The following is a 57,671-nucleotide window of genomic DNA, read 5'->3' on the forward strand; positions in this document are numbered from 1 at the left end:
GTGTGTCAACGTACAGTTCGCGCATGCTCCGCGTCGACGATTAACTAAGCGGCCAAACCGGCGTGAATCACTTATTATCCCGGGGCTATCAGAATTTGGTCACATTGACTTATTCGCATGATCAAGTCCCGGATTCGATGATCGACTGAACGGAGCCAGCAAGGCTTTGCTGAATAGCGGCAAATTTAACGACGGTGATTACAGGGAAAATGACAGAAGCTTTGCGGATACGATCCTTTAGTTAATTGGTCCAAAACAAACAGCTGCCGCAAGCGTTGTTAATTTCATCTCAAGGGCACCCAGAGTTAATCTCAGTTTCTTCATAATTTGGGATCACTAATTGGCCGCCCTTAAAAACAACAATTGCTGGCCCTTTAATCCACTTTTCAAAACAATTCCAGTGAACTTGTAAGATTTCGACTAAACACTGATATAAACACGATTGCAGCTACATTAGTCAGGATATATTCCTTTCCCTTCACGTACCATTTACTTTTTCATTTTGTGCAGTGTTTATTATGTTGATTTCTACTGTAACGACTATAGGAACGAGTTCAGAGAAACAAACCTCTCTCCCTATGTAAAAAGAAAAATCGTTGGTTCCACTATCCTCATTTTAGAACCGTTAAATTAGGAGATTATGAGCGAAGACCATTTGTTGTGAACATCGACCAAGCCGCTAAGCAAAACAATACTTACCGCACAGCTCTATGGACCGGGGAACAATTACAAGTTACTCTTATGAGTATTAATGCTGGAGATGATATCGGTTTAGAAGTACATCCGACAACGGATCAATTCATACGTGTTGAAGAAGGAGAGGGACTTGTCCAAATGGGTGATAGCAAAGATAAATTAGATTTTCAAAAAATAGCATATGATGACTATGCCATTATGATACCCGCGGGAAAATGGCACAATGTTATCAATATGGGTAATATACCGCTTAAAATTTATGTTATTTATGCCCCACCTGAGCATCCATATGGTACAGTTCATGAAACAAAATCAATTGCCATGTCAGCGGAAGAAAACCACCAATTCTAATTAATTGAGTGAGAGGATATTATTAGAATGAAATTGTGTTTTAACTATTGATATGTTAGTCGTCAAAAACAGCGGGGAACTAAGACAATATTGTAAATAAGCCTTAATTCCCTGCTGCTTTAATTTTAATGGAGCTGTCTAAGCACACTTACAATAATAAATCATGTACTGATAGGTCAAAGGTCAATTTTGCGACGGGCAACCACTTCCTTCTCGTGCTTTTAACCTCAGACTACATCAACGGGATCGAAACCAATTCCAATATAAAAGGAAGATCGTTAACATTTGCAAGCCATTTCGTAAGTGAAGCATCCATATCCGATTCCGTTGTGGACTACATTGCTAGACGTCTTCCCTTAAGAGTTGAGTGTTACGCTGAACGTGAACAGACAGAAGCATAAGCGCCTTGACGAATGTAAACTTCCATGATAGCTGTGTGGCGGATGCTAAAACTAAACAACGAATAAAAGTTTCAGTTCATAATCAGTATTGCCTACAGGCAATCACGCCGCTCCGCGGCACCTTGACCTCGTACACAGCGATAGTAATAGAATGGATGTGAATTTCCATATCGCAGCCCTCATAAAAAAGTAATAGCTGACCCTTGAAATCGAAAAAGCGAAAGCCATGAACGAGAAAATAATGTCCAGACTTTCGCTTTTTCATTGAACGTTAATGTTATCCGTTAAATTATACCCATAAAAAGTATTAAGCAATGGTGTACATGAGTATGCCTCCCTCCTTTAAACAGATTCTTTATCTCTTCAGCGCAATTATTCGTCGTACCCTAGAATCATTTGGTCCAGCGGCGTGCCAGCAAGCACCATTGGGTACACATTCTCGTTGGTCGGGATGACGAACTCGACGAGCACAGGTCCTGTCGTCTGCAGCGCTTCTAACCAGACCTTGGAGGCTTCGTCCTTGTTCGTTGCCCTTAATCCCTTGATCCCGTATGCTTCCGCTAGCTTGACGAAGTCCGGACTGCCGGACAGATCAATCTGGCTGTAGCGTCGTTCGTACATCAATTCCTGCTGCTGCTTAACCATGCCTAGCACCTGGTTGTTCAAGACCACGATCTTGACCGGAATCTGATGAATCGCGCAGATCGCCATCTCCTGCGCGCACATCTGCATGCCCCCGTCGCCGTTGATCGAGACGACGAGACGATCTGGATTTCCGACTTTAGCGCCGATCGCGGCCGGGAAGCCAAAGCCCATCGTGCCAAGACCGCCCGACGTGATGAGCGAGCGAGGATGCTTGAAGCGGTAAAACTGCGCGGTCCACATTTGGTGCTGGCCTACATCGGTGGTGATGATCGCCTCTCCTTGCGTCGTCTCGCTAATCATCTCGAGCACATATTGCGGCTTAATGACTGTATCCGAATCGGTATACCGAAGCGGATGCTGCACCTTATACTCTTGAAGCTGCTCAAACCAGGTGCCCGTCTGGGCTGCTTGCGCTTTCGTGTTCGCATAAGCCAGCACGTTTTTAATATCGCCGATGCATGCGAGATCTGTCTTGACGTTCTTGCCGATTTCCGCAGGATCGATATCGATATGGGCGATACGTTTGGCCAGAGGCGCAAACCCGTCCAGCTTCATCGTGACCCGGTCATCGAAACGCGAGCCGATCGAAATAATGAGATCCGCATTCTGCACCGCCATGTTCGCCGCATATACGCCATGATGTCCGAGCATGCCCAGCCACATCTCGTCATCGCTTGGAAACCCGCCGAGGCCGAGCAGAGTGGTCGCGACCGGAATCCGCGTAGTGTGGACGAATTTGATCAGCTCCTGGGAGGAGTTCGCATAGACAACGCCGCCGCCTGCGATAATAACCGGCTTGCGCGCTTCCGCAATCGCCTGAAGCAGCGCATCTATTTCCGCCGGATTCGGTTCCGGGGCTCCATGGTATCCGCGCAACCGAACCGTGTCCGCTGGACGATATGCCATCCGCTGGTTGGTCACGTCTTTTGGAATATCGATCAAGACAGGACCTTTGCGGCCCGTGTTCGCGATGTAGAACGCTTCATGAATGATGCGAGGAAGGTCGTGTACACCGCGAACCATGTAGCTGTGCTTCGTAATCGGCATCGTGATGCTAATGATGTCCGCTTCCTGAAAAGCATCCGTGCCCATGACATTCGTAGATACGTTCCCCGTTATGATCACCAGCGGTACCGAATCCATATAGGCGGTTGCAATCCCGGTCACCAGATTTGTTGCGCCTGGACCGGATGTCGCGATGCATACCCCAACCTTCCCCGTTGACCTGGCGTAGCCGTCCGCCGCGTGGATCGCGCCTTGTTCGTGTCGGGTCAAGATATGCTTGAAATCTGGCTGATGTACCATCGCGTCATAGATATAGAGCACATTTCCTCCAGGATAACCGAATACGCACTCTACGCCTTCCTGCAGCAAGCCGCGCAAAAGCACCTCCGAACCGGTGATATATTCCTCTGATGGCGTCGTTGTTTCATTCGTCATTCCTAATTGCTGTTCCACTTGGGCAGCCTCCTTTGCAAAATACTCCCCCTCTCCTCCTGAGCAAACTGACAGCGGTCAGCTCATACAGGGACGAAAGGGGATTTTTTCGCGGTACCACCCAAGTTCGCTGCACCCTCGCGAATGCAGCCTCATGAGGTAAGGCCGATGCCTTACCTGCGGCGCGTTAACGAGCACCATTTCGGTTAAGCCTACTTGCGGGACAGAAAAAGACCAGCCGCGCTTTCGGTTAACAGCTCCGAGACGACACCATACAAAGGGTTAAGGCAAAGGTTTCAGCGTTTCCTCTGCTCTCTGGGCATAACCGCCCTTGCCGGCTTTCTCTTCATCGCCTGTTGGTATTAAACAAATAACCCCTTCCTTCCCAAGGCTCATAGAAATGCTAGAAGCCTTGGGACGAAAGGGGAATCGCGGTACCACCCAGGTTTACTGCAACCTCGCAATTGCAGTCTCATGAGGTAAAGCCGATGCTTTACCTGCAGCATGTTAACGGATGCCAGGCCGGTTGATCCTACTTGCGGGCGTGTAATCACGCCTTCCGCGTTCGGTCAACAGCTCCGAGACGACACTATACATGCGTTACGACGGAGGTTTCAGCAAACCCTCCGCTCTCTGGACATAAACGCTATTGCATAGCCTTCTCTTCTTCGCTATGTTTGGATTTTTCTGATAATAGCACAGACTCGACTTTTTTTCAAACCGAATGATTTATCTCACCTCAAAGTGAGGCAACAGCAACTAGATCAAGTTATCCTGCCCATAAGCAGAGCGAGGTCGCCGATCGATCCACTGTAACCTCGTCGTGTTGTATTTATTGAGTTCTAGTCCCCGTTAAGTTTAACCTCTTCATGCTTCAGATGAGTATTCACGGTTTCGAAAAATATAAAATTGCCGGCAACACCACATGATCAACAATCTCTTCCAATTTCTGATGCGACACCCATCCATTTTCAAGCAAAAACGTATAACGAATTTGCTCAAAAAGAATGAGTTTGGTCGCTTTAGGTGGGAGCTTTGTGATTTCTCCCCGCTGTACGGCCTGTTGAAGAACGTAATCCATAATCTTAATATTGGAAGCCGTTGCTTCGGCCAACATCTGGCTTGTCCGTTCTCGCTCCTGCTGGTTAATCATCTCGGAAAACAGCATTTTAAATAATCTAAACGGTCCTTGGTCGGACTCCAAAATAAAATGCTGACCAACAGATACTAAATAATCACGGAGACTGCCTTCGTCAAAATCCAAATTCTTGAATTTCTCTTCCGATTGTTGCATCCGTTGTTGGACAGCTGCAAACACTAAATCAAACGGAGTATCCCAATAACGATAAACCACCGAACGACTGGTATTCGCCTCACGAGCAATACGCGCAAAATTAATCGCGCTGTACCCTTCCGTCTCCAGCAGACGATACGTTGCTGCATAAATATCGTTTTGTAATTGGTCGCCGCGGCGGCGGCTTTTATTTGATTCCGTCATCACTCTTTCTCTCCTTGTACGTTCATTATACAGCAAACTGTATCTTAAATAAATAAGATTCACTTATGTATCTAATTGACTTTTTAAGATACACTGATGTATCCTAATTATAAAATAAGATACAGTTATGTATTTAAAGGAGAGGTAATCATGAAAGTTATTGTTTTAGGAGCATCGCACGGGGGTACTGAAGCGGTTGAAGCGTTACGATTGATGTGTAAGAATGCGAACGTTCAATGGTATGACAAAGGAGACTTCTCCTCCATTTCAGCCAAGGATCTTGAATCCATTCAACAACAAGGAGTATCCATCTTCGGCAACACTGAAATAACTAAAGTAGAACCTGGCAAACATCAAGTGGAAATATTCAATCATGCGACAGGGGAGACGCGAAAGGAGGATTATGACAAGTTAATTATAAGTCCTGGTGCAAAGCCATTTATTCTTCCTGTCCCTGGACATCATTTAAAAAACATCGGTACGATGAGCAGTCGACAAGACATATTCAATATGAGAAAACACGCTGCAGATCCAGATATCAAGAACGTTGTTATTGTTGGCGCAGGATACATTGGGACTGGTGCAGCTTCATTATTTGCCGAATCAGGGAAAAAGGTTACGTTAATGGACATCAACGATCGTCCTTTAAGCTCCTATTTAGATCAAGAATTTACGGATGTACTTGAAAAAGAAATGAAAGATCGCGATGTCGATTTGGCACTGGGCAACTCGATCATCGAATTTGTCGGTGATGAAAATGATAAAGTCATCAAGGTTGTAACTAAAAAAGGGACCTATTCAGCTGACCTGGCCATCTTGTCTGCCGGCAATCGTCCCAACACGGAATGGTTGCGAGGCGCAGTGGAATTATTGCCGGATGGCAGAATTAAAACAGATGAATACATGCGTACAAGTGATCCCGATGTTTTCGCCATTGGGGATGCAACAACGGTTTGGTACAATCCCGGTAAAATGCGGATGAATGTTTCATTAGGAACCAACGCGCGTCGTCAAGCACATTATGCAGTAAAAAACTTATACGAAGCCATTCACCCGCTTCCTGGCGTACAAGGCTCTTCAGGTGCGCATATTTTCGATTATTACTTCGCTACAGCTGGTTTGAATGATAAAACGGCAAAAAAGCTTGGAATTGAAATAAAATCCGTCTACTTGGAACAAGGGACAGCCCTGTTTTCTCCGGAGACGACCGTTATGTTCAAACTGGTTTACGATCCAACAACTTTAGAGATTTTAGGGGGACAAATCATGTCTAAAGTTGATTTGACTGCTAATATCAATACGGTCTCCCTTGCGATTCAAACCGGATGCACATTAGAACAATTGGCCTATGCCGACTTCTTCTTTCAGCCAGAATTAAACACACCATGGAATGTAATAAATACGGCAGGATTAAAAGCATTACTACAAGAGAATTAATGTAACCGACTTTCATTTCGCATCCACGTGGATGTAGAAAGGGAGAGATTTTGGCCCGCCCCCATTTCCTCGCTTACGACCGCATCGAAAAACCCCGTCTCGGTTGCACCCGGGCACAGTGCGAGCACTCGAACGCCTCGCCCGCGCGTTTCCGCCCATAACACCTCAGAGAAGGACAATACAAATGCTTTTGTAGCCCCGTGAACGGTAGAATAAGCACAAGGCATAAACACGGCTATCGAAGCCACGTTAACGATGACTCCGTTCTCTCGCCTCAGCATATCGGGCAGCAACGAATGCGTAAGATCGACTAGCGCAGCCGTGTTCAGCATAATCTCTTCTTGCTCGCGCTCCGTGTCTATTTCCTCGAAACGGCCATATGTGCCCACGCCTGCGTTGTTGATGAGGATATATCGACCGAAAAGCCCAGTTCGGATATATGTTCGGCCAGTTGACGCGGGGCATTCGCTTTGATACTTGTTCAAGAAAAAGACCTCCTATTTAGCACTTCTCTGACATAAATTATCTTCATAGTACTCTCGTTATGGTTCTCTTTTGTAGAAACGGCATTCAACAGAGACTATAATAATCATGTATAGAGTGCTTTTGGTCTATTTGGTTAATAGCGATATGTATCTTCCATATGAGTAAATAGAGGTGACCCACTTGAAAATGAATCGTTCCTCATCCGCATTGGGTGACTTCCTTAAATCGCGCAGAGAACGGTTGCAGCCTTCAGAGGCCGGGATTCAGCCGCTGCCCGGACGAAGACGCACTCCGGGACTTCGAAGAGAAGAAGTCTCTTATCTTGCCAATATAAGCGTGACTTACTATGCCTGGCTGGAGCAAGGCAAGGAGGTTAATCCTTCGCCGGAAGTGCTGCTAAGTATCAGCAAAGCGCTTCAGCTTGACGAAGACGAGCAGAAGCATCTATTCGATCTGGCCAATGTAGATGTGGCGAGCGTCGTCACAGTGCCAAATAACGGTGGGCCGGACACGGGAGTTCTGCAGAAAATCGTAAATCAACTGCATTATCCTTCTTTTATCACAGACGAAGGTACGGATGTTATCGCCTGGAATCGGGCGGCTGAACTCATCGTAGCCGATTTCGGCAGTCTGCCGGACAACGAACGGAATATGATGGACATTATGTTTTTAAAGCCGGATTACCGCAGCAGACTGGTGAATTGGGAAGGCGCTGCCCGTTATTCTGTAGCCGTTCTGCGGGCAGGCTTCGATCTTTACAAGAACAACCCGTCATATATGGAACGGTTTGAGCGCTTGATGCGGGAAAGCGTGGAGTTCGTACATTTCTGGGAGCTATATGAAATCAAACAAAAACGCGTAGCCACCGCTTTATTCCGTGTTCCTGACGCACAGGAGATGGAGTTCGAGCTCCATTCCGCGGCTGTAATCGATAATGACCCGGGACTGCACTGGTGTTTCTTTGTTCCGGTGCCCGGTTCAGGCACGGAGGAGAGATTATTGCGTTTACTTGAGCAGGACAGGCAGCTACCGTAGACTGTTACTCCCGTTAATAGAATAGACGTGCTGTGGCTAGCATCCTCCAGTTGCTTGTATGATTCAGTGGAAGACAACGATTGGAGGGTATTTAGCATGCAAACATGGTTCATTACAGGAGCGTCAGGAGGCTTGGCCTCACGTATAACTCGCCGGTTGCTTGATAGGGGGGACCGTGTAGCTGCAACGGTACGCAAGCCGGGGGTGCTGGATGATCTGCAGGCACAGTATGGCTCTGGGCTTTGGCAGGCTAATTTAGATCTGACAAACTCTCGGCAAATTGCTGAAGTGGTGGAACGTGCATTTTTAGAACTGGGCACGATCGATGTGTTTGTCAATAATGCAGCCTATGGCTTGTATGGCGCAGTGGAAGAAGCAAGCGACAGGCAAATTGAGCATCAGTTTATGACCAATGTGCTTGGCTCCCTGCGTGCAGCGCGTGCAGTCCTGCCCTTTTTCCGTAAGCAGGGCGGCGGTCACATGGTACAGATTTCGAGTATGGCGGGTCATTATTCTATTCCGGGTATGGGACTGTATTGCTCTTCGAAATGGGCGGTCGAAGGCGCCTTTGAAGCGCTAGCTAAGGAAGTGGCTCCGTTCAATATTAAGACCACTATGGTGGAGCCCGGCGGAATCCGAACGAATTTCATTACAAGCAACGCCGTATTCGGCGAGCGGATGGACGAATACCGGGATACGGAGGCGGGCCAATTCGTTAGACTGATGAAGGGAGAACTGCCTGGTATAGATATGAGCATGTTCAATCAAATGGTTGTCGGCGATCCGGATAAAATGGCGCAGCAGATTATCCGCCGAGTCGACCAGGGAGAGGGTCCGATACGTATGGCGTTGGGCAGTGACGCCTATGAGCAAATCCGGGCAGCCCTGCTGGACAGACTCGCCGCTCTGGAAGCACAGAAAGAGCTGGCTTACTCCACTGATTCAGATGATGTGGTAAAACCATTTTAAAGGACACCAAAGAATTCGACATCCACGGAAACTGATATGCTCCTCTGAAGTAGCCGGTTTATTTATTAAACCGGCTACTCAGAGGAGCATATTTATTACTTGCCGTTATTTGCGATACAGTTCTCCGTTTCACCATAGAGCGAAATGATTAGACATCCGCTCGTCTTGATTCATGCCGAATAAGACTTCTGATTGCCTTCCTATACTAAACTCTTGAAGAAGATTCGAGCTGCTCTGAATGCTGGCTCTGATAATCGATAAGCAGTTGCTGCATCTTATCCACCGTGCCATCTGGATGAGGAACATGAATGGAAACGGTCAAATTAGAATCGTTCAAGTAATGAAATGAAACCAGATCAAAATTCAAGATCCCGAGATTCGGACAATGCAGCGTCTTAGGAGCATCCATAGCATCGAGAACCTCGTGGGAATCCCAAAATGCTCGAAACTCCCTGCTAGCCTGTGAAAGCGCCTCGAACTGCTCGGACCACCAAGGATCGTCGATGTGACGAGCATACCCGGCATGAAAATTAGCAACGATTCGCCTGGCATGCAGTTCCCATTGGTCTCCCTTTAGATAGCGGAAACGGGGAGAAGTAAAGGTCATCCATACCAAATTACGCTCCCTTTCCGACATAACCGCGAGATTCCCATTTATTGCGCAGTAGGCATCATTCCAGGCAATGATGTTCATGCGCGCATCCATGACATTCGCAGGGGAAAGGTTCTGGCTATCCAAAAAACGTTGAAGCTCCGGCGTTACCTTAGAGGGTTGCTTCGTACCGGTCAAGGGAAATTGTTTACGGGCAAGATGGTACAGATGCTTGCGTTCCGACTCATCTAACCGAAGCACCTTCGCTATTCGATCAAGGACCTCAGCGGATACGTTGATATGACGCCCTTGTTCCAAATAGGTAAACCAATCCAATCCCACGTCTGCCAGCAGAGCTACCTCGCTGCGGCGAAGTCCGGGTGTTCGTCTGCGTCCGGAATCCGGCACCCCTGCTTGCTCTGGGGTTATTCGTTCACGGCGTGAACGCAAAAAACGGGACAATTCCTCATAACGGTCCAATCTGTTGGCCATGTTCTCCATACCTCCTACCTATTATGAACGTAGGATTCCCAATCCTACGATAACTAGATCTCTTCCTAGGCTCTTCGAGTCCATTTAGACTAGTTTATGTCCTCCTTAGGAGGAATAGCAAGAATGGATAGACAGTGATGATCGGCCCCACCTGCTCAACTCCATTCAGACCCTATCATTGAGGTGATGAAAATGAAAATAGCCGCCATAGTCGGAAGCATTCGCAAAGATTCATACAACCAGAAGTTAGCCCGTTATATTCAAAACCGTTATCAGCATCTTTTTCAATTGGATGTGCTGAGCATTCGGGGTCTCCCCTTTTACGATCAGGATATCGAGTCTATTCCGCCGCAGCCGGTTATCGATTTTAAGGCGCAAGTCGCTGCTGCCGACGCGGTGTTGTGGATCACTCCGGAATATAATTCGACCATTCCCGGCGTCATGGTGAACGCGATCGACTGGTTATCCCGCGTGGATCGAGTCATGATCGGGAAGCCCTCATGGATCGCCGGATCTTCCATGGGATTGTTGGGATCGGTCAAAGCGCAGGGCCATCTGCGTGACATTCTGTTCGCATCCGGTATTTCCTCGCCGCTGTTGCCTGGAAATGAAGTGTACATTGGTCTTGTTCATGAGAAGTTTAACGAGAAGGGTGAGCTGACTGATGAACCTACCATTCAGTACCTTGATCTTGTAACCGACAATTTCGTGAAATGGATGAAGGAGCTCTCCCAATTGAAGCAGCTCCAAAGTCAAAAATAAACGGAAACCTTGGAGGGAGTAAGATGTTTGAGCATATCGTGCTATTGAAATTCAAGCCCGATGTTTCTATTGAAGTAAAAGAAAGTGCAATAAAGCGCGCACATGACTTTAAAGGGAACATTCCGGGGATCGTGGAACTTAGCGCAGGGATTAACGTTACGGAGGAAATAGAGCATATGCAGGGGTTTACGCTGGGAATCAGAGTCACTTTCGAGAATCAACAGGCTTGCCGGGAGTATATTCAGCACCCCCTGCATCAAGGATTATTGCAATCCATTGGCCCGTTTGTTGAAGGAATCGTCGTTATGGATTACCCGTTTGCTTAATGTTCCCGACACTTGTCATGCTGAAGCATGGCATCTCCGGGAGCACCACAGGTATCCAGGACATCATCCGCCACCTCGAAAAGTCGCATACCGCTCGAATGTCGGGAACGCTCTTCCGATTTACCTCCAATATTTGATTTGTTGTAACCGCCACAGTTGTAACTTCGCTGATTACAACTCGTGTATAAAAAAGCCCGCATCGAGCTTTAATTATTGCGATAGAAGTCAACCATATCTCCAAACAGCCGTTTAATAAATTCGAGCTCGCTTTCGTTATATCTTTCCAAAAATTCGTACATTCTTTGCTTTTCCTTCGCATGAAGCTCATCATGAGTGGCAAACAGCTTTTTGCCGACAGGCGTTAGCCGAAAATACACTTCCTTTTTGTTGTCGTTGAACTGGGCTTTTCGCACCCAACCTGCCTTTAGTAGTTTATTTGCGATCTTGGAGGTATTTCCTTTACTTAAATTTATTCTCTCCGCGATGGAAGTGAGATTGATCGGCTCCTGCTCTCCGATGCACGCAATGGTGTGCAGTTCCGTCATATTCAAGCTGAATTCCGATTCAATGTGCTTCCGGATATCCTCCAGGTATGTGGCAGTTATTCGAGTTTCATATTGCTCTTTTTGCTCAAGAAACTGAACGAAAAATTCATGAATGGCGGTTTTGTTCTTACTGGCAGTATCCATGATTATGCTGGCTCCTCGACTTATTTGTTTTATTATATCACAGATTGTTCTCTGGGAAACAAACGGTCATACTTATATTGATATGAGTTGACAGGATAATGAGCAAACAATTACAATAAGATTGTTTCATATGAAACAAAAATTATATATAATTTTTATCACACTTGTTTTAACAAGCAATAAAAAAGGTTCTAACGAAACAATAATGGATGAAGGAGGTTGCTGGAAACACTTATCCACTTTTCAAGAGAAGATGTATAAATATGGAAATGGAGCATACCTGCCTATGGAAATCGTGAATCCGAAGACATTGACGGATAAGGTTACATCTGTCATTTCTCATGTCGTGGTAACTACTGCCTCCAAACTGGCCTTCATCTCAGGTCAGGTTTCTGTAGATGAAACAGGAGCATTGGTCGGTTCAGGGGACTATTACGCGCAAGCGATTCAAGTGTTCACCAATCTTAAGTATGCATTGGAAGCCGTGCGAGCGGATCCATTGTACATTGTAAAAATGAATATTTTTGTGGTAAACCACAACCCGGAATTGATTTCGATTATTTTTGACGCAGGATTTCAGGTGTTTGGCCCTAACTGGCCGAAAACAGCAAGTACCTATATAGGCGTTCAAGCACTAGCCGATCCTGAATGGCTTATCGAAATAGACGCTATCGTGATCTTCCCATAATGTTTAAGAAAAGAGGTTATTGATATGAAATATGAAGTCATCCTTATCGGTGGCGGTCCTGTCGGCATGATGTTGGCTGGGGAATTGGCATTAGCCGGCGTAAAGGTCTGCGTCATTGAGCGATTAAAAGAGACAACTCCATATTCACGTGCGCTTACCGTACATCCGCGAACCCTTGAAATATTAGATATGCGTGGATTGAAATCACAATTAATCAGTCTAGGCCGCTTACTTTCGAGAGGACATTTTGCCGGATTAGATACCCCTTTGGATTTCTCGGTGTTGGATTCCTCTTCCAATCACACCCTCTTTTTACCGCAGAGTGAGACGGAGAAGGTGCTGGAGGATTGGGCGCTTAGCCTTGGCGCAGAGGTCTGGAGAGAGGTTGAGGCTCTATCTGTGCACCAGGATGAGGAAAGGGTTGACGTTAAGATCGCGGGACCTCGTGGCGAAACAACGTTAAGATCGGCTTATGTGGTAGGCACGGATGGAGCTAGAAGTTTGGTTCGCAAACAGGCAAATATATCATTTGAAGGTACAAATGCGACCTTCACGGCGATTCTGGGGGATGCCGTTCTGTCTGATTTGGCTCCTATGAGTGTCATATCCCGGATTACAGAAAAAGGATTGGTCAGCATCATGCCAATCAATGATCATATCTATCGAGTCTTGATGATCGATATGGAGAGACGTAACATCTCTAAGGATGAGACCGTTACATTGGAAGAGTTTCGTTCATCGCTCATCCGTACGACCGGAAGCGACTTGGGATTGAACGATGTGAAATGGATGTCCCGTTTCGGAAATGCTACGCGGCAAGCGGGACGCTATCGGAATGGTCGATTGTTCTTGGCCGGAGATTCGGCGCACATTCATTTTCCCGCTGGTGGACAGGGAATGAACGTCGGCTTACAAGAAGCGATGAACTTAGGTTGGAAGCTTGCAGGAGCAATCAAAGGCTGGGCTCCGGACTGGCTATTGGACAGTTATCATGCCGAACGTTTCCCATGGAATACGGCCTTGCTCCGGAATACCGAGGTCCAAACCCTGCTTCTGGACGTGACTCCTCCCATCACGGAACTGCGAAGCATGCTGTCTGATCTGATTCAAATACCGGAGGCTAATTATCAAATCGCTGCACAGATTTCCGCCATGGATGTACATTATGCACCCGACGCCGAAGCGCCTTCCCATCCTTTAAACGGGAAACGGTTCAAGGATCTCAGCTTAAAGCTGAAAGATGGACGATTGATGAACGCCTATCCGCTCCTGCACAAAGGTACTTTTCTTCTGTTGCATTTCCATTCTAATGAGCAGCATAGCGGTCAATGGGAAACGTATAGCAACCTTCAAGTTGTACATGCCTCTTTGGCTGAGGCTGACGCGGATTGGAACGACGTCCACACGGCGCTGATTCGGCCGGATGGACATATTGCCTGGGCGATTTCTCTATCCGATCCGAATCCAATGCAAACCATAAATGAAGGAATCACTCGCTGGTGCGGAAACATTACGGATAAGTAATTCGTTTGAGGTGTGTAATGCCTCCCCCTTACCCAGCTACGGCAAGGTCTGTTTATGATTGAAAACAAGTACCGTCCATTATATCAATGGAATCAAGTTCTTATTCTCAGGCTGAGATAAAACTTGATTCCATAATTCCTCTACGTTATGGCTATCTTGGTTTTGAGGACAGCTCTAGTGGAAACGCACCGCCAGTTCATTTTCGATGCCGTATCCCATTGCAGGAATGTCAGTATAAAGAAAGATGACGGTTCAGTCGGCTGGATATTCGAATCTTCAAGGCCAGCGCATGATACGGCTCAGCTTAACGTGGCCATCGGCGAAAAATACTAAAGGGGGTCCCTTCCGCTGTTTTTTTATAAATGATCCTCTGCGGTTCGTACAGATGTACCTCCAATTCCGTTCCGTCAAAAAGTAGGCGGAGTAGCAACCGCTATTAGCAGCGTTTCGCCTTCCCAAATATTCTTATAACTATGGGGGATTCTGGCATCATAATAGATGCTGTCCCCTTCTTCGAGCGTGTAACGTTCATTGCCCAGCATAAACTCCAAACGCCCGGAGTGGACAAATAGAAATTCCTCGCCATCGCTATGGCCGACGCCGATGTCGCCGTAAGCCGCTCCTTCTTCCAACACTCCCCATATCGGTCCCATTCGGTTGCTGCTTCCTTGACTGAGCGCGTACCAGGTAATACGGGAACCTTCGGAATGCACCAAAGGTTTGCGCTCGTTTTTCCTAACGACAATGCTTCGTTTCTCCTCGCCGAACAAATCGGTAAAATTCACGTTTAATGCATTCGCTATGCGCTTCAGAACACTGATGGACGGATTCGCCTTATCGCGTTCAATTTCACTAAGAAAAGATAAGGATACAGAGGCTGCTTGAGCTACCTTCTTGAGCGTTAATTTCTGTTTTTTTCGCGTGCTTCGAATGGCTTCGCCGATCGAATTCATATGCAAGCCTCCTAAAGTTTCGATGCGATTTCGCTGTCGGCGAAATTTATAACTTTATAATAGGCGTAAACATGAGCAATATCAAGCCCTTTCACTATGGCGGAATTACGGTGTAAAAACGTTGATTTGGCGCCATTATTGGACTACCATTTAATTAAGGTTGACGAACGAATCTTACCCGGGTATCTGAGCACCGTTCATTTCAACAGAATTATTTTCATTTACAGCGAAATTCTCATGGATAATAAGAAACGAAACACATTGATGCACCTTGTTATCCGGATTAAAGAGATATGCAGAAGGACGAAAGGAGTTAAAAGAATGACCGCTAATATTCCCAAGGTCTATCGAGTCGGTGATGTTACCGTGACGCGTGTCACGGAGATGATGCTTGACGGTATTCCGCCGGAAGTATATTTTCCGGGATCGTGGAACCCGCTGTTCCTGGAGGAGAATCGGAACTCTCTTCCGGCTGGCCTGATCGATGGCAATTCTCAGCTTATCGTCAGCATTGGAACGTGGGTGGTGAAAACCCCGAAGCATACGATCCTTATCGATACGGCTACAGGAAACGATAAAAACTTGCCTTTAAATCCCGATCTCGCCAATCTCCAGCTCCCCTATCTCGAGCGGCTAAAAGAGGCTGGGGTTACACCGGAGGAAGTGGACTACGTTCTGCTGACGCATCTGCATGTGGACCACGTCGGCTGGAATACAAAGCTTGTGGATGGAAAATGGGTACCGACCTTCCCCAATGCCAAATACGTATTTCCCCTCGCAGAGCAGCAATATTACTCCAGCGAGGCCAGCCACAATGAGGCAAACGAAGCAAACTTTAACGTTTACGAAGAAAGCGTATTGCCTGTTGTTGAAGCCGGCTTAACGCAGACCATTGGCCCTGAGGGCGGGGAATTCCTTGATCTATTCACATTCATTCCGACACCCGGCCACAGCATCGGCCAAATGTCTATCCGTCTTAAATCCGGCGAAGAAGAAGCTTTATTCGGCGCCGATGTGATGCATCATCCGTTTCAGGTCTATAATCCGGAATGGAATTCCATGTACTGCGAATTTTCCGATCAAGCGCGTGTTTCACGGCTCAGGGTGCTGGAGCTCATCACGGATCGCCCGGTCATTTATTTCAGTACGCATTTCCCCGGAAGTGCGGCGGGGTACGTGACTCGCAGCGGGGGCAAGTATAAGTGGAACTTTATTTAATACAGCCTGATAACAAAATCCAATACGGAAGGCGCTGAGCTTATGACAACCCATGATTTTCTTAAAAATAACCCTATCGTGACCGAAGACCTGCATATCCCGAGCGATACGCCGGGAATCGAGCTTTATGTACGAAATAAACGTCCCGCTTCCATGAATACCTTCTCTAACGAAAAAACAATCGTAATGGTTCATGGCGCTACCTATTCAATTGGCAGTCTGTACGATGTGGAGCTGGACGGCTTCACTTTTCTGGACTACCTTGCCAGCCATGGCTATGACGTATACGCCGTGGACGTTCGCGGCTACGGCGGCTCGACAAGACCGCCTGAGATGGAGCAGCCTGCCGACCTTAATCCGCCGCTTGTCCGCACGGAGACAGGTGTCCGGGATTTTGGTACAGCCGTGGACTACGTTCTGAAACGCCGGAATTTGACGAAGGTCAACATACTGGGAATGTCTTGGGGGGGAACCGTTGCGGGAGCTTATACCAGCCAAAACAACGAGAAAGTAAACAAGCTTACGCTTGTTGCACCGCAATGGCTAAGCTCCAAACCGGTTCCGATCGATACCGGAGGCCCGCTCGGTTCGTATCGCCTTGTTGCTGCCGGCAACACGAAGGAACGCTGGCTTAGCGCGGCGCCAGAGCATAAACGCGGTGATCTGATTCCGGACGGCTGGTTTGAACAATGGGTCGAAGCCACTCTTGCTTCGGATCCGGGGAGCTTAACCGATCATCCCGAGCATATCCGGGCGACCAACGGCCCTATCCTGGATATCCGCGAATACTGGACGGCTGGCAAAGCTTTCTATGATCCTAAGGATGTCACGGTTCCCGTCCTTCTTGTCCATGCCGAGTGGGATATCGATGTCCCTCTTGAATTGGCGCAGAATTTCTTCACTTCCCTGACAGGAGCCGCCTACCGCCGCTGGGTGGAAATCGGTGAAGGGACGCACATGGTATTGCTGGAGAAAAACAGACTTCAGGCTTTTCAAGCCATTCGCGGTTTCTTGGATGAAGCATACGCCCCGGCGAAGTAAAGCTGCCGCTGCACAGTCGGACTCTAAGATTATATTGCTTGCCTAATGAGAGGCCCGGACTGTCGCCTCGGGCCTTTTTCTTCACCCATTTATCCAAGAGACGGAGAGGAATTAAATACGATGAGCCATATCGCTATTACAACAACACAAGCACCCGCAGCTATCGGCCCTTATTCGCAGGCCATCGCTTTAGGAAATACCGTGTATACGTCGGGCATGCTTCCGATTGATGCCGAAGGAAATTTGAAAGAAGGCATCGTTGACCAAACCCATCAAATAGTAAAGAACCTGCAAGCCGTCTTAGCTGAAGCTGGATTATCTTTAGCAGACGTTGTAAAAACATCCGTTTTCATGACGGATTTAGAGCATTTTCAGCAGATGAATGAAGTGTACAGCCAATATTTCTGCGATCATCACCCTGCCAGAACAACCGTAGAAGTGTCTAAACTTCCAAGAGACGCCAAGATTGAAATAGAGCTTATCGCAGTCAAACGCAATTAAATCCGCTCTATTATCCTTTATTTCTGTGAAAGAAGGCGCATCTGCTTGCGAACTTATTTGCTTCTCTTGTTTTGCGCAGCCCTTTACGGGAGCAACTTCGTCTTAGGCTCGCTGCTGCTGGAAGCATTCCCCGCCTTGCATCTGTCGGCATACCGGCTTCTGGTTTCATCGGCGTTCCTGCTTATTTATTTGGTTGCAACTCGTGGCTTGGCGAAGATTACGTTCCGCGACTTCGTTTATTTGGTCCCCTTCGTTCTAATCGGGATGCTGCTTCACCAAGTTTCTTTCTTTACAGGTCTCCGGACAACGGACGCAACCACAGCTTCGCTCATCTTATCGTTAGCTCCAATTTTTACGGCGCTATTTGCCCACTTATTTTTGAAAGAGCCGTTAACGAAACGCATGGTTGCAGGCTCGATTGTCGCCCTCACCGGTGTCTTCTTCGTGGTTGGAACTGGCGGAAGGATGAGCACAGCCATTACCGAAGGCGTCTGGATCATGTTTATCTGTATGTTGGCATTGTCGGGATCTATGATCCTCATGAAAAAGCTGACGGAACGTATGGATGCGTTTGTCGCAACGGTGTATACCACCGTACTCGGCTGCATCTCGGTATACCCGGTGGCGGTCTGGAGCGAGCCTAACGTACAATTACAGCCTCACTTTTGGTGGTGGGTTCTCTTGGTCGGTTCGGCGCTGCTTATTCAGGGCTTATGCGCCGTAATCTGGAATGCGCAGATTCGCAAGGTAGGGGCGGCTAAAGCCTCCCTGTTTCTGAATTTACAACCGTTTGTCGCCATGATTTTAGGTTATATCACGCTCGGCACCCCGATTTCCTTAACGCAAGTGGCAGGATCTGTTCTCATTATTTCCGGCGTAGTTCTAGCCACTATGCAGGGACAGAGAACAAGGAAAACAGAAGGCGATACACTGAAAATATCCTCTGCCAAGAGGTAAAAAGCCTGCGCTGTAATCGAGGCCCACAAGAAAAAGATGGAGGACTTACGATTAGCCAAAGGGAGCGCTTTATATCACGGCTCCCTTTGGCTTTAGATTTAGGGCCATCCTTTTGCGGGATGGCCCTTTCTTTGATTCGCTTGATCACGCCTTTTTGGTTCTTGCTAAGATTCGATGCGACCTAATGGATTGGCACCCTCCTCCAGATCTTTCCGGGCTGCCAACCAGCTTGAATCGTCGAGATTGAGCGCATCGCGAAGCTCCCTCCTTCTCTGATATCATTTGTTCAACTTAAATAGAAGCCTTGTTTTCAAACTTCCGCATTGCCGGTTACGCTTCGTTTCGTTCCGCTATTGCAGATCGGCGACGCATGGATAAAGAAATAATAGCCGGGATGAGTGCCATTGCGACGCCAACTCCGCCAAACCAACCAACTGCTGCAAGAGAGATGCTTTCTACAACGATACCCCCAATTACAGCCCCTACGGCCATTCCCAACTGCACGATAGAATTGTTCAAACTTAGGATGATCCCCGAAGCCTGAGGAGCCATGCCGATTAAATAAACTTGTTGAACCGGCCCCATCGACCAAGCAAAAAAGGACCATAACATAAGCAAAGGCAACACGAACATGGACGAGTGGGAGAACGCAGTCAGTAACAATAATATTCCGGAGTGAAAGAGCAGGCCCCCAATCATCGTACGGGGGATACCCCATTTATCTGCACCGTAGCCGCCAACTTGGGAGCCTATGAGACTGGCCAGCCCAAACGCAAACAACCCGACGTTTATCATCCCTTCGCTCATCCCCGTAATGTCCAGAAGAAACGGCGTTATATAGGTGTACAGCATCGTATAGCCCAATATCCAGAAAAAACTGATGGAAAGCGCGACAGCGATTCGGGGACTTTTCAACAAGGCAAGCTGTTCCCGAATAGGAACGGGAGCCTCTCCTTCCGATTTCGGAATCGTCAGCAAAAGGACCACCATCGCGACCAAGCTTAGGGCCCCGACTCCCGTAAAGATGATTTTCCAATCATGTGAGCCCGCAATGATCCTCCCAAGCGGGACCCCTAGAATAAGTGCGAGGTTAAAGCCCACTAAAACCGTGGCGATAGCGCTGCCCTGTTTTCCAGGATGAGACATTTTGGCGGCAACCGTCATGGCGACGACCATAAATACCCCCGTGCTGATCGCCAAAATAATTCTTGCTCCAAGCAGCATGCCGTAGCCTGTAGTTGTGACAGTGATCAAGTTCCCTACGAAAAACAATCCCAAAGCCGACAGCATAAGCTTTCTCCGATCCATTTTTGCCGTGAGTGCAATGAGAATCGGGGTGCCGATGGCATAAGCAAGCGAGTAGACCGTAATCAACTGTCCGGCCGCCGCTACCGACACTCCAATATCGCTTGCAAGCATGTCCAAAATGCCGGCAATCACGAATTCCGAAGTTCCGACTAAAAAGCTGACAATGGCCAGAATATAAATTTTCCATGAGTTTCCCATATGTTTCTCTCCTCTTTTCATTTCAACAGATCTAAATCTATAGAAGTCATAGTTGAAAAATAATGCTTAATTGCCGACTTCATTTCTCGGCTCAATCAAGCCTCCTTGTTCCAAGCGTTCGTACTCTGTTTAAGCGTTATGGCCTTACGTCTGACGGGCGAGCTCCTTACGAACAATCGGCGCTACTTTGGTGCCGAGAAGCTCAATCGTCCGCAGCAAGTCACGATGCGGCAATGAACTAAAATCGTTATACATCATGAATCGAGTCAAGCCTAGGTTCTTATGCAGCAGCACGATCTTCTCTGCGACATATTCGGGATCTCCAACATAAAGAGCGCCTTGAAGGCTGCGGGCTGCATCGTACGAGTCCTGTGTATAAGGAGGCCAGCCTCGTTCCCGTCCAATGTGGTTCATTTGGGCGGCCATAACGGGGTAATACCGCTTAGCTGCCTCTTGTGTCGTATCCGAAATAAAGCCATGCGAATGCGTAGCAATTTGCAGCTTATTCGGATCGTGACCGGCTTTCACGGCGGCTTCTTTATAGAGCTCCACCAAGGGTGCGAATCTCCGCGGCTCACCGCCCAGGATAGAGAAGACAACCGGAAGTCCCAGCAAACCAGCGCGAACAGCCGATTCCGGGCTCCCCCCCGTACCAATCCAGACAGGTAACGGGTCCTGCTGTGCACGCGGGTAGACGCCCATGTTGTCAATCGCCGGGCGATGACCGCCGCGCCAGGTCACCTTTTCGGAAGCGCGAATCTTCAGCAGCAGCTCCAGTTTCTCTTCATACAATTCCTCGTAATCTTTCAGGTCATAGCCGAATAGCGGGAACGATTCGATGAACGAACCCCGTCCGGCCATGATCTCCGCTCGCCCGTTCGACAGACCATCCAGCGTTGCAAAGTCCTGATATACCCGCACCGGATCGTCCGAAGATAGCACCGTCACTGCGCTCGAGAGGCGGATCCGCTTCGTTGTAGCGGCAGCTGCTGCCAGAATGACGGCTGGCGACGAGCTAGTGTATTCGATGCGATGATGCTCGCCGATGGCATAAACATCAAGGCCTACCTGATCTGCCAATTGGATTTCTTCGATCGCTTGGCGCAGCCTCTCGGCATGCGAGACACCGCCATTTCCGGGATTAGCATGGAGGAAGGTGCTCATTCCAATCTCCATCGTATTCGTTTGACCGCTCATAGTTATTCTCTCCTTCTTAATATGGAATAGGGATGATTAGCAAAGAGTCCCACCATTTCTACTGTTCTAAATATATAGAAATGATTTCGAAAAAAATTACGCCAACAAAAAGGGCGCAAATTTTTCCGCTACTTCTCGATTGACGTTATAGTGAATAAACGATCCATTCTTGCGAGAATCAATCAAGCCAGAGTCCGTCAATTGCTTTAAATGATGCGATAGCGTCGAGCCTGCAACCGATTCAAGCCTTTCACCGACCGCGGTGAAGCATAAATTGCTCTCTTTCGCGAGCAGTAAAGCGATCTTCAGCCGGGTTGGTTCCCCCAAAGCTTTATACACTTTAACCGCTTGCCCCATAGCTTCTTGATTTTCTCCCACTGTATCCACCTCCCCGCATATCTTCTGCAGTTCTATAACTATCGAAATCAAGTTTAGCACCATGTCATTCAAATGTAAAGGGCATATCTGAATCCTGCTCCTTCTACTTCGCTAATTATAATCCTCGACGGCGATGCCGGCAGCCCTTAAATGCCCGTAGGCAACGATTCTGCTAAACTGAGATGAAACTTCATCTGCAGGAAGGGGTTTATCGTTTTTAATCCACCAAATTACAATCCCCATGAAAGACGATCCGAGGTATTCGATCAGCAATTCCTTGGATATCGCTAATGGGGAGTTTCCCTGAGCAGGTTTCCACCCCTCAATTAATTTATCTTTGATGATATTTTCCATTTTCGCTTGAAACTGATAGATTCTATTCTCATCTATTAACATGGAATGATAAAAGGTCAAATTTAGAGAAATATGCTCCAGTACAGTTTGCATGACTGTCTCGAGTAGAGAAATACTGAAAGGATTCATGCTGATGGGACAAAGAATGACCGCATCCTTTAATTCGCTCAACAATTCATTCATACATGTATCTAATAAATCAGGCTTGTTTTGGTAGTGGAGATAAAATGTGTTTCGATTGATCATAGCCCGATCGGCAATATCCTGGATCGTTATCGATTCATATCCCTTTTCCTGAATAAGCTCATAAAACGCCTTTCGAATCGATTGTTTCGTGCGCAGTATTCTTAGGTCGGTTTTCTTGTTCATTGTTTTCGTTCCCCCTAAATTTATTTAGGTCGTTAAGCGACAAAGTTTTATGAGTTGTCTGTTATCCATCATAACTAAAAATATTGAATATTGAGCGTTATATTAGCCTCTATTATAATGAGCAACAGATAAATAAACAACGTCTTGTTCATTATTTATCTAATGACCAAAAAAATTCCCAAGGAGGATATTCCAATGACATCCAATCATCAGAATGAGCTTGTTCGTAAGGCAGTCGCCGTACTGGAAAGTTTTGAGAGCGGCAACCCCGAAGCGATTACGGCTTACGTTCATCCAGATCAATATATTCAGCATAACCAGGCCTTACTCGATGGTCGTGAATCCATGCTTGGCGCACTTGATCATTTAAAGGAAATGGGTACTAAGGTAAGCATTAAGCGTACTTTAGTCGACGGAAATTATGTGGCTCTTCATTCTGTATATCATTTTCACGGCCCTAAAATCGTATTTGATCTCTTCCGTTTTGAGAATGGACTAATCGTCGAGCATTGGGACAATTTGCAAGAGATGGTGGAGAAGACACCAAGCAATCATACGATGATTGACGGACCGGTTACGATTAAGGATATCGACAAGACGGATGCCAACAAAGCATTTGTCAAAAGCTATGTTGAGAACATCTTGCTCGGGAAGAACCCTGACCTGCTGGCCTCTTACTTTGATGGAGATCACTACATTCAGCATAGTCCGCATATTGCAGACGGCCTTTCCGGTCTTCACGCTGCTTTGCAGGCTCTGAAGGAGAGAAATATTGAGTTTCAATATACTCATGTCCACCAAGTAATCGGACAAGGCGATTTTGTCCTTACAATGAGTGAAGGTCTGTTTGATGGTCAACATACCGCTTTCTACGATCTGTTCCGCGTAGAGGATGGAAAGATCGCTGAGCATTGGGACGTAATCGAGGCCATACTGCCGGCAGAAAAACGAAAAAATTCGAACAGTAGATTTTGAAATTTGTGTGGCTAAATCGCAAGGCATCGCCGAAATGTAAGTGCGGTGATGTCTTGCGATTCACGAATGTACTTGAGCAATCAATTTTGTAATCAAAAAGATACAGAAGCGTTGCTGCAGCAACGCTCTTTTTGTTCATTGCCATGAAGTGATCGTGTGATGCAGCCATATTATATGGTTGCCCTTCACAAATGAAAATTGCCGTTGATAATCAACCATATGTTCATTATAAAGAACAAGGAGTAGTGGATCATGAAAATGCTGACACAAAAAATGATGTGGCTGGGCATGGTGCTCGTCCTGATCGTGTTGACCGTATTCGGGTTAGCGATGATGGGATCGGTGCTTGGATCGAAGCCAAAGGAGGTCCCGGCGGCCCTCGTTATCCTTGACCAGCCGACGGAGCTGCCGACTGGAGAAACGTTTGCGGTAGGGGAAATGATCCGGGAAAAGTTGCTGTCGAGCCCGGCAATGCCGTTTGTCTGGCATGTCGTGGATTCCGAGGAAAAGGCTCGGGATGGACTGGATAAACGCGAATATTACGGAGCGATGGTGATTCCTGCGAATCTGAGCAGCGGTTTACTCTCGTTAGCGACTCACTCGCCGATTCACCCTAATGTGAGAATCATCTCCAACGAGGGTATGAACACCCAAGCCTCGATGGTCGTAAGACAGGCAATGGGGCAAGCGATGAACATGATCAATGGGGAACTGTTGCAGCAGCTGCTTGGGCAGATCGGACAGCAAACGGGACAAATTCCCATTGAGACGGCTAAAGCTTTAATGACACCGGTGAACGTTCAGGAGGAAGTCGTGCATCCACCGGGAGTGAATAATGCGGCGGGAAATGCGCCGGGCTTGTTTACCCAGATTATATGGATCGGCAGCATGGTGACCGGAGTCGTCTTGCTCCTGGCTAGCCAGAAGGCGGTCGCCGCGGGTTCAAGGAGATGGACAGTCAGCGCGCTGCAAGCTATCGGGGGGCTTGCGATCGTCGGCATAGCCTCATGCTTCACCATATGGATGGCTTCGTCGTGGTACGGCATGGAACTGGCGAACGCGGGGGAGACGTGGTTGTTCTTATGGTTGGCTGGATCGGCGTTCTTCTTGTTGCAATCTTCCTTGCTGAATTGGATCGGATTCCGTGCAATACCGCTGCTCGTACTGCTGATGTTCTTCTCGGTGCCGCTCCTGAACATGGCTCCGGAGTTCTTGTCGCAGACGACGCGAGATTGGATCTATTCGTGGACGCCACTGCGCTTCGCGGCAGGAGGGCTACGGGAAGTCATGTACTTCGGCGGACTGGACGCCGCTCACTCAAACGCCTTGATTTTGTGGGGCGTCGCCGGTGGATTTTTGGTCTTGCTGCTCTCTTCCGGATTTAAGGCAAATCAAGCGACAGATGCCGCCCCTACTTCTGTTACAGGCGATACAATAAAGTAAGAACAATCAACGATGCGTTGTACTTCCTTTTTTTACGCTCATGTAATAATTTAATTTTCTGGGAAGTATTAAAAAGTTATTATAAAAACAAAAAAAACCCTTGATTTCTCAAGGGTTTCTCTTCGTATGGAGCCTAGGGGGATCGAACCCCTGACCTCATCGCTGCCAGCGATGCGCTCTCCCAGCTGAGCTAAGGCCCCGTAAGCGACTTCTATATCATATAAAAAATCAGCAGGCATGTCAACACTTTTTCAGAACTTTTTTGATAATGCGCAGTGCCTTTTTTCCTTCTCTATATAATGTCACTTATCGATGTTGAGAATTTGGCGCCATGAGAGCGCCGGAAGAGCACCAGGGTCGTTTAAGAACCGTAGCGCTCTTACAGCTCCTGCACGTCCGTATCCTTGGACAGCAGGCTTTTCAGTTCCTTCATGAACATATTGATATCCTTGAACTGCCGGTATACGGACGCAAACCGAACGTAAGCCACCTCGTCGACCGGATATAACCGTTCCATCAGAAGCTCCCCGATCTGGCGGCTCTCCACTTCCGCCGCCGCGGTATTGCGCAGCGCCTTCTCGACATCCGATACGATCATATCCAGCTGGTCCACGGATACCGGACGCTTCTCGCATGCCCTTATCAAACCGCGGAGCACCTTCTCCCGGCTGAACTCTTCGCGGCTTCCGTCCTTTTTCACGACGATCAGCGGCGTTTCCTCCACCATTTCAAAGGTTGTGAATCTCTTGCTGCACTGCTCGCATTCCCTGCGGCGGCGGATGGATTTATTCTCGTTGGCAGGCCTGGAATCCAGCACTTTCGTTCCGGCATAACTGCAATATGGACACTTCATAAGTTGTCTTCACTTCCTTTGTATTCAGCGTGATTCGCCCTTAATGGGCGTCAGAAAAATTTACCAGCAAAACTTTTGTCTTTTATGTTATGAAAATGCGAGACCCGAGACATAATACTTTTACCAACCCAAGGAGGTGAACTTAACATGGCACAAAGCAACAACAACTCCAACAACCTGGTTGTTCCTCGCGCAAACGCTGCTCTTGAGCAACTGAAGTACGAGGTAGCTCAAGAACTTGGTATCTCCATTCCACAAGACGGATACCAAGGTAACATGACTTCCTATGAGAACGGTTCGATCGGGGGATACATCACAAAGCGTCTTGTAACCCTGGCCGAGCAACAATTGGCTGGTCAATTCTCCGGTCAATAATTGATTCTTCCTTAAAAAAGGAGTGTTGGCGGCTCGAAGTAAGAGCCTGTCCAGCGCTCTTTTTTTCTTTAGAAGCCGCCCTTATACACATCCGTATATTGATTATAATAATAAATCACGCGCTGTACATAATGCCGGGTTTCCCCGATCGGTATACTCTTCACGTTCTCATAGGTTCCGTCCCACATGCCCTTGTTGATCCAATTCTTGACGTTCCCCGGGCCCGCGTTATAAGCGGCGATGGCGGCAATCGGATTGCCGTCCATTTCCTTGTGCAGATTCTGAATGTACCAGGTGCCCAGCTGGATGTTCGCATCCACTTCATTCTTTACGCTCAGCAGGTTCACCGACGGGAGCTTGGCCATTTCCATCGCCCAGTTCGCCGTATCCGGCATCAGCTGCATAATGCCCAGCGCCCCCTTCTTGGATTCCTTGCCCGGCTTGAAATTCGTTTCCACCCGGATGATCGAGGCCACCAGAAACGGATCGACCTCATAATAAGCGGCATGTTTGCGGATCTCATCCTTATAATGGATCGGATACAGCAGGGTCATCCAATTGGAACTTAGGAACAGCAGCGCTACAAAAGAAACGAACAGCAGGAGCAGCACCCTTTTTTTACGAAGCCACTTCATAACTGAACCAACCTGTTCCACAGGTTGTCCACCTGCTGCTGCGTTTCGGCCAACGTGCCGCTGTTATCGATCAGGATATCCGCTCGAAGCTTCTTCTCCTCAATGTCCATCTGGCTGCTAAGACGCGCCTCTGCCGCTTCCCGGGTAAGAGCGTCCCGCTCCATCAAACGCGCAAGCTGCAGCTCGCGCGGGACATAGACAACAGCGATCTGCTTCAGATAAGGATAGGCTTCCCTTGCCTCCAGCAGCAATGGAATATCCGCTACCACGAGCCGGTCGGGATGCTGCCGTTCATACGCCTCCGTCCGTTCCCGTATTTCCTGCCGGATTGCCGGATGCGTAATCTCATTCAATGCCGCTCTCTGCTCCGGATGACGGAAAATCATCTCCCCGAGCTTCTTTCGATTCAACGTACCGTCTTCAAACAGGATCGCTTGTCCAAAATGTTCGGTCACTTTACCCAGCACCGGATGACCCGGGAGCATCACTTCCCGGGCGATGATATCCGCATCGACGAGAAGCGCTCCCTTCATGGCCAACATGGAGGACACGGTGCTTTTGCCTGTTGCAATTCCTCCGGTTAAACCGATATTCATGACTTCACCTCATAACAGCTTCATTATACCCATGACAACTAATAAAAAAGCAGGCAAATACGAGATAAAACGCATGCCTCCCTTGGCCGCAAAACGGAGGCCGACCCGCATGCCCAGCACCAGAAATATCCCGCTGAACAAGGAAACCACGGCTGCGGTGCCTAGCGGCGAGAAACCCAGCATCGCTGCGCCGAGCCCTGCTCCGAACGCATCGAGCGACAGCGCGATCCCCAGCCACATCGCCTCCCATGGTGAGATGCTGCCGGAGTCGTCCAGATCCGCTTTCGTCGGGCTGCGGAGAATTTGAATGACGACGCCGATCTTCGGTATTTCAAGGGAGAATACCGCTCGCTGAAGCTGCTCTTGGCCTGCCGTGGTAACTTCACGACGCGGTGTCCCTTGATGAATGGCTCCCGGCGTTTCCGTAAGCGATGCGGAAGAATCCACGGCGGATGCCGGCTGCACTTCAGGCTCGCTGCTTCTCCGAACCTGCTGATATAAAGACCATAGGCCCAGCAGTATCAAAATGGCAGCTCCGATCACGGATGCCGCAGACGGGGATAAGAACCGCTGCAGCAGCGCGCCTGCCTGCATGGAGACGCCAAGCACCAAACCGGAACACAGCGAGATGATCAATACAGACAGCAGCGGTATCCTTGTTTTGCGCAGACCGTATGTAACCCCTGCCCCAAATCCGTCCAAGCTTAACGCCATGGCCAGCAGGGCAGACGAGAAAATATGACTGAGCACCCTTTTCCCTCCTCCAAAGCTCCACATCAAGCTGCTCATTCATGAAGAAGAGCTGCCGATGCGCTCCACATATGTTCCACATTATATGTGGGGGAGCAGGAATGGGTGCACGCCTATTCAATTACTTCTTGACCGGCTGACACTTCGGGCAGTAATGGGTCCCCCGTCCGCCGACCACGATCTTATGAATCGGGCCGCCGCACGCATGGCACGGCTTGTCCTTCCGACCGTAAATCTGATGGCTGTTCTGGAACATCCCCATCTCGCCCTGCCCGTTGACATAGGACTTGATGGAAGATCCGCCCGCGTCGACGGCTTCGGACAACGTATCCACGATCGCATGATACAATCGCTTAAGTTCGGCATCCTTCAGGCTGTTCGCGTTCCGCTCCGGATGAATCTTGGCCCGGAACAAGGCCTCATCAACATATATATTGCCGATGCCGACCACATATGCCTGATTCAGAAGCACCGCCTTGATCTTCGTTTTCTTGGTGCCGATGACTTCCTTGAAGGTTCCGAACGTAAACGTGTCATCCAGCGGCTCATAACCAAGCTTGGCAAGGGGAGCATGCTGGAACTCTTCCCCCGGCGCAAATAGATGCATCGTTCCGAATTGGCGCACGTCCTTGTACCGCAGCTCCGTCCCGTCCGAGAAATGGAAGATGACATGGGTATGTTTCTCCACCGGCTCCTCGGCTCGGTACACCCCGTAACGCCCCTCCATCCGAAGATGCGAAACGAGCACCAGCCCGTCCAGCAAGATCCGCAAAAACTTCCCGCGGCGCTCCACGCCTTCCACGGTATGGCCCTTTAACATAAAAGCAAATGCCTCGATATCGTCAGGACGCTGGATAATCCGCGGCAGGTTCACGGATACATGATCTATATGCTTACCTTTAATCAATTGGTTCAGTGTTCGTTTCACGGTTTCTACTTCCGGCAATTCCGGCATAATGACTTCACCTCATCCCCCATTATACCGGAAGTTGGGACAGAGCGGGACCATGGTTTTGTGGAAAGGTATGGTGCATAACCGCCTCCCTCTTCACCCCATGATCCCCCTTAATGAACCCTATCCGCCAGCACACCGTGCAGCTTTTACTTTGCCTCGTACCAGTTCTCGCCATAGCTGACTTCCGATTTCAGCGGCACGGACAGCTTCAGCGCCTGACTCATCACGTCCGGCACCAATTCCTTCATGACCTCCAGCTCATCCTCCGGTACCTCGAACACCAATTCATCGTGCACCTGGAGCAGCATGCGGCTCTTCAATTGGCGCTCATGGAGCGCCTTGTCCATATGGACCATGGCCAGCTTGATGATGTCCGCGGCCGTTCCCTGAATCGGCGTATTCATCGCCGTCCGCTCTGCAAAAGAGCGCAGGTTGAAGTTGCTGGCGTTAATCTCCGGCAGATACCGTCTGCGTTCGAGCAAGGTCTTCACATACCCGTCTTGCTTCGCCTGCTTGACGATCACGTCCATATAGCGCCGCACGCCCTGGAACACCTCGAAATACTGGTCGATAAACGCTGCCGCTTCCTTCCGCGTAATGTTCAGGTTCTGGGACAGGCCATAGTCGCTGATCCCATACACGATGCCGAAGTTAACCGCCTTGGCGGACCGGCGCATATTGGAGTCCACCTCATCCATGCCGACTCCAAACACGTCCATCGCCGTCTTGGTGTGGATGTCCATGTCGTGGACGAAGGCTTCCTTCAGCCGTTCGTCGTCCGAGATATGCGCAAGCACGCGAAGCTCGATTTGGGAGTAGTCCGCTGCCAGAATGCTCCAGCCCGGTTCCGACGGAACGAAAACCTTGCGCAGCTTGCGCCCTTCCTCCAGACGGATCGGAATGTTCTGCAAATTCGGGTATTGGCTGCTCAGACGGCCGGTAGCGGCAATGGTCTGACGATAGTAGGTATGCACTTTGCCGGTTGCGGATGAAATCTCCTTCAGCAGTCCTTCCACGTAAGTGGATTGCAGCTTGGCCAATGTACGGTACTGCAAAATCAAGCGGACGATATCGTGATAAGGCGCCAGCTTTTCGAGCACCTCGGCATCGGTGGAATAACCGGTTTTGGTCTTCTTGATGACCGGCAGCTCCAGCTTCACAAACAGGATTTCGCCGAGCTGTTTAGGCGAATTGAGATTGAATTCCGTTCCGGCGATCTCGTAAATCTCCTGAACGAGCTTCGCGATCTGCCCTTCGAACTCGCGTCCCAGCTCCTTCAAATCCTCCGCATTCACGGCGATTCCCTGCTTCTCCATATCGGCCAGAATGCGGGAAAGCGGCATCTCCAGATCATGGAACAGCGGGAGCATTTCATTCGCAGCCAGCTCCTTCTCCTGAATGGGAACCAGTTCGGATACGGCCAGGCATTTTCTGGCCATGTGCTCGCTGAGCTTCTCCACATCGGGAACCTTGTACTTGGCCCCTTTACCGAACACGTCCTCGTCGGCTTGAAGATAGGCCAGACCGTACTTGGAGGCCAGCCCGCTAAGGGTTTGATTCGATTCCGTAGGATCCAGCAGGTAAGCTGCCAGGTGAACGTCGAATGCCGCGCCGGCAAAAGCGATGCCCTGCCAATGCAGCGCCAGGTCAATACGGTGCAGGTCATACCCGCGTTTTTGGATCTCGCTATCGGCAAGCCAAGCACGGACAGGCTCCGCCTCTTCCGACTTCAGCACGTCAAACGAAATGAAGTACTGCCGCTCCTCCGTCGCGAGTGCCAGCCCGATCACGTCCGCATGATGGGGGTTGTCCCCATGCGTTTCCACATGGAGCACGGTCACTTGTGCCAGATGATCCGCAACCTCGGCAATTCCCGTCGCGTCCACAAGGGTCACGTCGATCTTCGCTTCAGGCTTCGACTCCGCCGCATCACCAGCGGCACCGCTTGTGCTCAGGTTCAACCGTTCAATAAGCGATTTAAACTCGAGCTTCGCCAGTGCGGGACCAGCCGTCTCTTCATTCAGGCCCGTAAATGCCATTTCATCCAGCGACTGTTCCAGCGGCACTTCGCGGAAGATCGTAGCCAGCTTCTTGCTGAGTATGGCGGAATCCGCATGCTCCTCGATCTTCTCTTTCATCTTGCCCTTCAGCTCATCGGTCCGGGACACCACCGCTTCAACGGATCCGAATTCATGAAGCAGCTTCAGCGCGGTCTTCTCCCCTACTCCCGGAACGCCGGGAATGTTATCGGAAGCATCGCCCATCAATCCCTTAAGGTCGATAATCTGATCAGGCGTCAGGTTATACCGCTCCTTAATCTGTTCCGGTCCGTAATACTCGATTTCGGTGACGCCTTTGCGGACCATCGCGATCGTGGTATGCTCCGAAGCCAACTGCAGCATGTCCTTGTCCCCGGAGACGACCATCACCTTGCGGCCGGCTTCGTCAGCCTGGCGGGTAATCGTACCGATAATGTCGTCGGCCTCATAACCGCCGATTTCGAATTGGGAGACGCCCAGGCCTTTCAGCAGCTCCTTCAGCAGCGGGAATTGTCCTGAGAGCTCCGGCGGGGTCTTTTGTCGGCCGCCCTTGTACTCCTGAAAATCCGCATGGCGGAACGTTTCCTTGCCGGCATCGAATGCCACCATCATATGCGTCGGTTTATGCTCCTCGATCAAGCGAAGCAGCATCGTCGTAAAGCCGTAAACCGCATTCGTCTGTTGTCCGCTGGCATTGGTCAGCGGCGGCATCGCAAAGAATGCCCGGTAAATGATATTATTTCCATCAATCAGAATCAACTTGTCCATAGAACACCTCGCACCAATATTACTTCCTTTCCACATGATAACATAGGTTAACGCCAAATCCGAACAATCCGTTCGATTAACGGTGAATTCGTGTTTTCCCGCAAAATAGCCCCACAAAGTGGAGCCTGTGCTTCGATGCTTATTCCAAATCCTTTGCGGGGGCCCCAAAACATATAAATGCGATGAAAGAATGGCCTCGCTTCGCTGGAGTTTTCTAAATGCTCGCAAAAAAACGCCGGCTTTCGCCAGCGTTTGACTAACATTTAGCTATTGATTGAGGTCAGGACGATGACCCGTTACGAGGTACACCGTGCTCTCGCCGATGTTGGTTGCATGGTCGGCGATCCGTTCGATGTAGCGTCCCACCATGATCAGCAGCATCGCTTGATTGGCCGAATCCGGATCGGATGTCAGATGCGAATACAGGTCCTGCAGAATGACGCTGTACAAGTGATCGACCTGATCATCATCCTGTGCCATTTTATAAGCCAGATCCGTATTTTCCGTCAGATAGGATTCGATGGATTCCGAAACCATCGCACGCACCATATCCGACATCCGCGGAAGATCCACCAAAGGCTTGATCAGTTTCTGGCCTTGCAGACGGATCGTAACTTTAGCGACATCCCGCGCCAAGTCTCCCATACGCTCCAAATCGCTTGCAATCCGGAAAGCAACCAATATTCGGCGCAAATCCTTTGCCACAGGCTGCTGGGTCACGATCAGGCGGGAGCCGATGTCCATGATTTGCTCTTCCATGTTGTTTAACTGCACATCGTTCTTGATAACCGCCTGCGCTTTCTCCGCATCCAAGGTCTGGAGGGACTCCACGCTGTTTGCCAGCGCCTCCTCCATATGCTTGCCCATATCCTGCAGCAAACTTCTCAGCTCATCAAGCTGCTGATCAAACTCAATTCTCCGGATCATGTATGATGCTCCTCCTATCTACTTTTAAGAAAGATCATTGTCGTAATAACGGCCTTAACCGAAACGGCCTGAGATATAATCCTCGGTACGTGCATCCGACGGCGTCGAGAATAGCGTATCCGTATTTGCGGATTCAACCACTTCGCCATTCAGGAAAAATACCGTCTGCCCGGATACGCGTGCAGCCTGATGCATATTGTGCGTAACCATAACGATGGTGTATTTGCTCTTCAGCTCCTGCACCAGCTCTTCGATCTTCAGCGTCGAGATCGGGTCCAGCGCGGACGTGGCTTCATCCATGAGCAGGATATCCGGCTGTACGGCAAGGGCCCGGGCAATGCACAGGCGCTGCTGCTGACCGCCGGACAGGCTCAGCGCAGAACGCTTAAGATAATCTTTGACTTCGTCCCACAGCACAGCCTGCTTCAAGCTTTGCTCCACGATTTGGTCAAGCTCCGCTTTATTGCGGATGCCGTGCAGGCGCGGCCCGTAAGCGATGTTGTCATAGATCGATTTAGGGAACGGATTCGGCTGCTGGAACACCATCCCTACCTGCTTGCGCAAGGCCTCGACGTGGACCTCCTCGCTGTAGATTTCCGTCCCGCCGATTTGCACGCTGCCTTCGATTCGGGTGGAAGGGATCATGTCGTTCATCCGATTCAGCGTACGCAGCAGCGTTGACTTACCGCAGCCCGACGGTCCGATGAATGCCGTCACCGTTTTCTCCGGAATGTCCAGATCGACGTTTTTAAGCGCATGGTACGTATCGTAGTATAAATTCAATTTTTTTATCTGTATGATGGATTCCATATCTTATTCATGTCTCCTTTTTCACGATTAGATCTGCTATGCGTCTCTTAGATGTTCTTCGAATACTTGTTCCGAATCCACACGGCTGCGATGTTCATGATGAACAGCATGATGAGCAGCAGGATGATACCCGAAGCCGCCAGCTCGTGGAATGCCTCACTTGGTCTGGATACCCAGTTAAAGATCTGGATCGGCATGACAGTAAACGAATCGAGCAGATTTTCCGGCAAGAAGGCCACGTACGTTAAAGCACCAATCATGATAAGCGGTGCGGTTTCGCCGATCGCACGAGACAAGGCCAGGATAACCCCGGTCATAATTCCAGGAATCGCTGACGGCAGCACGGCGCTGGATACCGTTTGCCACTTCGTTGCGCCCAGCGCGTATGAAGCGTCACGCCGGTTCTTAGGCACGGCGCGAAGCGCCTCCTGCGCCGCAACGATGATAATCGGCAGCACGAGCAGCGTCATCGTTAGTACCCCGGACAACAGGCTGCGGCCAAGATTCATGCCGCGCACGAAAATCGCCAGCCCCAGGATGCCGTATATAATAGAAGGAACCCCTGCAAGCGTACTGATATTCAGCTGAATGAGCCGAACCCAGCGGCTGCGGCCCGCATACTCTTCGAGAAAGATGGCCGCGCCCACGCCCAGTACGAAGGACAGTGGAGCCATGAGCAAAAGCAAATAAATCGTGCCGACAATCGGCGATTTCAGTCCTGCTTTATCCGCGATGCGCGACGGAAAGTTGGTGAACAGATCAGGCGAGAGCCGATGAACGCCATCCATCACGATCGTCACGATCAAAGCCATCAAAACAAGAATACCGATGCTGGTACAAGCCAGGAAAATCATATGCAGCGTCTGGTCACTACGGCGTCTCCGGTTGATTCCTTTGCTGTCCCCCAGATTCAATTGTTCCATCTAGTATTCCTCCCTGAAGCGGCGAGCGACCCACTGCGCCAATATATTAAGCAAGAAGGTGATGACAAACAAGGTCAAACCTACTGCAAAAATCGTACCGTATTCAATCGTTCCTCGCGGAACGTCTCCCATGCTTACCTGAACGATATACGAAGTCATCGTCTGAATGCTTTCCAGCGGATTCAGCGTCAGCTGCGGCGTGGCGCCTGCAGCCACCGTCACGATCATCGTTTCGCCGATCGCGCGCGAGAATGCCAATACGAATGAGGACACGACCCCGGACAGAGCGGCTGGAAGCACGATCTTCAGCGCAACCTCGAATCGGGTAGCACCCAGCGCGTATGCCCCATGACGAAGACTCTTGGGAACAGCACGCATCGCGTCTTCGCTTAAAGACGAAATCATCGGCAGGACCATGATGCCGACCACGAGCCCCGCGCTAAGCGCATTGAATATCCCCATATCGGGAAAAATCTTTTGAAGGAATGGCGTTACGGTTTCAAGCGCAAAATATCCGTAAACAATCGTTGGTACACCAGCCAACACTTCAAGCACTGGCTTTACAACCCCCCGAACCCGGGCAGGAGCGTATTCATTGAGATAAATAGCGCATGCCAAGCCGATAGGCACTGCGAAAATGATCGCAATGCCTGTAATCAGCAATGTGCCGCCCAGCAGGGGCAGCACGCCGAATTCTTTTGGAGGGAGAATCGGACTCCATGTCGTTCCGGTCAAGAAGGACCATACCGGCACTTCCTTGAAGAAGATCACGGATTCCTGTAGAAGCGTATATACGATACCGATGGTGGTAAACACCGAAAGCATGGCACACAAGCCGAGCAGGATTGGAATGATTTTGTCTGAGATGCGCGTTTTGCTTCGACGGAATGTCATGCTTTTAGTGTTTGCCGCCACGGGTGAAGTTTTGTTCATTCTCCTCTTCCCTTTCTATGGGTTGCCCGAAGGATTCCCTTCGGGCATGAAATCTTTATTATTTTGCCAACTTGTCTTTTTCTTCTTGATACTGTTCGTCTTGAAGCGGTACGAAACCGACTTCGCCAGCAAGACTAGCGGCATTATCAAGGTAGAAGGTCATGAATGCACTCACTTCCGGGCGCTCAAGCTCTTTATCGTTTACGTAAAGCAGCAGCGGACGGGACAATGGAGCATAACTGTTATCCTTGATCGTTTCCATGCTTGGAGCTACGGTAGCTGTACCGTTATCGATCGGAACCAGCTTCAACTTGTCTTGGTTCTCTTCATAGAAGGAGAATCCGAAGTATCCGATGGAGTTTTTGTCGCCAGCAACTCCTTGTACGACTGCGTTGGTATCGGCACTGAACGTGATTTGGCTGTCATTTCTGCTTGCTTGTGCCTCACCGTTAATCGCTTCTGTGAAGTAGTCGAATGTTCCGTGGTCTGTACCAGGAGAGTAAATTTTGATTTCCTCAGCCGGCCATCCTTCGCGAACGTCAGCCCATGTTTTTACGGTGCTGTTCGGCTCGTAAATTTTCTTCAGCTCATCTACTGTCAATTTATCTACGAATTCATTGCTCGGGTTAACAACAACGGATAGTCCGTCATAAGCTACCAGAACCTCATGATAGGAAATGCCTTTGGATTTTGCTTCTTCAGCTTCACTGTCTTTAATTGGACGGGATGCATTGGAGATTGGAATCTCTCCATTGTTAAAGCGTTTGAAACCGCCACCTGTTCCGCCTGTTCCGATCGGAATGCGGACATCCGGGTTAGCTGCGCCGAACTCTTCGGCAATGGCTTCGGTCAATGGATGCAATGTACTGGAACCGTCAATTTCAATCGTTCCCGACAAAGCTGTTGTTGTACTTCCTTCATTTTGCTGTGCTGAACCGTTGTCTGTATTTTCTCCGGAAGCACCGCCGGAAGTTGTTCCTCCGCCGCATGCCGCCAAAAGCGTGCTCAGCATCAATACCAGTACGAGAATGCCTGCTGGTTTACGACCCCTTCTTTTTAACAAACGAATCCACTCCTTCAAAATGGTTGTTGTCTCTAACTTCCTACTTACAATATTGATAATAATCCCGTAATGTAATAACAGTTTCTGAGAAATGTAAACGCAGTGTAAAATATTTTGATAAAACTAGATTCATAGGCTCGGCTTTTCTTCTAACGATCCGTTTAATCCTGCGAGCTCATCCTTCACCCGCTCCACGCGCCTAACGGTTTCCTCCGCCAGTTGATAAACCTGATTCCCCGACTTCTGAACCTTCTCGACGGCGGTCTCCATTTCGTTAAACATATCGGAGCCTTCCGTTACATACCCCTCACAGGACTGGATTTCCTTCAGCGAAGATACGGCGCCAACGGCTGTATCTCCCGCCAGCCGCTGGATGTGCTCCAGCAGCTGGGCGATATCCCCTGACAGCTTACGCGTTTGTTTGGCCAGCGACTGCACCTCTGCCGCGACCACTTGAAATCCCCGCCCATGCTCTCCGGCATGCGCAGCTTCAATCGAAGCATTCATTGCCAGCAAACTGCTTTGATTGGCCAGCTCGGTAATCATGCCGGTTATCGAGGAAATGCGGCTGGCATCCGCAGCGAGCTCGGCGGCCTGCCCTTCACGCTTCGTCATATCCTCCACAAGGCCAAGATAAGAGGTTCGGACATGGTCAAGCTTCTTCTTACCCGTCTGGGACCATTCCCTCATCCGTATACATTCCGCATTCGTTCTGGCTGCCGCCGCTCGAACCTCGGTCAACGAGGATTGGATGTTCCCGGTATGCCGGAAGCTTTCCTGAAGAATCAGCTCCCGCTTCTCTTCCGCTTCCGTTTGGAGACCGCTTGACAGACTCATTAAATCCCGTACGGTAAGCACGCCCAGCAGGCGGTCAGCCTCCGTCATCAGGACGCAATCATAAAATTTCGAATCCGGGCGCTGCAGGGCCAATTGCAGCAGTGTTCCTACCTTCTCGGTCACATCGACCTTCATCGGTTGATGGTCCCCAAACTGGAAGGCCGGCCTGGAATAATACAGGTCAACGGCAAACCGGCCCATCATTCGCCGGTAAAAAACATCCCGCATGATCAGCCCCGACGGCCTGTCTGCTTCATCGCAATAAATAACGCAAGGGATATGCTGATCCTTCGTAAAAACATTCAGCACGTCGAGGCAGGTTTCGGATTTTCGGATAATAGGGACCTTTCTTATGTACTGCCGATATAATGCGCCTGCTTCAGGTTTGCTTGCTGATTGGCCATCCATTGCCGCCTCTACTTCCGCTTCGGTTCTCTCTGTCTGATTCGGTTGGCATTGAAGCAGTGTCATGCGCCCTCACCCCTTGATTGATCTGGTCCTTTAGACGCATCTTAACGGACAAGTGTTATGGGAATATTCTGGAATGATTAAGGGAGTGTAAACGAAGGAGGGATGTTGGCAAGAATATGAGACATTGGACATGCTTAGGTCCTGCCCAAAGACCCAAAAAAAATACTCCGCATCATTTCAAATCGAATGATGGGAGCCTTTAATGGGATTTACCACAAGTTTATAACCAACTCCGCGGATGGAGTCGATGTGTACGGACTCAGGATCAAGTTCAAGCTTCTTGCGCAGGGAGCTCACGTGAACGTCGACGGTTCGCTGTCCGCCGATATAATCGAAGCCCCAGACCACGTTCATCAGATCGTCCCTTGTTAACACCACGCCCGGTTTCTTGGCCAGATAAAGAAGCACCTCGAATTCTTTCGGACGGAGATTAATGCTCTGACCGCCAAGCCGCACCTCGTATTTCTCAGGATAGATTTCCAGCTGTCCAAGCGAAATGACGTTGCCTTGATTGTCCGTCGTCTTTACCTCGTCAGCATGGCCGGACACCCGGCGCATGACGGCCGATACGCGAGCCAGCAGCTCGGAGACGCCAAACGGCTTGGTAATATAGTCATCCGCCCCCATCTTCAAACCTTGAACAACTTCCTCTTCGGCGTTCTTCGCGGTCAAAATGATGATCGGCGTCGTAATTCCGTTACTGCGTAGTTTCTCTAAGATCTGAAAGCCGTTCATGCCAGGCAGCATAACATCCAGCAGGATCAAATCGTATTCATGTTTTGACGCTTTCTCGTAACCTGCCGTACCGTGTTCCTCTACTTCGACTTGAAAGCCTTCCTGCGTCAAATTGTAAGACAACAGCCGCGAAAGTGTCGGCTCATCTTCGATGACAAGCATGCGTTGCGTCAATGGTACCCCCGCCCTTATCTTGTTAATTGGACTGCTCATGCAAGTATATCAACAGAATGTTAACGGAGTGTTAACTCCCTGTATCGTGGGTTTCCTGCAGGATCGGAAGCTCGATGATGAAGGAGCTTCCGATGCCCAGCTCGCTTTCCACCTTGATGGTTCCGTGGTGAAGATCCACCAGATGCTTAACGATCGACAATCCAAGCCCCGTTCCGCCGGATCCGCGCGAACGCGCTTTATCCACCCGGTAAAATCGTTCAAAAATGCGGGGTAGATCCTTCTTCGGAATGCCAATCCCGGAATCCTTGACCACGAATTCCACGAAATCATCGGCACTCCCGTTATTATGCTTTTCACGCGCCGTTAATTTTACTCGTCCGCCCTCCTGCGTGTAACTGATGGCATTCGAGAGAAGATTCATAAATATCTGGCGAAGCTTATCCTCATCGCCTTCCATAAACAACTCCTCCGGAACGTCGAGCTCCAGGCCGATCCGCTTCTTCTCCGCTACCGTGCGCATCATTTCGGATATCGTATCGAAGAACGCCGACAGATGAATCGGCGAGTAATCCATCTGAATCCGCTTCGATTCGATCTTGGACAGCTCCAGAATGTCACCGATCAGACGGTTCAGCCGTTCGGATTCGTCATAGATGATCTGGAGGAAGGAACGTGACGTCTTCTCGTCGGTAACTCCGCCGCCGAGCAGCGTTTCGGCAAACCCTTTCACCGCAGCCAGCGGGGTCTTCAGCTCATGAGACACATTGGCAACGAATTCGCTTCGCATGCGTTCGAGCCTGCGGATATCGCTAACGTCCTGCAGCAGGAAGAGCATGCCGCGCCGATAAGGCTCCTGCTCTTCCTCTTGCATCATCGTCACTCCGTCAATGCGGATAATCGATTCCACCGGATAATAAACGTTGCGTTCCTCATGGAAGTCCGCTTGGCTTCCAAGGCCTTCCTCCATCAGTTTGGTCAATTCATAATGCTGCTTCAGCTCGCGGTACGATTTCCCGGTAATCACCTCGGCGTTAATGCCGAGCATTTTCTCAGCGGCCCGGTTTACAAGGATGATTTGGCCGGCTCCGCTAACCAAGACGATGCCCCCTGTCATATTGTTGAGGACGCTCTGCAGCAAGTCTTCGTTATCCCGTATCGTCCGCAGCTGGGTTTGAAGGCTGTCTGCCATTCCATTGATGGCTTGCGCCAATTGACCGATCTCGTCCTTACGGTGAATCTTCACTCTCGCATCGTATTCCAGACGCGAGATCCGTCTAGCTACGCGCGTAATCTTCTCAAGCGGCGACGTCAACCCTTGAGCGACGCGGTAGCTCACCAAGGCAGCAATCAGAAATAACACCAGCAGGCCGATCCCCATGACGGTCCAGCCTTGCTTGACTCCCTGATCGACTTCCTTCAGGCTGACGGACAACCGAACGAATCCATCGAAATTCTCCCCGGCCTTGACCGGGAGAGCGACATACAGCATATCCTGCTGAAGCGTATCGCTGCGGCGAATGGTACTCCCGCGGCCTTCTTTGACCGCTTGAAGCATCTCCTCGCGATAAGCATGATTATCCATGGTCAACGGGTCGCTTTCCGAATCCCCGATCACCCTGCCGTCCTTCAGTATGAACGTCACTCTCGCATCGGACAGCTCCTCCAGCTGCAAGGACCTGTCGGTATAATACGAAACGGCTTCCGCGCCGTCCGTATCCGGGAACTCCATCATGGTCTGCAGGAGCCGAATCTCCCGGACCATATTATCCTCCAGCAGCTGGATATGGGACTGTTTGAACACCGTCACCATAGCCAGGCCTGCCGCAAGCATGGATAACCCGATTAAAGTAAGCATAATCAGAGTCAAACGGTTGCGATACTGCTTCATGGTCTCTCCTCTTTCTGCTTCATGATCATTTGGGATAACTTATCGCCCGTGTCCGTCTTCGGTGGAACAGTGCGTGAATGACCGTTGCGGCCGGCTGTTGAAACATAATGCCCAGCACGACCGGAATGGACGCCTGGGGAGAAAAATATGATGTCGCAAGCACCATCCCGAGGGATATATTCCTCATGCCGGACGCGTAGGTAAATGTAATTTGCATGTCCTGTGTCCGTCCCGGCATCGCATAGGAACCAAAGTAGCCGAGTAAATAACAGATCACGATCAGGGCAACGACAACCGGGATGACCACCAGCATTTCCTCCTTCATGCCTGCGGCATGGGGAGCGATAGCAGCCGCGTTCAGCATCACCACAAGCATGAAAAACAGCTTCGATATCGGCTGCGTCACGGGAGCCGACCACTCCTTGATCCGTCCTTTGGATACCTCATACAGCATCACCCCGATCAGAGTGGGCAATACCACCATAGTCAGCAAATCAAGTATCAGCGCGGACGCATTCCATGCAACCAGTGCATCTCCGATAAACATATCCATCAGAGCCGGCACGACCAAGGGACTGAGTATGGTGTCCAGCACCACCACCGCCAAGATGAACGGAACGCTGCCGCCGGAGCTTCCGACCCACATCACCGAGGATATCCCGAGCGGAATGATCGCGAACAGCAGCAAGCCTATCGTATAGTCCGAGTCCGCGCCGAATACGGCCGAGCCCAATCCATAGGCGAGCACCGGTGCGGCCGCATGGGCGAGAAACAGCGTCAGCATGACGGCAAACGGGCGTTTCAGCACCCCTTGCAGATGGCGGATGCCGCAGCCAAGCGCCATGACCAGCGTAATATAACCGAATAGATAAGGAATCCAGTGAACAAGGTCCAGCAGCACGTCCGAGAGCAGCCAGCCTAGCACCAGCGACCCGGGAATCAAGAGAAAGGTGTACTTTTCAAACCAAGATGCAAAGGCCAGTCCAAAACTTCTCAACAGTTTCCTCCTATGACTGAATTGACGTATTTGACTTTCATCATAAACCGGGGCGATCCGAACCGCAACGAAAATTCGAAATAAGGCTCCCTGCTTGCGCTCAACAAAAAAGCACCGACCGGCACGTGATGGCCAATCGATGCTTACTCATCGTGATTTGAATCAGGAGAACACCGGCTCTTTAAACATCGCCAGCTTCTGTGCGGAATCCTTGCTCACATCGGCATGCAGACTGTTTCCGTGCGAATCCATGGTAACGATGGCGGCAAAGCCGTCGACCTCCAAATGCCACATCGCTTCCGGAATGCCGAACTCCATGAAATCCACGCCGTTTACTTTTTTGATGCATCTCGCATAATACTGGGCAGCCCCGCCGATGGCATTCAGATACACGCCGCCATGCTCCTGCAAGGCTTGAAGCGTCTTCGGCCCCATGCCGCCTTTTCCGATAACCGCGCGAATGCCGAATTTTTTCAAAATATCGCCTTGGTACGGTTCTTCCCGAATGCTGGTCGTCGGGCCTGCCGCCTTGACATGCCATCCCTCTTCATCCTGCATCATAACCGGACCGCAGTGATAAATCACGGCTCCGTTCAGATCGATAGGGGCATCGTGATCCATCAGGTATTTATGAAGCGCATCCCGTCCGGTATGCATCTCGCCTCGGATCACCACCACATCCCCGACGCGCAGGGAACGGATCTGCTCCTCGCTGATCGGCGTCTGAAGCACTACTTCACGTCCTTGGGAATCACTTGGCGCTGATTCTCCGACTCGGGACGCTGCCGTTTCGGAGTTTGCATTCATCTGCACCTCGCTGCCTGCTTCATACAGCCAATCCGCGATCTCCCCGGTTTCCGGCTCAATCCGTACGCCCTGACGGCGGAACGCCCAGCAGTTATAGGCCACCGATACAAAAAAGCTTGCCGGCAGGCGGTTCATCGCACCGACCTTGCAGCCGAGCAGCGTGACTTCTCCGCCAAAGCCCATCGTGCCGATCCCCAGCTTGTTTGCATTTTCCAATATGTAATCTTCGAGCTTCGCCAGATCCTCATTCGGATTCACGTCTTCCACATGCCGGAACAGCTGATGCTTCGCAAGCTCGTATCCGGTCGTGCGGTCGCCTCCGATACCTACGCCGATAAATCCGGCGCTGCAGCCCTGCCCCTGGGCTTGATACACGGCATGCATGATGCACTTGCGGATTCCGTCCAGGTCACGTCCCGCTTTTCCCAATCCTTCAAGCTCTGCGGGAAGGCTGTACTGGATGTTTTTGTTCTCGCAGCCGCCCCCTTTCAGGATGAGACGGACGTCCACCTTATCCTGCTCCCATTGCTCGAAATGGATGACGGGCGAACCAGGTCCGAGATTATCCCCGCTGTTGGCGCCTGTCAACGAATCCACCGAGTTGGGACGCAGCTTGCCATCCTTCGTGGCGCGAACCACCGCCGCATAGATCGCCTTCTTCATTTCGATGTGATTCGCACCCACGGGTGTATGCACGATAAACGTCGGCATGCCCGTATCCTGGCAGATCGGCGATACTTCCTGCTCGGCCATCTCGATATTTTGAGCGATCGTTGCCAGTGCCAGCCCCGCTCGCGTTGCCGCATCCTCGGACGCTCGTCCACGGTTGACTGCTCTTCGCACGTCTCCGGGCAAATTCGTGGAGGTTTCTACAATCAGTCGATACATGCTCTCTTCAAATAACTTCATAGCGTCAGTAAACTCCTCTCTTTCATGACCCAATCCTCATAGCAAAAAAGAATCATTATAAACTGCCAATATTGTTATCATATCATATCATTCCGCACATGAAAGGGTTTACTTGAAAAAATGAAAGAGACGAGAAAATGTGTTGAATTGCCGGTCATAATGACCATACCAATCTATGAATCTCTCATATATTGGTTAAGGAAAGGAGGTGATTGCTATGATGAGAAAAGTTACAGTCTCCCAGGTTGTTTTTCCAAGACTTGCCCTGTTCAGAAATGAGTTTTACAGAGGACGGCGATTTGTGGTGCGTGGAAATGTAGGGATCCGGAATCTCGAGAGAGCTTTTGGCGACATTGAAAGCTTAAGATTCTTCTCCCCCAACGCTAACGCAACCCTGGTCCTGTTCTCGGAGCCGAATTTCAGGGGCAGATTCAGAGTATTCCGCGGCAGCACCAACATCGGCGATCTTGACGATATCATCGGCGGTGAAGAGCCAGAGTCCATTATTAGTTCGAACCGCCGTTTGACGCTGGCTCAAATCCGGGCGATCCGCGATACCGGACGGCTTCCAAACGGGTTTAGAACCATCTGATTCTCCGTATGCCTGTAATCTCACCTAACCCTCTCCCATGATAAAAGAGCGGACATCCGGGCTGAAGCCCATGATGTCCGCTCTATTCTGTCATCGAGTATGTTTACTAGGCGCAAAAGGAATCAACGCTTTAACCGTTAATCACTTCGCCGCCGTTCACATGAATCACTTGACCGCTCACGTAGGAGGAGTCCGTTGATGCCAGATATACATAAGCAGGAGCCAATTCTTCCGGTTGACCCGGACGTTTCATCGGCTGGGTCGCCCCAAACTCGGCTACCTGATCCGCCGGGAACGTCGAAGGAATCAGCGGCGTCCAGATGGGTCCCGGCGCAACGGCATTTACCCGGATTCCTTGACCGACCACGTTCATCGACAAGGAACGCGTAAAGGCCACGATGGCACCCTTGGTTGATGCATAATCCAGCAGCTGCGGGCTTCCCCGGTAAGCCGTGATGGAGGTCGTGTTAATAATGGAGCTTCCCTTGGACAGATGCGGCATCGCCGCCTGCGTCAAATAGAACATCCCGAAAATATTCGTGCGGAATGTCCGCTCCAATTGTTCTTTTGTAATGTCCTCGATCTTCTTCTGCGGATGCTGTTCGGCTGCGTTGTTGACAAGAATATCGAGCTTCCCAAGCTTCTCTACGGTTTCGGTGACTGCATCGCGGCAAAACGCATCGTCGCCGACGTCGCCGGCGATCAGCAGGCATTTACGCCCTTCCTGCTCTACCTGTCGCTTGGTCTCTTCCGCATCCTTGTGCTCGTTCAGATACACAATGGATACATCCGCGCCCTCCTTGGCATAGTAGACCGCAACCGCACGGCCGATCCCGCTGTCGCCCCCGGTAATCAGCGCTACCTTTCCTTTTAGCTTACCGGCTGCTTTGTACTCGTTACTTTCAAACTCCGGCTTCGGGTGCATCTCCGATTCGGTTCCGGGTCTGTGATCCTGATGCTGGGGCGGCAATGTCTGCTTCTGTTGATCTTGTGGCATATGAACATTTCTCCTTTCAGGTCAGTATCTCAAACTACCTCTCATAGGATGCGTTCGACGCGGCTTCTTATTCTCATAAAAAGCCCTTCGCTATTGTTTTTACCCATAATGAACGGGATCAAACGTAAGCACGGTGCTTTTCCCGTAACAAAATCCCCCTCTTGACGGGGCCTTGCGCTCAAAGTCCAGTCCGCCGTTTTGCGGGAACCCCCGGAATATCTAATTGCTGTAATATCAAAAAAACCGCCCGAATCAACGGACGGCTTCTCTTCGTATGTAGCTGTTCTTAGATGATATGATTGAATACCATGAAGAAGATCATAACCAGAAGCAGCAAGGCGAGCAATGCGCTAAGCGTGCCGAGCTTGCTTGTTTCTTCCTTCACTTCACGCTTCTCGCGGATGCCTGCAAGCGCATTCTTGAGCGGCTTGCTCATAATGCCTCCAATCGCAAACATCGCCAGCAGCAACACCGTTACAATGATCATCCAAGGAACCGAATACTCGCCCTGGGACATCATGTATCCGCCAGTCAACAGCTGAATGACCAAGCCGTACTGCGCAAAACGGTTCGCAACCCGAATCGTATTCACGGCTCCTTCTTGAGCGCCCAGAGACAGCTTCTGAATACCGCCGACAACAAACGGCAGGATCAAGTAAAACCCTAGCGCCGCCGTACCGACCATATGCAGAAAAAATGTCACGTTCCACATAAACAATTCCTCCAAAGTCGTTAGTGTGATTTATGTTACATCGAATTCATCGTCTCCTATTATACTGGACAGATCATCCAAAGAAAAGCAATCCCGCCCCGAATCACGGGACGGGATTGCATTATTAGACGATTTTGTGAATCCTGATTCAAATTACAGGTTCACGACCGAAGTCACGTTGCGCACGGATTCCGCCGACTTATCCAGCGCCGCCTTCTCTTCGGCGGTCAGCTCAAGCTCGAAAATGCGCTCGATGCCGTCTCCACCGAGAATGGCCGGCACGCCCATGAACAGGTTGTCATAACCGTACTCGCCTTCCAGAAGGGCAATAACCGGAATAATCCGTTTCTTGTCCTTCAGAATCGCTTCCGTCATTTGGACCAAGGAAGCAGCAGGCGCGTAGTAGGCGCTGCCGTTCCCCAGCAAATTGACGATTTCGCCGCCGCCGACCCGGGTGCGCTGCACGATCGCTTCAATGCGTTCAGCCGGAATAAGCGTGTCGATCGGAATGCCGCCCACACTGGAGTAACGAACGAGAGGAACCATGTCATCGCCATGGCCGCCCAGAACGAAACCGCGGACATCCTCAACGGATACGTTCAGCTCTTGCGCGATAAAGGTGCAATAGCGTGCCGTATCCAATACGCCGGATTGACCGATGACGCGGTTCTTGGGAAATCCGAGCGTGTTGTACGCCACATAGGTCATGGCATCCACCGGGTTGCTCAGGATGATGACCGTGGAGTTCGGTGCATGAGTCTTCACGTTCTCGCATACGGACTTCACGATTCCTGCATTGGTGTTGACGAGGTCATCGCGGCTCATGCCCGGCTTGCGGGCTACGCCTGCTGTAATGATTACGATATCGGAATCAGCTGCATCTTCATAGTTGGATGTACCGACTATGTTGCTGTCAAATCCCTGGACGGGACTTGCTTCGAGCATATCCAGCGCTTTACCTTTGGTAGGGTTCTCGAGCTGCGGGATATCCAGCAGCACCACATCACCCAGTTCTTTTTGAGCCAGCATCAGGGCGGTAGTCGCACCTGTGAAGCCAGCACCTACTACCGTAATCTTTTTACGAGTAATTGCCACGATGAATCTCCTCCTTACAGGTTTTTAATGATTTCGTCTGCGAACTCGGAGCATTTCACTTCAGTAGCGCCTTCCATCAGGCGGGCGAAGTCGTAAGTCACGGTTTTGTTGTTGATGGACGTTTCCATGCCTTTGTAGATCAGGTCAGCCGCTTCCTGCCATCCGAGGTGCTCAAGCAGCATAACGCCGGAGAGGATAACGGAACCAGGATTAACTACGTCCTTGTCTGCATATTTCGGAGCCGTACCATGAGTCGCTTCGAAAATCGCATGTCCTGTTACGTAGTTGATGTTAGCGCCCGGAGCGATACCGATACCGCCAACTTGCGCAGCCAGAGCGTCAGACAGGTAGTCGCCGTTCAGGTTCAATGTCGCAATGACGTCAAAGTCGGTTGGGCGAGTCAGAACCTGCTGCAGCGCGATGTCGGCAATCGCATCCTTAACGATGATTTTGCCGGCTTCTTCAGCCGCTTTTTGAGCAGCGTTAGCTGCATCTACGCCGTCCTTGTCCTTGATGATATCGTACTGGGCCCAAGTGAACACTTTATCGCCGAATTCAGCTTCAGCCACTTCGTAACCCCAGTTTTTGAAGGCACCTTCCGTAAATTTCATGATGTTGCCTTTGTGAACGAGCGTTACGGATTTGCGGCCATGCTTGATCGCATATTCAACCGCTGCGCGTACAAGACGCTTGGAACCTTCGGAGGACACCGGTTTGATGCCGATACCGGAAGTTTCCGGGAAGCGGATTTTGTTTGCTCCCATTTCGTCTTGAAGGAACTTGATCACTTTCTTCACTTCGTCGGAGCCTTCTTTGTATTCGATGCCTGCATAGATGTCTTCCGTGTTCTCGCGGAAAATAACCATGTCGACCAGCTCAGGACGTTTTACCGGAGACGGTACGCCGTTGAAATAACGGACAGGACGCAAGCAGGTATACAGATCCAGCTCTTGGCGAAGGGCAACGTTCAGGGAACGGATACCGCCGCCGATTGGCGTTGTAAGAGGTCCTTTAATTGCAACGATGTACTCGCGAATCGCTTCAAGCGTATCGTTCGGGAGCCACTCACCGTATGTATTGTATGCCTTCTCACCGGCAAATACTTCATACCAGGCAATTTTCTTGGAACCGTTGTACGCTTTTTCTACAGCTGCATCCAGGACGCGCTTGGAAGCTTTCCAGATGTCACGGCCTGTGCCGTCGCCTTCAATAAAAGGAATAACAGGGTTGTTAGGCACCTGCAGGGTTCCGTTATCAATCGTGATTTTCTCGCCTTCAGTCGGCAATGCGAATTTTTCCAATTTCATGAGTATGAGTTCCTCCTTCGAATATGGTTCTTTTCTCTAGCCATTTCAATGCGATACTGTGTGCAATAGGCATAGAGAAATCCGCCACCCGCGATTCACTCGCGTTTAAGCGGTCCTCTAGCCTATTGTACATGATTGCTAGCCACTTAGCGAAGTTCTATCGGCACATATTTTTGATCGGTCATCCCCGTATACTCTGCGCGCGGGCGGATAATACGGTTGCCTTCATACTGCTCAAGAATATGCGCGGTCCATCCGGATACGCGGCTGATCGCGAAAATCGGCGTGAACAATTCGTGCTCAATGCCAAGCTGCGTATAGACGGAGGCGGAATAGAAATCGACGTTCGGCTTCAGGCCTTTTTGGTTGGTAACCGTTTCGTCGATCAGCACCGACATATCGTACAGCGTGGTATCGCCTTTCATTTCGCCAAGCTCGCGGGACATTTTTTGGAGATGTTTCGCGCGCGGATCGCCGTTTTTGTATACGCGGTGTCCAAAGCCCATAATTTTTTCACGGTTGTCCAGCTTCTCTTGAATGTACGCCTGAGCCCGATCAATCGAACCGACTTCGTTCAGCATCTTCATGACGGCTTCGTTCGCGCCGCCGTGCAGAGGGCCTTTCAGCGCGCCAATGGCGGAAGTAACACCGGAATAAATGTCGGACAGCGTGGCTACGGTCACGCGGGCCGCAAACGTGGATGCGTTAAGCTCGTGGTCCGCATGCAATACGAGCGCCTGATCCAGTGCCTTAATGGAAGTCTGGTCAGGTTCCTCGCCTCTGAGCATATACAGGAAGTTTTCCGCGATGGAGGCGCCTGCTTTCGGAGCCACCGGCTCTTTGCCCTGACGAACGCGGGCAATGGCAGCGATGATCGTCGGAAGCTGAGCTTGAAGTTTAACCGCTTTCTTCTCGTTCGCTTCACGGCTCATATCGTCGCCTTCGGCGTCGTACAGAGCGAGCGCGGATACAGCCGAACGAAGCGCAGCCATCGTATTGCCGTCCTTCGGATACAGTTTGATCTGCTGGATAAGCTCATCCGGAATGGCGGCATAGTTGCTCAAATCTTGTTGAAGCGCCTTTAACTCTTCTACATTCGGAAGCTTTCCGAACCAGAGCAGGTAGGCTACTTCTTCAAAACTTGCATGTTCTGCGAGATCGTCAATATCATATCCACGGTAAGTCAGAACGCCATCGACGATCGAACTAATCGCGGAGGTGGTAGCTACAATGCCTTCCAAACCCTTGGTAGCTGTCATGCAACATCTCTCCTTTATGATCGGGATAAACTGAACTATTTTGACAATCATGAAAACATTTTCATGAAGTCAGATGAAAAAGAAAAACGCGCAAAAAAATTGCTATGGTCCTAGTCGCAAACCTTCTCATATCATACTGGATTTTGTCTGATATGTGAACATGAGCAGCGACATTCGCCGCATCAAATTGTTTTATCGATACCATAAACATTTTTTTGAAATCACTTACAATTCCATTATACCTGTGATAATTCTCATTGTCGAATCATGAAGACGACCATTTTTGAACTCTTTATCCTTATATTGAAACTCCCTGCATACGTATAGAATGAGCCTTTCTGCTCGTCCCTCCAAGTCAGCTGCAAAGGAGTGTGATTCATTGGAACGATTGATGCTTAAACGTTTGGGCCGGGGAGTGTGGGTGCTGTCTTCCATCTTCGTGATCGCCTATTTGATATATGTACTGCTGCCGCTGCTTTATCCCTTCCTTCTGGCCTGGATCATCGCCTATGCGATGAACCCCTGCGTCAACCTGCTCCAGCGGAGTCTGAGAATGCCGCGCTGGATCGCCGTCACGTTGTCCCTGCTCCTGTATTTCGGCGCAGCCCTGTTGATTCTCACCGCGGCCGTCAGCAGGCTGGTCAAGGAACTGATTGCCCTGTCCCAGTCCTTTAATCTCCACATTGACGCCTGGGTGGAATGGCTGACGGCCTGGACGCAGAATGAGAGCTTCCAGAATATCGTCAATGAGATCAGCCGTTTCTATCAGAACAACCCGAATTATCACGATACCATCAACCAAAACATCACCCGTACGACGCAGACGATTGGCACTGCCGTGACCGACCTCGTTACCGGTATTTTTAACGGTATCCTGCAAATTATTTATTATTTGCCGAATTTGGGGACGATTTTCATTGTCGTGCTGCTGTCCACGTTCTTTCTCAGCAACAGCTGGGAACGTCATAACCGCGCGCTGCTCCGTCTCCTGCCCGACGTCATTCGTAAACCGATGAACTATATCTTCTCGGATCTGAAAAAAGCGCTGTTCGGATTTGCCAGAGCCCAGCTGATTCTCATATCCATTACGGCCGTCATCGTCACGATCACGCTCTATGCGCTCGGCGTGGATTCCGCCTTCTCCATCGGGCTTCTGATCGGCTTGGTGGATCTACTCCCGTACCTGGGTGTGGGCATCGTCCTGATTCCGTGGTCGCTGTATGCTTTTATGTCCGACGACCTGACACTCGGCATCGGGCTGACGGTCCTGTACAGCATCATTCTGGTCGTCCGTCAGATCATGGAGCCCAAGGTGCTGGCCAGCAGCGTCGGGCTGGATCCGCTTGCCGCCCTGCTGGGCATGTTCGTCGGGCTTAAGCTGTTCGGGATTTTGGGACTGATCATCGGTCCCGTGTCGCTTGTCATCCTGGACGCTTTTCATCGGGCCCATGTGTTCAAGGACCTGAGGAATTACATTATCGGGGGCAGGTTCAGGTAGCCCGCGTTAAGAGACGGCTTGATTTATCTTATCATTGGGCTAATGTGAACATCGTATTTGGAAAGATTGAAATAGGCTGCTCCCTTGCATAAAATAGACCGGCCCCTTGCGGGACCGGTCTTATGGTAATGTCTGCTTGTATTATCTGCGAAAGATCGTAATCTTGCCGTTTTTCATATTTTTCTTCATCCATTTCAACAGCAAAATCCGATACAGCGGGCGGGTCAACGGAAATATCAACGTAAAGCCGATCATGTCAGTTACAAAGCCCGGCAGAATGAGAAGTACTCCACCCGCAAATATGCATAGGCCGTCCGCCATGGAAGCACCCGGTACCATGCCTGTATTCATTCTCTGCTTGGCGTCTTCCATCGCTTTGCGGCCTTCGAATCTCATCATGGCCACGCCGACGGCAGAGGTCAGCAGTGTCAAAAGCAATGTATTCATGCCGCCTACGCGGTCCGCAACAAACTGAAAGCCGAATATCTCAATAGTAGGCACAAAAATAATCGCTGCCAGCATCCATTTGAACATGAAGCTACTCCTTCCTCCCCAAAAGGGTATCCTTCAATGCATCATACAGCTTTGGCGCGCATTTATCCAGTCGGGCCGGCTTCCACTCCCGGTTCAGCCATACATGCCGGGTCGCTCCTGCCGTTAACAAGGAACCGGGGAGCTCGGACTCGGTACGCCAACCCCTCGCTCCCAAATCCGCCTGCTCCTGCTCACTCAGCAGACGGACCTCGTATTCATAGTGTATTCGCAGCGGGGAGAAAGCAGTCATTCTTGTAAATATTGTCACGAGATCATCATATCGCGCCGGCCGGCGGTACTTGATGTCAAGGTCCACTACAGGGAGCAGGACGCCTTCTTCTTCCATTCCCCGATACGTAAATCCCATTTCACGGATCATTTCGGTACGCCCGATCTCAAACCAGTTTAAATAGTTCGCATGATACACGACACCCATTTGATCGCTTTCCTGGTAACGCACCCGAAAGGATGTCCAGAACCAGCGGCTTCGCGTCGGTACGGATGGACTAGCCAACGTCTTCTTCCCCCTCATGTATGCAAAAAGCAATGGCCGACAAGAAACGTCGTCCATTGCTTATATGCAGCTATATTCAGAATCCAGCGGATTCTTGATGATGAATCTACTTCTGCTGTGGAATTTGGTCCACTTTCAGCAGGTTCGTGGAACCGGAACGTCCCAGCGGCACGCCCGCCGTAATCACAACAAGGTCGCCTTCTTTCACGAGTCCGGATTTCACGCCGCCTTGCAGCGCATAATCAAACATCTCGTCCGTAGAAGAAGCCTGCTCGCCTTTAACCGGCGTTACGCCCCAAGTCAGTGCCAAACGTCTCAGCGTTCTTTCTTGGGTCGTTACGGCGACGATAGGAGCCTGTGGACGGTATTTGGATACCATGCGAGCTGTTTGACCAGATTCGGTAGACGAAATGATCGCTTTGGCATTCAGGTCGAGTGCCGAAATCGCAACCGATTGGCTGATCGCTTCGGTTACGCTGGTTTCTTGTGCAATGCGCTGCTTCAAGAACAATTCACGATAGTTCAGTGCGGATTCCGCTTTTTCCGCGATGCGGGACATCGTCAATACGGATTCCACCGGGTATTTACCTGCAGCCGTTTCGCCGGAGAGCATGATGGCATCGGTTCCGTCGAAAATCGCATTGGCAACGTCACTTGCTTCCGCACGGGTAGGACGCGGGTTGCGCTGCATGGAATCCAGCATTTGCGTAGCCGTAATGACCGGTTTGCCGGCCAGGTTACATTTTTCGATCATGCGTTTTTGAACCAACGGAACTTCCTCAGCCGGAATTTCAACGCCGAGGTCGCCACGGGCTACCATCAAGCCGTCGGATACTTCCAGGATTTCATCCAGATTGTCAACGCCCTGCTGGTTCTCGATTTTGGAGATGATTTGGATGTGCTCGCCATTGTGCTTCTTCAGCAATTCGCGAATTTCCAGCACGTCACTTGCTTTACGAACGAAGGAAGCGGCAATAAAATCGATGCCCTGCTCGATCCCGAAAATGATATCGTTGGCGTCTTTTTCCGTAATACCTGGGAGGGAAATCGCGACTCCCGGCACGTTAACACCTTTTTTGCTCTTAATGGTTCCGCCATTAACGATGCGGCATCTGATTTCGGTGCCTTGAATCTCCACCACGGTCAGACCGATCAGACCGTCGTCGATCAGGATCGTCGATCCGACTTGAACGTCTTGAGGCAACTCTTTATAAGTAATGGACAAACGATTCTTATCACCAAGGATTTCCTCGGTAGTAAGGGTGATATATTCATCTTGTACAAGCTCAATCGGTTCCACTTCAAGTTTGCCTGTACGGATCTCCGGTCCTTTGGTATCAAGCAGGATCGCTACCGTTTTGTTCAACTCTTCGCAAGCTTGGCGGATGTTCTTGATCCGGTTGCCATGCTCCTCGAAGTCGCCGTGGGAGAAGTTCAGACGAGCCACGTTCATGCCGGCCATAATGAGCTTCTTGGTGTTTTCCAACGATTCACTGGAAGGACCGATGGTACATACAATTTTTGTTTTGCGCATTTGGGTTTCCTCCGTTTATTAAAGGGTTCTCTATATCTCTTTTTCCAACAACTAAATCTACTACAAAAAGTCTCATTTGTATAGGAACTTTGTCATATCGTCACATACTCATCAGACTTTTAGAGGATAACGTCTTCCGGTTCCGCCTTCGCAAAGTCGAATTCGCCGATCTTGCGGAATTTGCGGTACCGGTCTTCCTTCAGCTCGCAGGCATCCATCACGGACAGCTCCTTCAGCTGGCTGATCAGGGCGCTCCGAATGGCAGCGGCCGTCTCCTCGTAGTTACGGTGCGCACCGCCCTTAGGCTCAGGAATGATCTCCTCGATGACTTCCATTTCAAGCAGGTCCTTGGCGGTGATCTTCATCGCTTCCGCGGCCTGGTCCGCCTTGGACGCATCCTTCCATAGAATGGATGCCGCGCCGTTCGGCGAGATGGCGGAATAGATGGCGTGCTCCAGCATCAGCACGCGATTGCCTACAGCCATCGCAAGAGCACCGCCGCTTCCACCTTCGCCGATGACCACACAAACAACAGGCACCCCAAGAGACGACATATCCCGCAAATTGCGAGCGATCGCCTCGGACTGACCTCTTTCTTCTGCTGTATTACCCGGATATGCGCCTTTTGTATCAATAAACGTGATAATGGGACGCTTGAACTTGTTCGCCTGCTGCATAAGCCGCAGGGCTTTTCGGAAGCCTTCCGGATGCGGACTTCCGAAGAAACGGGCGATGTTGTCCTTCGTGTCTTTGCCGCGCTGCTGGCCGACCACCGTGACCGGAACGCCGTCAAGTTTGGCCAAGCCGCCGACGACGGCAAGGTCGTCCCCGTAGAGACGGTCTCCATGCAGCTCGATGAAATCCGTAAAGATCAGCTGGATCAGATCAAGCGACGTCGGCCGCTGCTGATGACGGGCCAGATGCATTTTCTGGGAAGGCGAAATCGAGGAATAAATTTCTTCCTCCAAACGACTATATCGTTCTTCCAGGCGGGCGATTTCATCCGTGAAATCAATCCCTTTTTCCTGTCCGAATTGTTTCAGTTCATCTATCTTCTTGCGCATTTCGGCAAGTGGCATTTCAAAAGGCAATTCGCCTGACATCAGAATCCCCCTTTCACGGTATGCATCTCCAGCAGCTTACCAAGCATGGAGCGCATATCTTTCCGATGAATAACCATGTCAAGCTGACCATGCGCCAAATTGAACTCCGCTGTCTGGAAATCGTCCGGCAGCTTCTGGCGAATGGTCTGTTCAATAACGATACGGCCCGCAAAGCCGAATACGGCTCCCGGCTCGGCGATGTTGATATCGCCAAGCGTCGCGAAGCTGGCGGACACGCCGCCGGTCGTCGGATCCGTGATCACTGAAATGTAGAGCCCGCCGAGTTCATTGAACCTGGACAGGGCCGCGCTTGTTTTGGCCATCTGCATCAAACTGAGAATGCTCTCCTGCATCCGGGCGCCGCCGGAAGTGGAGAAAATAATGAGCGGTAAACGCTTGTCCGTCGCAAACTCGATCGCACGGGTGATTTTTTCCCCAACGACGGAGCCCATGCTTCCCGTGAAGAAGTCAAAACTCATCACGGCCACCACAACGGGCTGGCCCAGAATGGAGCCTTGGCCGGTAATCACCGCATCATGCAGTCCGGATTTCATCTTCTGCTGTTCCAGCTTGGCCGCATATCCCGGAAACTTGAGCGGGTCCACCGAGATCATCTCCGCGTCAAACTCTTCAAAGCCTGTCTCATCCAGCGTCATGGCAATCCGCTCAACCGCGTTCAGGCGCATATGATGCCCGCACTCCTGACACACCTTCAGATTCTTCTCAAGCTCTTTGCTGTATTGAATGGTGCCGCACTTGGCACACTTATTCATCAGACCTTCCGGAATTTCCCGTTTCGGGCGTTCGCCTTCCTGAGGCTGCCCTGCCGTCCCAAGTCGTTCCGATGGGATCGTTGCGTATTTTCTTTTTTTCTGAAACAAGTCTTTAAACACAACTACACCTCTCCAGCCGTAAATTTGAATGGCCGCCGCAATAGCACATCGCCGATCCGTACGCTAAGCTTCGCTATGTAACCCAGATGAAACTAGGGGTGCAATATCGAATTCAACACTTCCTGTACTTCCTCAAGCTCTCCGGAGGGTACCAAAATCTCAAACTGCTGTTTGGAAAGATTCACAGGACGGCTTTGAACCAAAAACCCTTCTTCCGTTAGCCTGGTCTTGATCATTTCCGCCACCTTTGCAGTTGGCGCAATATAGATAACCGTCCACATGCCTTTCAGATCCCCCTAATCTCGTCCCACAGGCATATCCTGAGCCGATATAATGGATAATGATAACATACTTCAGTTTTTACCTCAACAAAGAGAGCAGGGGGCTGAAAGCCAAATCCGTACCCTTATGCAGCGTTTCGACAACACTCGCGCAAATCAGTCAGATCCCGCGGTATAATGGGCCGCATCGGGATTGTTATGCGCGATTCGCGAGGAAGCGGCGGCGGCAATGCCTGCAACGAGATCATCCAGAAACACATGAATCCCGTCCGTTTTTTCATTTAATATCTCAATCACGCCAATTTTTTCTTTATCCAGGTAGCCGAAGCTCGTCAGTCCAATCATGCCGTATATGCTCGTGACACCGAGCGCCATGGTCTCATCCACACCGTACAACGGTTCGTCCTGCTCCATAATTGATTGCAGCGGCTCCGGCAGCAGTTTCTTCTCCGCCAGCTCATCCAGCGCAATGCCTGTATACAGGGTATACTGAACTTCGCGCTTCCCGAGCACGGCCCGCACGCTTTCCTCGCACTGCTCGATGGTTAGCGTCGGATGGTAGCGCTGTTGAAGCTTCAACACAATATCCGCGATGGAGTTTACGCTGACTCCTCTGCGGCTGAGCATGCTCTCTGCCAAGTCCATTGACACCACAAATCCCCCCCGCGTCTTTGGCCGTTGCTCTGTCACTACGGTCATCGCCGTGAAGTGCTTTCTTCAGGCGAATACTCGGCCAACATTCCTGTAGTGTCCTAATTGTATGCGGGAGGGATGGGAAACGTTCTTAAATTTTCATGTCACTTCACTTTAACGGTGTCTTTGCCCAGCATGCTCTCCATTTCGGCAATGAGCTCTTGCGAAGGCTCGATCCGATAGGCATCGCTGAGCGCAAGCACCTTCTGGCTTCGTTCATAAAACAACACCGTTGCGACAGGCCCCGGATGCCGCTGCAGAAGCTCTTTCAGCTTGACCAGCATCTCCGATCGCTCCGCATCGGCCGTTATTTTCACAAACACGCGCTGCTCTGCTTTAGGATTCGATGCGCCTGCTCGAGATTCCTTCCCGGACGTTCGGTTCATGCCCGAAACTTCCTTTCCGAGCGGAGGCAGGTCTTGGCCTTTCGTGGCGGCAAGCGGCTGCGCTGAATTCAGAACGGCCTTTGGTTCGCCGGCCGAAGCCGCCTGCTTGCCGGTTGCGCCCGACGCGGCGCTCCGGCCTGCTCCCTCGGCCCTGCCTCTGCCGCCCTGCGTTCCCCGGACCTTGCCCCGCCGAACGAGCTGGCCCAGGGTCTGCGCTTCAAGCGGAGCGATTTCTTCGGCCAGCAGCTTGAAGCCTTCGTCCTGCAGCTGGACCTTCGCCCGGATCGCGAGCAGGGCGCCTTTTTCAATCAGATGCGCGCTGCGCTTCCACACTTCCGGAAAGAGAACGACCTCGCAGCGCTCGATTTGATCCTCGCACTCCATGAAGGCCATCGCTTTTCCCTGTTTCGTCGTAATGGTCTTCAGCGAGACCACCATGCCGGCAACCGTAGCCATCGACTCATCCTCCGCTTCATGCAGATCCATGAGCCGATCCGCTCCGGACTCCGTCAGCGTCTCTTCAAAGCCGTCCAGCGGATGACCGGACAAATACATGCCCAGCAGCTCGCGTTCGAATTCGAGCTGCTGACTTGCGGTATAAGGCGGGATGTCCGGATATTCAATGTCCCAATTCGCGGTTTCCACGAAGTCGAAGAGCTGAATCTGAAGGTCATCCCGCTCCTTTCTCCACTTCACGGCCGCTTCCACCGTTTCGTCCAGCATGGCGACCAGCTGGGAGCGGTGCCCCTGCAAGGAATCGAAGGCGCCCGCCTGGATCAGGGACTCGATCACGCGCTTGTTGCATACGCGGAGGTCGACGCGGCGGCAGAAATCAAGCAGGCTTTCAAACGGCTTATCGCGCCGGATCTCGACGATATTCTCCACCGCTTGCGTGCCGACGTTCTTGA

The 57,671-nt window shown here is 50.4% G+C and carries 56 protein-coding genes, 1 tRNA gene and 1 pseudogene (2 of these 58 only partly in view); 18 read left to right on the plus strand and 40 right to left on the minus strand.

Features of this window, described 5'->3' with window-relative positions; genetic code table 11:
- A protein-coding gene (locus tag RB297_RS24510) for a DUF2961 domain-containing protein (protein ID WP_375121765.1) crosses the window boundary here: on the plus strand, positions 1 to 48 show its 3' portion. It extends 285 nt beyond the left edge of the window; the window shows 48 of its 333 coding nt (coding positions 286-333); the start codon falls outside the window, past its left edge; it ends in the stop codon at positions 46 to 48.
- Between the two features lie 579 nt (positions 49 to 627).
- Positions 628 to 1,047, plus strand: a pseudogene (locus RB297_RS24515) (cupin domain-containing protein); the annotation flags it as partial.
- A 773-nt stretch (positions 1,048 to 1,820) separates the two neighbouring features.
- Here RB297_RS24515 and ilvB read toward each other — a convergent pair.
- Together ilvB and RB297_RS24525 are read right to left on the minus strand one after the other, a co-directional pair.
- Entirely contained in the window at positions 1,821 to 3,533 is a 1,713-nt protein-coding gene (ilvB, locus tag RB297_RS24520) for a biosynthetic-type acetolactate synthase large subunit (RefSeq protein WP_375121766.1), read from the minus strand.
- Positions 3,534 to 4,416: 883 nt separating this feature from the next.
- On the minus strand, positions 4,417 to 5,028 hold the full coding sequence (locus RB297_RS24525; protein WP_096776282.1) for a TetR/AcrR family transcriptional regulator: 612 nt from the start codon (positions 5,026 to 5,028) through the stop codon (positions 4,417 to 4,419).
- Between the two features lie 150 nt (positions 5,029 to 5,178).
- Here RB297_RS24525 and RB297_RS24530 point away from each other — a divergent pair, with 150 nt between their 5' ends.
- Complete coding sequence (locus tag RB297_RS24530) at positions 5,179 to 6,465, plus strand: FAD-dependent oxidoreductase (protein WP_375121693.1); 1,287 nt, start codon at positions 5,179 to 5,181, stop codon at positions 6,463 to 6,465.
- Here the strand turns inward: RB297_RS24530 and RB297_RS24535 are convergent.
- Complete coding sequence (locus tag RB297_RS24535) at positions 6,462 to 6,950, minus strand: SDR family NAD(P)-dependent oxidoreductase (RefSeq protein ID WP_375121694.1); 489 nt, start codon at positions 6,948 to 6,950, stop codon at positions 6,462 to 6,464. The genes RB297_RS24530 and RB297_RS24535 overlap by 4 nt on opposite strands.
- 187 nt (positions 6,951 to 7,137) lie before the next feature.
- Here RB297_RS24535 and RB297_RS24540 point away from each other — a divergent pair, with 187 nt between their 5' ends.
- Positions 7,138 to 7,986, plus strand: coding sequence for a helix-turn-helix domain-containing protein (locus RB297_RS24540; RefSeq protein ID WP_375121767.1), 849 nt, complete (start codon positions 7,138 to 7,140; stop codon positions 7,984 to 7,986).
- Between the two features lie 96 nt (positions 7,987 to 8,082).
- A complete protein-coding gene (locus tag RB297_RS24545) occupies positions 8,083 to 8,955 on the plus strand; it encodes an SDR family oxidoreductase (protein ID WP_375121695.1) in 873 nt (290 codons plus the stop codon).
- A gap of 205 nt (positions 8,956 to 9,160) precedes the next feature.
- On the opposite strand, the gene RB297_RS24550 is transcribed toward RB297_RS24545, so the two are convergent.
- Positions 9,161 to 10,039, minus strand: coding sequence for a helix-turn-helix transcriptional regulator (locus tag RB297_RS24550; protein WP_375121696.1), 879 nt, complete (start codon positions 10,037 to 10,039; stop codon positions 9,161 to 9,163).
- A 192-nt stretch (positions 10,040 to 10,231) separates the two neighbouring features.
- Here RB297_RS24550 and RB297_RS24555 point away from each other — a divergent pair, with 192 nt between their 5' ends.
- Both RB297_RS24555 and RB297_RS24560 read left to right on the plus strand, forming a co-directional pair.
- Entirely contained in the window at positions 10,232 to 10,801 is a 570-nt protein-coding gene (locus tag RB297_RS24555) for an NADPH-dependent FMN reductase (RefSeq protein WP_096776287.1), read from the plus strand.
- 23 nt (positions 10,802 to 10,824) lie between these two features.
- On the plus strand, positions 10,825 to 11,127 hold the full coding sequence (locus RB297_RS24560) for a Dabb family protein (protein WP_375121697.1): 303 nt from the start codon (positions 10,825 to 10,827) through the stop codon (positions 11,125 to 11,127).
- 206 nt (positions 11,128 to 11,333) lie between these two features.
- Here RB297_RS24560 and RB297_RS24565 read toward each other — a convergent pair whose 3' ends face one another.
- Entirely contained in the window at positions 11,334 to 11,816 is a 483-nt protein-coding gene (locus tag RB297_RS24565; protein ID WP_375121698.1) for a MarR family transcriptional regulator, read from the minus strand.
- 130 nt (positions 11,817 to 11,946) lie between these two features.
- Between RB297_RS24565 and RB297_RS24570 the strand changes: the two genes are divergently transcribed.
- Positions 11,947 to 12,504: a RidA family protein gene (locus RB297_RS24570; RefSeq protein WP_375121699.1), complete on the plus strand. Its 558-nt coding sequence runs from the start codon at positions 11,947 to 11,949 to the stop codon at positions 12,502 to 12,504.
- A 24-nt stretch (positions 12,505 to 12,528) separates the two neighbouring features.
- Positions 12,529 to 14,028 (plus strand): monooxygenase, encoded by a 1,500-nt coding sequence (locus tag RB297_RS24575; RefSeq protein ID WP_375121700.1) that lies wholly within the window; start codon positions 12,529 to 12,531, stop codon positions 14,026 to 14,028.
- 407 nt (positions 14,029 to 14,435) lie between these two features.
- Here RB297_RS24575 and RB297_RS24580 read toward each other — a convergent pair whose 3' ends face one another.
- Positions 14,436 to 14,981: a helix-turn-helix domain-containing protein gene (locus RB297_RS24580; protein ID WP_096776293.1), complete on the minus strand. Its 546-nt coding sequence runs from the start codon at positions 14,979 to 14,981 to the stop codon at positions 14,436 to 14,438.
- 321 nt (positions 14,982 to 15,302) lie between these two features.
- Here RB297_RS24580 and RB297_RS24585 point away from each other — a divergent pair, with 321 nt between their 5' ends.
- The 4 genes from RB297_RS24585 to RB297_RS24600 all read left to right on the plus strand — a co-directional run bounded on the left by RB297_RS24585 (position 15,303) and on the right by RB297_RS24600 (position 18,698).
- Positions 15,303 to 16,199, plus strand: a complete 897-nt coding sequence (locus tag RB297_RS24585) for an MBL fold metallo-hydrolase (protein WP_096776294.1) — start codon at positions 15,303 to 15,305, stop codon at positions 16,197 to 16,199.
- 42 nt (positions 16,200 to 16,241) lie between these two features.
- Positions 16,242 to 17,240, plus strand: a complete 999-nt coding sequence (locus RB297_RS24590) for an alpha/beta hydrolase (RefSeq protein WP_375121701.1) — start codon at positions 16,242 to 16,244, stop codon at positions 17,238 to 17,240.
- Positions 17,241 to 17,360: 120 nt separating this feature from the next.
- On the plus strand, positions 17,361 to 17,741 hold the full coding sequence (locus RB297_RS24595; RefSeq protein ID WP_213579536.1) for a RidA family protein: 381 nt from the start codon (positions 17,361 to 17,363) through the stop codon (positions 17,739 to 17,741).
- 45 nt (positions 17,742 to 17,786) lie between these two features.
- Positions 17,787 to 18,698, plus strand: a complete 912-nt coding sequence (locus RB297_RS24600; RefSeq protein WP_375121702.1) for a DMT family transporter — start codon at positions 17,787 to 17,789, stop codon at positions 18,696 to 18,698.
- 330 nt (positions 18,699 to 19,028) lie between these two features.
- On the opposite strand, the gene RB297_RS24605 is transcribed toward RB297_RS24600, so the two are convergent.
- The 4 genes from RB297_RS24605 to RB297_RS24620 all read right to left on the minus strand — a co-directional run bounded on the left by RB297_RS24605 (position 19,029) and on the right by RB297_RS24620 (position 22,502).
- Positions 19,029 to 20,204, minus strand: coding sequence for an MFS transporter (locus RB297_RS24605; protein WP_375121703.1), 1,176 nt, complete (start codon positions 20,202 to 20,204; stop codon positions 19,029 to 19,031).
- Positions 20,205 to 20,348: 144 nt separating this feature from the next.
- Positions 20,349 to 21,401, minus strand: coding sequence for an LLM class flavin-dependent oxidoreductase (locus RB297_RS24610; RefSeq protein ID WP_096776299.1), 1,053 nt, complete (start codon positions 21,399 to 21,401; stop codon positions 20,349 to 20,351).
- Positions 21,402 to 21,497: 96 nt separating this feature from the next.
- A complete protein-coding gene (locus RB297_RS24615; protein WP_096776696.1) occupies positions 21,498 to 21,779 on the minus strand; it encodes an ArsR/SmtB family transcription factor in 282 nt (93 codons plus the stop codon).
- A gap of 111 nt (positions 21,780 to 21,890) precedes the next feature.
- On the minus strand, positions 21,891 to 22,502 hold the full coding sequence (locus tag RB297_RS24620) for a TetR/AcrR family transcriptional regulator (protein ID WP_096776300.1): 612 nt from the start codon (positions 22,500 to 22,502) through the stop codon (positions 21,891 to 21,893).
- Between the two features lie 195 nt (positions 22,503 to 22,697).
- Between RB297_RS24620 and RB297_RS24625 the strand changes: the two genes are divergently transcribed.
- Together RB297_RS24625 and RB297_RS24630 are read left to right on the plus strand one after the other, a co-directional pair.
- The gene (locus RB297_RS24625; RefSeq protein ID WP_096776301.1) at positions 22,698 to 23,477 is read left to right on the plus strand and encodes a nuclear transport factor 2 family protein; all 780 of its coding nucleotides are present in this window, start codon (positions 22,698 to 22,700) and stop codon (positions 23,475 to 23,477) included.
- A 252-nt stretch (positions 23,478 to 23,729) separates the two neighbouring features.
- Entirely contained in the window at positions 23,730 to 24,920 is a 1,191-nt protein-coding gene (locus RB297_RS24630; protein WP_096776302.1) for a YhgE/Pip domain-containing protein, read from the plus strand.
- A 127-nt stretch (positions 24,921 to 25,047) separates the two neighbouring features.
- Here RB297_RS24630 and RB297_RS24635 read toward each other — a convergent pair.
- Together RB297_RS24635 and nrdR are read right to left on the minus strand one after the other, a co-directional pair.
- Positions 25,048 to 25,120: transfer RNA gene (locus tag RB297_RS24635), tRNA-Ala, on the minus strand.
- Positions 25,121 to 25,299: 179 nt separating this feature from the next.
- Positions 25,300 to 25,773: a transcriptional regulator NrdR gene (nrdR, locus tag RB297_RS24640; protein ID WP_006212015.1), complete on the minus strand. Its 474-nt coding sequence runs from the start codon at positions 25,771 to 25,773 to the stop codon at positions 25,300 to 25,302.
- A gap of 147 nt (positions 25,774 to 25,920) precedes the next feature.
- On the opposite strand from nrdR, the gene RB297_RS24645 reads away from it, so the two are divergent.
- Entirely contained in the window at positions 25,921 to 26,148 is a 228-nt protein-coding gene (locus tag RB297_RS24645; protein ID WP_053492022.1) for an alpha/beta-type small acid-soluble spore protein, read from the plus strand.
- 68 nt (positions 26,149 to 26,216) lie between these two features.
- On the opposite strand, the gene RB297_RS24650 is transcribed toward RB297_RS24645, so the two are convergent.
- From RB297_RS24650 to RB297_RS24720, 15 genes are all read right to left on the minus strand, one after another.
- A complete protein-coding gene (locus tag RB297_RS24650) occupies positions 26,217 to 26,783 on the minus strand; it encodes a lytic transglycosylase domain-containing protein (protein ID WP_015736970.1) in 567 nt (188 codons plus the stop codon).
- Positions 26,780 to 27,379 (minus strand): dephospho-CoA kinase, encoded by a 600-nt coding sequence (coaE, locus tag RB297_RS24655; RefSeq protein WP_375121704.1) that lies wholly within the window; start codon positions 27,377 to 27,379, stop codon positions 26,780 to 26,782. Before coaE ends, RB297_RS24650 begins: the two co-directional genes overlap by 4 nt.
- A gap of 9 nt (positions 27,380 to 27,388) precedes the next feature.
- Positions 27,389 to 28,129, minus strand: a complete 741-nt coding sequence (locus RB297_RS24660) for an MntP/YtaF family protein (RefSeq protein ID WP_340968317.1) — start codon at positions 28,127 to 28,129, stop codon at positions 27,389 to 27,391.
- A gap of 121 nt (positions 28,130 to 28,250) precedes the next feature.
- A complete protein-coding gene (gene mutM / locus RB297_RS24665; RefSeq protein WP_015736973.1) occupies positions 28,251 to 29,084 on the minus strand; it encodes a DNA-formamidopyrimidine glycosylase in 834 nt (277 codons plus the stop codon).
- A 146-nt stretch (positions 29,085 to 29,230) separates the two neighbouring features.
- A complete protein-coding gene (polA, locus tag RB297_RS24670) occupies positions 29,231 to 31,891 on the minus strand; it encodes a DNA polymerase I (RefSeq protein WP_375121705.1) in 2,661 nt (886 codons plus the stop codon).
- Positions 31,892 to 32,158: 267 nt separating this feature from the next.
- Positions 32,159 to 32,818: a phosphate signaling complex protein PhoU gene (gene phoU / locus RB297_RS24675; protein WP_015736975.1), complete on the minus strand. Its 660-nt coding sequence runs from the start codon at positions 32,816 to 32,818 to the stop codon at positions 32,159 to 32,161.
- 54 nt (positions 32,819 to 32,872) lie between these two features.
- Complete coding sequence (pstB, locus tag RB297_RS24680) at positions 32,873 to 33,628, minus strand: phosphate ABC transporter ATP-binding protein PstB (RefSeq protein ID WP_009594645.1); 756 nt, start codon at positions 33,626 to 33,628, stop codon at positions 32,873 to 32,875.
- Between the two features lie 47 nt (positions 33,629 to 33,675).
- Entirely contained in the window at positions 33,676 to 34,551 is an 876-nt protein-coding gene (gene pstA / locus RB297_RS24685) for a phosphate ABC transporter permease PstA (protein ID WP_096776306.1), read from the minus strand.
- Positions 34,552 to 35,445, minus strand: coding sequence for a phosphate ABC transporter permease subunit PstC (gene pstC / locus RB297_RS24690; RefSeq protein ID WP_009594642.1), 894 nt, complete (start codon positions 35,443 to 35,445; stop codon positions 34,552 to 34,554). It lies immediately after the preceding gene.
- Between the two features lie 97 nt (positions 35,446 to 35,542).
- On the minus strand, positions 35,543 to 36,547 hold the full coding sequence (locus RB297_RS24695; protein WP_375121768.1) for a PstS family phosphate ABC transporter substrate-binding protein: 1,005 nt from the start codon (positions 36,545 to 36,547) through the stop codon (positions 35,543 to 35,545).
- Positions 36,548 to 36,676: 129 nt separating this feature from the next.
- Positions 36,677 to 37,855: a methyl-accepting chemotaxis protein gene (locus RB297_RS24700; protein WP_375121706.1), complete on the minus strand. Its 1,179-nt coding sequence runs from the start codon at positions 37,853 to 37,855 to the stop codon at positions 36,677 to 36,679.
- A gap of 177 nt (positions 37,856 to 38,032) precedes the next feature.
- Positions 38,033 to 38,764, minus strand: a complete 732-nt coding sequence (locus RB297_RS24705; RefSeq protein ID WP_375121707.1) for a response regulator transcription factor — start codon at positions 38,762 to 38,764, stop codon at positions 38,033 to 38,035.
- 70 nt (positions 38,765 to 38,834) lie between these two features.
- Complete coding sequence (gene pnpS / locus RB297_RS24710) at positions 38,835 to 40,652, minus strand: two-component system histidine kinase PnpS (RefSeq protein ID WP_192570845.1); 1,818 nt, start codon at positions 40,650 to 40,652, stop codon at positions 38,835 to 38,837.
- Between the two features lie 25 nt (positions 40,653 to 40,677).
- The gene (locus tag RB297_RS24715; RefSeq protein WP_096776309.1) at positions 40,678 to 41,649 is read right to left on the minus strand and encodes a bile acid:sodium symporter family protein; all 972 of its coding nucleotides are present in this window, start codon (positions 41,647 to 41,649) and stop codon (positions 40,678 to 40,680) included.
- Positions 41,650 to 41,811: 162 nt separating this feature from the next.
- Positions 41,812 to 43,365 (minus strand): fumarate hydratase, encoded by a 1,554-nt coding sequence (locus tag RB297_RS24720; RefSeq protein WP_375121708.1) that lies wholly within the window; start codon positions 43,363 to 43,365, stop codon positions 41,812 to 41,814.
- 217 nt (positions 43,366 to 43,582) lie between these two features.
- Between RB297_RS24720 and RB297_RS24725 the strand changes: the two genes are divergently transcribed.
- Positions 43,583 to 43,957 (plus strand): hypothetical protein, encoded by a 375-nt coding sequence (locus RB297_RS24725; protein WP_036673584.1) that lies wholly within the window; start codon positions 43,583 to 43,585, stop codon positions 43,955 to 43,957.
- Positions 43,958 to 44,087: 130 nt separating this feature from the next.
- Here RB297_RS24725 and RB297_RS24730 read toward each other — a convergent pair whose 3' ends face one another.
- From RB297_RS24730 to citZ, 5 genes are all read right to left on the minus strand, one after another.
- Positions 44,088 to 44,954, minus strand: coding sequence for an SDR family oxidoreductase (locus RB297_RS24730; RefSeq protein ID WP_015736983.1), 867 nt, complete (start codon positions 44,952 to 44,954; stop codon positions 44,088 to 44,090).
- Positions 44,955 to 45,240: 286 nt separating this feature from the next.
- A complete protein-coding gene (locus RB297_RS24735; protein ID WP_009595065.1) occupies positions 45,241 to 45,666 on the minus strand; it encodes a hypothetical protein in 426 nt (141 codons plus the stop codon).
- 153 nt (positions 45,667 to 45,819) lie between these two features.
- Positions 45,820 to 46,761, minus strand: a complete 942-nt coding sequence (gene mdh, locus RB297_RS24740; RefSeq protein ID WP_015736984.1) for a malate dehydrogenase — start codon at positions 46,759 to 46,761, stop codon at positions 45,820 to 45,822.
- A 14-nt stretch (positions 46,762 to 46,775) separates the two neighbouring features.
- Positions 46,776 to 48,068 (minus strand): NADP-dependent isocitrate dehydrogenase, encoded by a 1,293-nt coding sequence (gene icd / locus RB297_RS24745; protein WP_009595069.1) that lies wholly within the window; start codon positions 48,066 to 48,068, stop codon positions 46,776 to 46,778.
- A 146-nt stretch (positions 48,069 to 48,214) separates the two neighbouring features.
- Positions 48,215 to 49,327: a citrate synthase gene (citZ, locus tag RB297_RS24750; RefSeq protein ID WP_375121709.1), complete on the minus strand. Its 1,113-nt coding sequence runs from the start codon at positions 49,325 to 49,327 to the stop codon at positions 48,215 to 48,217.
- Positions 49,328 to 49,706: 379 nt separating this feature from the next.
- Here citZ and ytvI point away from each other — a divergent pair, with 379 nt between their 5' ends.
- Positions 49,707 to 50,825 carry a sporulation integral membrane protein YtvI gene (ytvI, locus tag RB297_RS24755; protein WP_015736985.1) on the plus strand — a complete coding sequence of 373 codons (1,119 nt, stop codon included), beginning with the start codon at positions 49,707 to 49,709 and terminating at the stop codon, positions 50,823 to 50,825.
- Between the two features lie 141 nt (positions 50,826 to 50,966).
- Here ytvI and RB297_RS24760 read toward each other — a convergent pair whose 3' ends face one another.
- The 8 genes from RB297_RS24760 to RB297_RS24795 all read right to left on the minus strand — a co-directional run.
- The gene (locus RB297_RS24760; RefSeq protein ID WP_096776312.1) at positions 50,967 to 51,359 is read right to left on the minus strand and encodes an FxsA family protein; all 393 of its coding nucleotides are present in this window, start codon (positions 51,357 to 51,359) and stop codon (positions 50,967 to 50,969) included.
- Positions 51,360 to 51,363: 4 nt separating this feature from the next.
- On the minus strand, positions 51,364 to 51,873 hold the full coding sequence (locus tag RB297_RS24765; RefSeq protein WP_096776313.1) for an acyl-CoA thioesterase: 510 nt from the start codon (positions 51,871 to 51,873) through the stop codon (positions 51,364 to 51,366).
- A gap of 106 nt (positions 51,874 to 51,979) precedes the next feature.
- Positions 51,980 to 53,407 carry a pyruvate kinase gene (gene pyk, locus RB297_RS24770; protein WP_009595064.1) on the minus strand — a complete coding sequence of 476 codons (1,428 nt, stop codon included), beginning with the start codon at positions 53,405 to 53,407 and terminating at the stop codon, positions 51,980 to 51,982.
- A gap of 119 nt (positions 53,408 to 53,526) precedes the next feature.
- Positions 53,527 to 54,510: an acetyl-CoA carboxylase carboxyltransferase subunit alpha gene (locus tag RB297_RS24775; RefSeq protein ID WP_096776314.1), complete on the minus strand. Its 984-nt coding sequence runs from the start codon at positions 54,508 to 54,510 to the stop codon at positions 53,527 to 53,529.
- Positions 54,510 to 55,403: an acetyl-CoA carboxylase, carboxyltransferase subunit beta gene (gene accD / locus RB297_RS24780; RefSeq protein ID WP_009595062.1), complete on the minus strand. Its 894-nt coding sequence runs from the start codon at positions 55,401 to 55,403 to the stop codon at positions 54,510 to 54,512. Before accD ends, RB297_RS24775 begins: the two co-directional genes overlap by 1 nt.
- A gap of 92 nt (positions 55,404 to 55,495) precedes the next feature.
- A complete protein-coding gene (locus RB297_RS24785; RefSeq protein ID WP_006212044.1) occupies positions 55,496 to 55,684 on the minus strand; it encodes a hypothetical protein in 189 nt (62 codons plus the stop codon).
- A 156-nt stretch (positions 55,685 to 55,840) separates the two neighbouring features.
- The gene (locus tag RB297_RS24790; protein ID WP_036673757.1) at positions 55,841 to 56,335 is read right to left on the minus strand and encodes a phosphatidylglycerophosphatase A family protein; all 495 of its coding nucleotides are present in this window, start codon (positions 56,333 to 56,335) and stop codon (positions 55,841 to 55,843) included.
- 146 nt (positions 56,336 to 56,481) lie between these two features.
- On the minus strand, positions 56,482 to 57,671 hold the 3' portion of the coding sequence (locus RB297_RS24795) for a DNA polymerase III subunit alpha (RefSeq protein ID WP_375121710.1). 2,536 nt of this gene lie beyond the right edge of the window; only the last 1,190 of its 3,726 coding nucleotides appear in the window; its start codon lies beyond the right edge, outside the window; it ends in the stop codon at positions 56,482 to 56,484.

Source organism: Paenibacillus sp. CR_12, assembly GCF_041953985.1.
GTDB classification, from domain to species: domain Bacteria; phylum Bacillota; class Bacilli; order Paenibacillales; family Paenibacillaceae; genus Paenibacillus_AQ; species Paenibacillus_AQ lautus_A.

Excerpts from the sequence above, each read along its gene's own strand:
- ilvB (WP_375121766.1), bottom strand. The coding sequence starts at position 3,533 with ATGACGAATGAAACAACGACGCCATCAGAGGAATATATCACCGGTTCG.
- RB297_RS24525 (WP_096776282.1), bottom strand. The coding sequence starts at position 5,028 with ATGACGGAATCAAATAAAAGCCGCCGCCGCGGCGACCAATTACAAAAC.
- RB297_RS24530 (WP_375121693.1), top strand. The coding sequence starts at position 5,179 with ATGAAAGTTATTGTTTTAGGAGCATCGCACGGGGGTACTGAAGCGGTT.
- RB297_RS24540 (WP_375121767.1), top strand. The coding sequence starts at position 7,138 with ATGAATCGTTCCTCATCCGCATTGGGTGACTTCCTTAAATCGCGCAGA.
- RB297_RS24545 (WP_375121695.1), top strand. The coding sequence starts at position 8,083 with ATGCAAACATGGTTCATTACAGGAGCGTCAGGAGGCTTGGCCTCACGT.
- RB297_RS24550 (WP_375121696.1), bottom strand. The coding sequence starts at position 10,039 with ATGGCCAACAGATTGGACCGTTATGAGGAATTGTCCCGTTTTTTGCGT.
- RB297_RS24555 (WP_096776287.1), top strand. The coding sequence starts at position 10,232 with ATGAAAATAGCCGCCATAGTCGGAAGCATTCGCAAAGATTCATACAAC.
- RB297_RS24560 (WP_375121697.1), top strand. The coding sequence starts at position 10,825 with ATGTTTGAGCATATCGTGCTATTGAAATTCAAGCCCGATGTTTCTATT.
- RB297_RS24565 (WP_375121698.1), bottom strand. The coding sequence starts at position 11,816 with ATGGATACTGCCAGTAAGAACAAAACCGCCATTCATGAATTTTTCGTT.
- RB297_RS24570 (WP_375121699.1), top strand. The coding sequence starts at position 11,947 with ATGAAACAAAAATTATATATAATTTTTATCACACTTGTTTTAACAAGC.
- RB297_RS24575 (WP_375121700.1), top strand. The coding sequence starts at position 12,529 with ATGAAATATGAAGTCATCCTTATCGGTGGCGGTCCTGTCGGCATGATG.
- RB297_RS24580 (WP_096776293.1), bottom strand. The coding sequence starts at position 14,981 with ATGAATTCGATCGGCGAAGCCATTCGAAGCACGCGAAAAAAACAGAAA.
- RB297_RS24585 (WP_096776294.1), top strand. The coding sequence starts at position 15,303 with ATGACCGCTAATATTCCCAAGGTCTATCGAGTCGGTGATGTTACCGTG.
- RB297_RS24590 (WP_375121701.1), top strand. The coding sequence starts at position 16,242 with ATGACAACCCATGATTTTCTTAAAAATAACCCTATCGTGACCGAAGAC.
- RB297_RS24595 (WP_213579536.1), top strand. The coding sequence starts at position 17,361 with ATGAGCCATATCGCTATTACAACAACACAAGCACCCGCAGCTATCGGC.
- RB297_RS24605 (WP_375121703.1), bottom strand. The coding sequence starts at position 20,204 with ATGGGAAACTCATGGAAAATTTATATTCTGGCCATTGTCAGCTTTTTA.
- RB297_RS24610 (WP_096776299.1), bottom strand. The coding sequence starts at position 21,401 with ATGAGCGGTCAAACGAATACGATGGAGATTGGAATGAGCACCTTCCTC.
- RB297_RS24620 (WP_096776300.1), bottom strand. The coding sequence starts at position 22,502 with ATGAACAAGAAAACCGACCTAAGAATACTGCGCACGAAACAATCGATT.
- RB297_RS24625 (WP_096776301.1), top strand. The coding sequence starts at position 22,698 with ATGACATCCAATCATCAGAATGAGCTTGTTCGTAAGGCAGTCGCCGTA.
- RB297_RS24630 (WP_096776302.1), top strand. The coding sequence starts at position 23,730 with ATGAAAATGCTGACACAAAAAATGATGTGGCTGGGCATGGTGCTCGTC.
- nrdR (WP_006212015.1), bottom strand. The coding sequence starts at position 25,773 with ATGAAGTGTCCATATTGCAGTTATGCCGGAACGAAAGTGCTGGATTCC.
- RB297_RS24645 (WP_053492022.1), top strand. The coding sequence starts at position 25,921 with ATGGCACAAAGCAACAACAACTCCAACAACCTGGTTGTTCCTCGCGCA.
- RB297_RS24650 (WP_015736970.1), bottom strand. The coding sequence starts at position 26,783 with ATGAAGTGGCTTCGTAAAAAAAGGGTGCTGCTCCTGCTGTTCGTTTCT.
- coaE (WP_375121704.1), bottom strand. The coding sequence starts at position 27,379 with ATGAATATCGGTTTAACCGGAGGAATTGCAACAGGCAAAAGCACCGTG.
- mutM (WP_015736973.1), bottom strand. The coding sequence starts at position 29,084 with ATGCCGGAATTGCCGGAAGTAGAAACCGTGAAACGAACACTGAACCAA.
- polA (WP_375121705.1), bottom strand. The coding sequence starts at position 31,891 with ATGGACAAGTTGATTCTGATTGATGGAAATAATATCATTTACCGGGCA.
- phoU (WP_015736975.1), bottom strand. The coding sequence starts at position 32,818 with ATGATCCGGAGAATTGAGTTTGATCAGCAGCTTGATGAGCTGAGAAGT.
- pstB (WP_009594645.1), bottom strand. The coding sequence starts at position 33,628 with ATGGAATCCATCATACAGATAAAAAAATTGAATTTATACTACGATACG.
- pstA (WP_096776306.1), bottom strand. The coding sequence starts at position 34,551 with ATGGAACAATTGAATCTGGGGGACAGCAAAGGAATCAACCGGAGACGC.
- pstC (WP_009594642.1), bottom strand. The coding sequence starts at position 35,445 with ATGACATTCCGTCGAAGCAAAACGCGCATCTCAGACAAAATCATTCCA.
- RB297_RS24700 (WP_375121706.1), bottom strand. The coding sequence starts at position 37,855 with ATGACACTGCTTCAATGCCAACCGAATCAGACAGAGAGAACCGAAGCG.
- pnpS (WP_192570845.1), bottom strand. The coding sequence starts at position 40,652 with ATGAAGCAGTATCGCAACCGTTTGACTCTGATTATGCTTACTTTAATC.
- RB297_RS24720 (WP_375121708.1), bottom strand. The coding sequence starts at position 43,365 with ATGAAGTTATTTGAAGAGAGCATGTATCGACTGATTGTAGAAACCTCC.
- RB297_RS24725 (WP_036673584.1), top strand. The coding sequence starts at position 43,583 with ATGATGAGAAAAGTTACAGTCTCCCAGGTTGTTTTTCCAAGACTTGCC.
- RB297_RS24730 (WP_015736983.1), bottom strand. The coding sequence starts at position 44,954 with ATGCCACAAGATCAACAGAAGCAGACATTGCCGCCCCAGCATCAGGAT.
- RB297_RS24735 (WP_009595065.1), bottom strand. The coding sequence starts at position 45,666 with ATGTGGAACGTGACATTTTTTCTGCATATGGTCGGTACGGCGGCGCTA.
- icd (WP_009595069.1), bottom strand. The coding sequence starts at position 48,068 with ATGAAATTGGAAAAATTCGCATTGCCGACTGAAGGCGAGAAAATCACG.
- citZ (WP_375121709.1), bottom strand. The coding sequence starts at position 49,327 with ATGACAGCTACCAAGGGTTTGGAAGGCATTGTAGCTACCACCTCCGCG.
- RB297_RS24760 (WP_096776312.1), bottom strand. The coding sequence starts at position 51,359 with ATGTTCAAATGGATGCTGGCAGCGATTATTTTTGTGCCTACTATTGAG.
- pyk (WP_009595064.1), bottom strand. The coding sequence starts at position 53,407 with ATGCGCAAAACAAAAATTGTATGTACCATCGGTCCTTCCAGTGAATCG.
- RB297_RS24775 (WP_096776314.1), bottom strand. The coding sequence starts at position 54,510 with ATGTCAGGCGAATTGCCTTTTGAAATGCCACTTGCCGAAATGCGCAAG.
- RB297_RS24785 (WP_006212044.1), bottom strand. The coding sequence starts at position 55,684 with ATGTGGACGGTTATCTATATTGCGCCAACTGCAAAGGTGGCGGAAATG.